The sequence below is a fragment of the Flavisolibacter ginsengiterrae DSM 18136 genome (assembly GCF_059568575.1).
The window spans coordinates 1-57671 of sequence record NZ_JCANTR010000014.1 but is presented as its reverse complement, the minus strand read 5'-3'; the positions used below and the strand labels follow the sequence as shown (position 1 = coordinate 57671).

49 protein-coding genes (1 of these 49 running past the window's edge) are annotated in these 57671 nt (G+C 40.4%); 24 read left to right on the top strand and 25 right to left on the bottom strand.

All coding sequences use genetic code 11. The annotated features are described in order from the left end of the window. From BP74_RS14945 to atpD, 4 genes are all read right to left on the bottom strand, one after another. Nucleotides 1–1641: the 5' portion of an amylo-alpha-1,6-glucosidase gene (locus BP74_RS14945; protein ID WP_496375159.1), read on the bottom strand. 525 nt of this gene lie to the left of the window's left edge; only the first 1641 of its 2166 coding nucleotides appear in the window; its start codon is at nucleotides 1639–1641; its stop codon lies off the left edge, out of view. A 10-nt stretch (nucleotides 1642–1651) separates the two neighbouring features. After that, on the bottom strand, nucleotides 1652–2731 hold the full coding sequence (locus BP74_RS14940; protein ID WP_496375158.1) for a glycosyltransferase family 4 protein: 1080 nt from the start codon (nucleotides 2729–2731) through the stop codon (nucleotides 1652–1654). A gap of 147 nt (nucleotides 2732–2878) precedes the next feature. Then, nucleotides 2879–3136, bottom strand: a complete 258-nt coding sequence (atpC, locus tag BP74_RS14935) for an ATP synthase F1 subunit epsilon (RefSeq protein WP_496375157.1) — start codon at nucleotides 3134–3136, stop codon at nucleotides 2879–2881. A gap of 145 nt (nucleotides 3137–3281) precedes the next feature. Next, entirely contained in the window at nucleotides 3282–4781 is a 1500-nt protein-coding gene (atpD, locus tag BP74_RS14930) for a F0F1 ATP synthase subunit beta (protein WP_496375156.1), read from the bottom strand. A 699-nt stretch (nucleotides 4782–5480) separates the two neighbouring features. On the opposite strand from atpD, the gene BP74_RS14925 reads away from it, so the two are divergent. Then, complete coding sequence (locus BP74_RS14925) at nucleotides 5481–6083, top strand: hypothetical protein (RefSeq protein ID WP_496375155.1); 603 nt, start codon at nucleotides 5481–5483, stop codon at nucleotides 6081–6083. A 177-nt stretch (nucleotides 6084–6260) separates the two neighbouring features. Here BP74_RS14925 and BP74_RS14920 read toward each other — a convergent pair whose 3' ends face one another. Beyond that, nucleotides 6261–6518 (bottom strand): hypothetical protein, encoded by a 258-nt coding sequence (locus BP74_RS14920; RefSeq protein ID WP_496375154.1) that lies wholly within the window; start codon nucleotides 6516–6518, stop codon nucleotides 6261–6263. A gap of 215 nt (nucleotides 6519–6733) precedes the next feature. On the opposite strand from BP74_RS14920, the gene BP74_RS14915 reads away from it, so the two are divergent. From BP74_RS14915 to BP74_RS14905, 3 genes are all read left to right on the top strand, one after another. Next, complete coding sequence (locus BP74_RS14915; protein WP_496375153.1) at nucleotides 6734–8386, top strand: L,D-transpeptidase family protein; 1653 nt, start codon at nucleotides 6734–6736, stop codon at nucleotides 8384–8386. A gap of 78 nt (nucleotides 8387–8464) precedes the next feature. Next, a complete protein-coding gene (locus BP74_RS14910; protein ID WP_496375152.1) occupies nucleotides 8465–10087 on the top strand; it encodes a L,D-transpeptidase family protein in 1623 nt (540 codons plus the stop codon). Between the two features lie 30 nt (nucleotides 10088–10117). After that, entirely contained in the window at nucleotides 10118–11293 is a 1176-nt protein-coding gene (locus tag BP74_RS14905; protein WP_496375151.1) for a hypothetical protein, read from the top strand. A gap of 11 nt (nucleotides 11294–11304) precedes the next feature. On the opposite strand, the gene BP74_RS14900 is transcribed toward BP74_RS14905, so the two are convergent. After that, entirely contained in the window at nucleotides 11305–12051 is a 747-nt protein-coding gene (locus tag BP74_RS14900) for a hypothetical protein (protein ID WP_496375150.1), read from the bottom strand. A gap of 78 nt (nucleotides 12052–12129) precedes the next feature. Continuing rightward, the gene (locus tag BP74_RS14895) at nucleotides 12130–13017 is read right to left on the bottom strand and encodes an alpha/beta hydrolase (RefSeq protein ID WP_496375149.1); all 888 of its coding nucleotides are present in this window, start codon (nucleotides 13015–13017) and stop codon (nucleotides 12130–12132) included. Between the two features lie 173 nt (nucleotides 13018–13190). Here BP74_RS14895 and BP74_RS14890 point away from each other — a divergent pair, with 173 nt between their 5' ends. From BP74_RS14890 to BP74_RS14870, 5 genes are all read left to right on the top strand, one after another. Beyond that, a complete protein-coding gene (locus BP74_RS14890) occupies nucleotides 13191–15020 on the top strand; it encodes a DNA polymerase III subunit gamma/tau (protein WP_496375148.1) in 1830 nt (609 codons plus the stop codon). Nucleotides 15021–15144: 124 nt separating this feature from the next. Further along, nucleotides 15145–18609 (top strand): trifunctional glycoside hydrolase family 18/polysaccharide deacetylase/glycosyltransferase family 2 protein, encoded by a 3465-nt coding sequence (locus BP74_RS14885; RefSeq protein ID WP_496375147.1) that lies wholly within the window; start codon nucleotides 15145–15147, stop codon nucleotides 18607–18609. A gap of 171 nt (nucleotides 18610–18780) precedes the next feature. Then, nucleotides 18781–19227, top strand: coding sequence for an SgcJ/EcaC family oxidoreductase (locus tag BP74_RS14880; RefSeq protein WP_496375146.1), 447 nt, complete (start codon nucleotides 18781–18783; stop codon nucleotides 19225–19227). 34 nt (nucleotides 19228–19261) lie between these two features. Further along, nucleotides 19262–19996, top strand: coding sequence for a helix-turn-helix domain-containing protein (locus BP74_RS14875; protein WP_496375145.1), 735 nt, complete (start codon nucleotides 19262–19264; stop codon nucleotides 19994–19996). Between the two features lie 132 nt (nucleotides 19997–20128). Next, nucleotides 20129–21790: a pyruvate dehydrogenase complex dihydrolipoamide acetyltransferase gene (locus BP74_RS14870; RefSeq protein WP_496375144.1), complete on the top strand. Its 1662-nt coding sequence runs from the start codon at nucleotides 20129–20131 to the stop codon at nucleotides 21788–21790. Nucleotides 21791–21855: 65 nt separating this feature from the next. On the opposite strand, the gene BP74_RS14865 is transcribed toward BP74_RS14870, so the two are convergent. From BP74_RS14865 to BP74_RS14855, 3 genes are read right to left on the bottom strand one after another with little or no spacing between them, the layout of a single operon-like run. Beyond that, complete coding sequence (locus tag BP74_RS14865) at nucleotides 21856–23415, bottom strand: M1 family metallopeptidase (protein WP_496375143.1); 1560 nt, start codon at nucleotides 23413–23415, stop codon at nucleotides 21856–21858. 55 nt (nucleotides 23416–23470) lie between these two features. Next, nucleotides 23471–24787, bottom strand: a complete 1317-nt coding sequence (locus BP74_RS14860) for a MutS-related protein (RefSeq protein WP_496375142.1) — start codon at nucleotides 24785–24787, stop codon at nucleotides 23471–23473. A 56-nt stretch (nucleotides 24788–24843) separates the two neighbouring features. Beyond that, on the bottom strand, nucleotides 24844–26187 hold the full coding sequence (locus BP74_RS14855; protein ID WP_496375141.1) for a dihydroorotase: 1344 nt from the start codon (nucleotides 26185–26187) through the stop codon (nucleotides 24844–24846). 26 nt (nucleotides 26188–26213) lie between these two features. On the opposite strand from BP74_RS14855, the gene BP74_RS14850 reads away from it, so the two are divergent. Continuing rightward, complete coding sequence (locus BP74_RS14850) at nucleotides 26214–27878, top strand: hypothetical protein (protein WP_496375140.1); 1665 nt, start codon at nucleotides 26214–26216, stop codon at nucleotides 27876–27878. Between the two features lie 73 nt (nucleotides 27879–27951). On the opposite strand, the gene BP74_RS14845 is transcribed toward BP74_RS14850, so the two are convergent. Genes BP74_RS14845 through BP74_RS14830 form a run of 4 tightly spaced genes read right to left on the bottom strand, consistent with a single transcriptional unit; the run spans nucleotide 27952 to nucleotide 31837 of the window. Beyond that, nucleotides 27952–29010 (bottom strand): response regulator, encoded by a 1059-nt coding sequence (locus tag BP74_RS14845; protein ID WP_496375139.1) that lies wholly within the window; start codon nucleotides 29008–29010, stop codon nucleotides 27952–27954. Nucleotides 29011–29012: 2 nt separating this feature from the next. Beyond that, on the bottom strand, nucleotides 29013–30572 hold the full coding sequence (locus BP74_RS14840; protein WP_496375138.1) for a sensor histidine kinase: 1560 nt from the start codon (nucleotides 30570–30572) through the stop codon (nucleotides 29013–29015). 34 nt (nucleotides 30573–30606) lie between these two features. After that, nucleotides 30607–31353, bottom strand: coding sequence for a DUF542 domain-containing protein (locus tag BP74_RS14835; RefSeq protein WP_496375137.1), 747 nt, complete (start codon nucleotides 31351–31353; stop codon nucleotides 30607–30609). A 28-nt stretch (nucleotides 31354–31381) separates the two neighbouring features. Then, a complete protein-coding gene (locus BP74_RS14830; protein ID WP_496375136.1) occupies nucleotides 31382–31837 on the bottom strand; it encodes an RrF2 family transcriptional regulator in 456 nt (151 codons plus the stop codon). 146 nt (nucleotides 31838–31983) lie between these two features. On the opposite strand from BP74_RS14830, the gene BP74_RS14825 reads away from it, so the two are divergent. Both BP74_RS14825 and BP74_RS14820 read left to right on the top strand, forming a co-directional pair. Continuing rightward, complete coding sequence (locus BP74_RS14825) at nucleotides 31984–33009, top strand: multicopper oxidase domain-containing protein (RefSeq protein ID WP_496375135.1); 1026 nt, start codon at nucleotides 31984–31986, stop codon at nucleotides 33007–33009. A 14-nt stretch (nucleotides 33010–33023) separates the two neighbouring features. After that, nucleotides 33024–34265, top strand: a complete 1242-nt coding sequence (locus tag BP74_RS14820) for a hypothetical protein (protein WP_496375134.1) — start codon at nucleotides 33024–33026, stop codon at nucleotides 34263–34265. Nucleotides 34266–34291: 26 nt separating this feature from the next. Here the strand turns inward: BP74_RS14820 and BP74_RS14815 are convergent, their stop codons facing one another. From BP74_RS14815 to ric, 9 genes are all read right to left on the bottom strand, one after another. Next, nucleotides 34292–34786, bottom strand: coding sequence for a c-type cytochrome (locus BP74_RS14815; RefSeq protein WP_496375133.1), 495 nt, complete (start codon nucleotides 34784–34786; stop codon nucleotides 34292–34294). Between the two features lie 121 nt (nucleotides 34787–34907). Beyond that, a complete protein-coding gene (locus tag BP74_RS14810; RefSeq protein ID WP_496375132.1) occupies nucleotides 34908–35294 on the bottom strand; it encodes a group III truncated hemoglobin in 387 nt (128 codons plus the stop codon). Between the two features lie 28 nt (nucleotides 35295–35322). After that, nucleotides 35323–37137, bottom strand: coding sequence for a hypothetical protein (locus BP74_RS14805; protein ID WP_496375131.1), 1815 nt, complete (start codon nucleotides 37135–37137; stop codon nucleotides 35323–35325). A 160-nt stretch (nucleotides 37138–37297) separates the two neighbouring features. Next, nucleotides 37298–37729: an RrF2 family transcriptional regulator gene (locus BP74_RS14800; RefSeq protein ID WP_496375130.1), complete on the bottom strand. Its 432-nt coding sequence runs from the start codon at nucleotides 37727–37729 to the stop codon at nucleotides 37298–37300. Further along, nucleotides 37730–38059 carry a metal-sulfur cluster assembly factor gene (locus BP74_RS14795; protein WP_496375129.1) on the bottom strand — a complete coding sequence of 110 codons (330 nt, stop codon included), beginning with the start codon at nucleotides 38057–38059 and terminating at the stop codon, nucleotides 37730–37732. Continuing rightward, entirely contained in the window at nucleotides 38056–39348 is a 1293-nt protein-coding gene (locus BP74_RS14790) for a cytochrome C oxidase subunit I (protein WP_496375128.1), read from the bottom strand. The genes BP74_RS14795 and BP74_RS14790 overlap by 4 nt, the downstream gene beginning before the upstream one ends. Before the next feature lies 1 nt (nucleotide 39349). Then, nucleotides 39350–40156 carry a DUF2249 domain-containing protein gene (locus tag BP74_RS14785; protein ID WP_496375127.1) on the bottom strand — a complete coding sequence of 269 codons (807 nt, stop codon included), beginning with the start codon at nucleotides 40154–40156 and terminating at the stop codon, nucleotides 39350–39352. A gap of 11 nt (nucleotides 40157–40167) precedes the next feature. After that, the gene (locus tag BP74_RS14780; protein WP_496375126.1) at nucleotides 40168–40620 is read right to left on the bottom strand and encodes a hypothetical protein; all 453 of its coding nucleotides are present in this window, start codon (nucleotides 40618–40620) and stop codon (nucleotides 40168–40170) included. A 100-nt stretch (nucleotides 40621–40720) separates the two neighbouring features. After that, nucleotides 40721–41935, bottom strand: a complete 1215-nt coding sequence (ric, locus tag BP74_RS14775) for an iron-sulfur cluster repair di-iron protein (protein ID WP_496375125.1) — start codon at nucleotides 41933–41935, stop codon at nucleotides 40721–40723. Nucleotides 41936–42139: 204 nt separating this feature from the next. Here ric and BP74_RS14770 point away from each other — a divergent pair, with 204 nt between their 5' ends. The 9 genes from BP74_RS14770 (at nucleotide 42140) to BP74_RS14730 (ending at nucleotide 50992) form a co-directional block, all read left to right on the top strand. Continuing rightward, nucleotides 42140–42613: a c-type cytochrome gene (locus BP74_RS14770; RefSeq protein ID WP_496375124.1), complete on the top strand. Its 474-nt coding sequence runs from the start codon at nucleotides 42140–42142 to the stop codon at nucleotides 42611–42613. Nucleotides 42614–42644: 31 nt separating this feature from the next. Next, nucleotides 42645–44651 carry a Sec-dependent nitrous-oxide reductase gene (gene nosZ / locus BP74_RS14765; RefSeq protein WP_496375123.1) on the top strand — a complete coding sequence of 669 codons (2007 nt, stop codon included), beginning with the start codon at nucleotides 42645–42647 and terminating at the stop codon, nucleotides 44649–44651. Between the two features lie 47 nt (nucleotides 44652–44698). Beyond that, nucleotides 44699–45259, top strand: a complete 561-nt coding sequence (locus BP74_RS14760; protein WP_496375122.1) for a fasciclin domain-containing protein — start codon at nucleotides 44699–44701, stop codon at nucleotides 45257–45259. Nucleotides 45260–45339: 80 nt separating this feature from the next. Next, a complete protein-coding gene (locus tag BP74_RS14755) occupies nucleotides 45340–46365 on the top strand; it encodes a nitrous oxide reductase accessory protein NosL (RefSeq protein WP_496375121.1) in 1026 nt (341 codons plus the stop codon). Nucleotides 46366–46384: 19 nt separating this feature from the next. Beyond that, entirely contained in the window at nucleotides 46385–47617 is a 1233-nt protein-coding gene (gene nosD, locus BP74_RS14750) for a nitrous oxide reductase family maturation protein NosD (RefSeq protein WP_496375120.1), read from the top strand. Then, nucleotides 47614–48357, top strand: a complete 744-nt coding sequence (locus BP74_RS14745; RefSeq protein WP_496375119.1) for an ABC transporter ATP-binding protein — start codon at nucleotides 47614–47616, stop codon at nucleotides 48355–48357. The genes nosD and BP74_RS14745 overlap by 4 nt, the downstream gene beginning before the upstream one ends. Before the next feature lie 57 nt (nucleotides 48358–48414). Continuing rightward, the gene (locus BP74_RS14740) at nucleotides 48415–49182 is read left to right on the top strand and encodes an ABC transporter permease subunit (RefSeq protein WP_496375118.1); all 768 of its coding nucleotides are present in this window, start codon (nucleotides 48415–48417) and stop codon (nucleotides 49180–49182) included. 33 nt (nucleotides 49183–49215) lie between these two features. Then, the gene (locus tag BP74_RS14735; RefSeq protein WP_496375117.1) at nucleotides 49216–49596 is read left to right on the top strand and encodes a c-type cytochrome; all 381 of its coding nucleotides are present in this window, start codon (nucleotides 49216–49218) and stop codon (nucleotides 49594–49596) included. Further along, nucleotides 49553–50992, top strand: coding sequence for a cbb3-type cytochrome c oxidase subunit I (locus tag BP74_RS14730; protein ID WP_496375116.1), 1440 nt, complete (start codon nucleotides 49553–49555; stop codon nucleotides 50990–50992). The genes BP74_RS14735 and BP74_RS14730 overlap by 44 nt, the downstream gene beginning before the upstream one ends. Here the strand turns inward: BP74_RS14730 and BP74_RS14725 are convergent. Then, on the bottom strand, nucleotides 50966–52207 hold the full coding sequence (locus BP74_RS14725) for a hypothetical protein (RefSeq protein ID WP_496375115.1): 1242 nt from the start codon (nucleotides 52205–52207) through the stop codon (nucleotides 50966–50968). The two genes, BP74_RS14730 and BP74_RS14725, sit on opposite strands and share 27 nt — an antisense overlap. Nucleotides 52208–52410: 203 nt before the next feature. Between BP74_RS14725 and BP74_RS14720 the strand changes: the two genes are divergently transcribed. The 3 genes from BP74_RS14720 to BP74_RS14710 are packed head-to-tail and all read left to right on the top strand — an operon-like array spanning nucleotide 52411 to nucleotide 56394. Beyond that, nucleotides 52411–52788: a hypothetical protein gene (locus BP74_RS14720; RefSeq protein WP_496375114.1), complete on the top strand. Its 378-nt coding sequence runs from the start codon at nucleotides 52411–52413 to the stop codon at nucleotides 52786–52788. Nucleotides 52789–52846: 58 nt separating this feature from the next. Next, nucleotides 52847–55180, top strand: a complete 2334-nt coding sequence (locus BP74_RS14715) for a TonB-dependent receptor (protein ID WP_496375113.1) — start codon at nucleotides 52847–52849, stop codon at nucleotides 55178–55180. After that, the gene (locus tag BP74_RS14710) at nucleotides 55177–56394 is read left to right on the top strand and encodes a sialidase family protein (RefSeq protein ID WP_496375112.1); all 1218 of its coding nucleotides are present in this window, start codon (nucleotides 55177–55179) and stop codon (nucleotides 56392–56394) included. The genes BP74_RS14715 and BP74_RS14710 overlap by 4 nt, the downstream gene beginning before the upstream one ends. Before the next feature lie 612 nt (nucleotides 56395–57006). On the opposite strand, the gene BP74_RS14705 is transcribed toward BP74_RS14710, so the two are convergent. After that, complete coding sequence (locus BP74_RS14705; RefSeq protein ID WP_496375111.1) at nucleotides 57007–57609, bottom strand: hypothetical protein; 603 nt, start codon at nucleotides 57607–57609, stop codon at nucleotides 57007–57009. Nucleotides 57610–57671 lie beyond the last annotated feature (62 nt).

Below are 57671 nucleotides of genomic sequence, written 5' to 3'. Positions count from 1 at the left end.
GTGCATCATTGTATCAGCCAGCATGCGGGCCTTATCTTCCTCTACAATACCTGTAAACAAGCATTGACCGGCATTGGAAGAAACAACCCTGCAAGGATTCTTGTTTCCATCAAGGGCTAGCACGTAACATCCCAATTCAGAATCCCAGAATTTTTCATTGAATTGTTTTTTGAGTTGCCTGGCTTCAGTGGAAAGCTTTTCAGACAATTCATTTTCATCAAAAATGCCAGCCAGTAAAGACCCATATTTCTTTGCAGCGTATACATACCCCTGCACTTCGCATAAGGCTATCGGAGGTTCACACAAGTCACCATTCTCGTACATTACAGAATCATGCGAATCTTTCCATCCCTGGTTGGTTAAGCCATTCTCGGATTTATGTATGTATTCCACAAATCCATCTTTGTCGATATCACCATATTCATCTATCCAGAATAAAGCCATTTTGATATTCGGCCAAATCTCCACTATTGTTTCCCTGTCATGTGTTCTTTCATAATACATACCTGCCAGCATCACGAACAATGGTGTTGCATCGATTGTTCCATAATACTTTCCAAAAGGCACTTCACCCGTATTCGCCATTTCTCCTGAACGCGTCTCATGCAATATCTTGCCCGGTTCTGCATCTTTTTCAGGGTTCACTTCCCTGGCTTGCATCTGCGCCAGGAACAATAATACATTCTTGCTGATCTCCGGTGCCAGCCACAGAGTTTCCATGGCAGTAATGATTCCATCCCTGCCAAAGGCCGTATTATACCAGGGCACGCCTGCATAGGGGTACATCCCAAAGCGTGTTTGAGAAAGTAGTGACAACAGGTCAGCTTTTGACCGCGTCACCCAATGATTGAATTGCTCATTGGAAGTAACTATGTCTGCAAAAATGCGGTGAGCGGTTTGTTGCTCTTCACGTATGGCCTTTTTTACCTCCGTATATTTTATCGTTTCCAGCTCACTGTCACCCGCATTAAAAAATATGGAATAATGAATTTGCTGTACTTCCTGGGGTTCAAGATCAAGTGTAAACAGGCAAAAATTCCTTTTAATTTGATAACCGTTACCTTCAAACTTCACTTCTGCACGCCTGGTGATGTCATCCAAACCTGTGTACTCGAATATTATTTTCTCATTACCTGGAAGAAGTTCACATTTTGGTTGTTGTAACCTCCTTTCGATTCCCCGGATTTCAAACAGGTCTTTAAAATCACTTCCAAATTGCAAGGTCAGGTTCAAACCACATTTGGTAGGACCGTAATTGGCCAGTAAGATTTCTTCATAAAAAACACCATTCCTGATAAACTGGCTGCGAGAAATATGCACAGTATTTTCAGGCATATGGCAATCAGAAAAAGCCGGGTTGGTAAGATCAACCGAAAGCACCTGGTTGTTTTCTTTTATAGCCGAACTCAATAACAATGGTTTTTGACCATTGATACGCAATTCAAGCCTGTTCAAAAAACGTGTACCCTCATGATAAATCCCATGCAGCTTTCTTGCATGCGGGTGAATGTCACCCCATTGATCAAATATGCCAAACGTATCGAAATGATTCAATACGCGGGTACGGTCATCTACATAAATAATATCTCCACCTATATGAAATTTATCTTCCTCTGTTGCAACTGTCGTTTTTGGTAACATAGCTTCTGGTTTAAATAGCAGAAAGTTTTCTTTCGCTTATAGGATAAATTGATTTCACTTTTGTTCTTGGCTTCTCAGCAAGCTTTTTATAGATCTTTAAATAGTCATTGGCCATTCGTATTGAAGAAAACTTTTCTTCAAAAAACAGGCGGACTTCCTTTCTATCTATTTTGTGCAATTGATCTACAGCCTTAATTGCCTGTTTTTTAGTAGAAACAATAAAACCATTTTTACCGTCTTCAATGATCTCAGGAACCGAACCTCTTCTGAACGCAATTACAGGAGTTCCACATGCCATAGCTTCGATCAATACCATTCCAAAAGGCTCTTCCCAATTGATGGGAAATAGTAAGGCCATTGCATTACCCAGGAATTTTTCTTTTTGCTTTTCATTGATCTCCCCAATATATTCCACCAATGGATGCTCAAATAGCTCACGGATATTTTCTTCATAATATTCTACATCTGCTTTGTCAATTTTGGCTGCCACTTTCAATGGCAAGCCTGCCGAAGTAGCTATGGCTATAGCATTTTCCAAACCTTTCTCTGGTGAAACCCTCCCTAAAAAAGCCAGGTAACCACCTTTTCCTTTTCCAGCCTTGAATAGATTGCAGGGCAACCCATGGTGTACATTACCCACCCAGTTAGCCTGGGGTAAGGGCTTGCGCTGGCTGTTGGAAATTGAGATAACGGGCTGATGCCTGAACTTGTCATATAATGGCTGCAATTCCGCAATACTTAGTTTTCCATGAAGTGTAGTGACATGCGGCACTCCAAGATTTTTGGTAAAAGGAAAATTCAGGTAATCGGTATGAAAATGTATCAGGTCAAACTCATTAGCCCTGTCTAGAACTTCTTCTATCTGCAGGATATGTGGCGCTAATGAATCTTCACATTTTTTCAGTCGTAAGGCTTCTGGCACAGTGGGCCTTAACCTGGCACTTGTTTTTGAATCCCCTGACGCAAACAAGGTTACATCATGATCCAGGTGAACCAGTTCTTCAGTCAGGTAATGCACCACTCTTTCTGTTCCACCATATAATTTAGGTGGCACTGCTTCATATAATGGTGCAATCTGTGCAATCTTCATAATTATATCATTTCAGCACTAATTAATTGGCAATGAATATGCCATAGTACCTAAATGAAGAGCCTGCCAGCCTGCATTGAATGATGTATAAAAGAAAAAGCTCCCGTTAGAGGAGCTCTTCATAAAAATATAAAAGAAAGAAATTTGTTATTCGAGAATTGTTGCGCCTTCCACCAAAACCGTAACCTTATTATTTAATACTTCTACAAACCCACCCTGGATATCATAACTGGCGGTGTGATTTTGTTTATCACGCAATACTTTCAATCGTCCTGCTTTCAATGCACTAACCAATGGGGCATGCCTGTCCAGCACTTCAAAAGAACCGCTTATTCCTGGCATCTGCACACCATAGACCTCGCCACTAAATAATTTCCTGTCGGGGGTTAATATTTCTAAAGTCATGATCTGATTCTGGTTTCTTGTTTTTAGAAAATAGCTGCTTTTACTCAACCATTTCTTATTGCTTCAGGAATGTATTTATTATAGTGAAAATGCCATTGCATTTTACGCACAACTACAAACCACAAACTTCAAACTATAAACTTACTTATCCCTGCGCCTGCGCCATCAGTTTCTTACCTTTTTCAATGGCATCATCAATAGAACCAACAAGGTTAAAGGCTGCTTCAGGGTATTCATCCACTTCACCATCCATGATCATGTTGAAACCACGAATAGTTTCTTCAATTGGAACCAACACACCTTTCAAACCTGTGAAGGCTTCAGCTACGTGGAAAGGCTGTGATAAGAAACGCTGAACCTTCCTTGCACGGGCAACAGTTTGTTTATCTTCATCACTCAACTCATCCAAACCAAGGATCGCGATGATATCCTGCAGTTCTTTATAACGTTGTAAGATCAGTTTTACACGGTTAGCGCAATTGTAGTGCGCCTCACCTACCACTGATGGCATCAGGATACGAGAAGTAGAATCCAAAGGATCCACCGCTGGATAGATACCCAGGTCAGCGATCTTACGGGATAATACGGTAGTAGCATCCAGGTGGGCAAATGTTGTTGCCGGAGCCGGATCGGTAAGGTCATCCGCAGGTACATATACTGCCTGAACAGATGTAATAGAACCATTTTTAGTCGAGGTAATACGCTCCTGCATCAAGCCCATTTCAGTAGCCAGCGTTGGCTGGTAACCCACGGCTGAAGGCATACGACCTAATAAGGCTGATACCTCAGAACCTGCTTGTGTGAAACGGAAGATATTATCAACGAAGAAGAGGATATCACGGCCTTTACCCGTTCCATCACCATCACGATAATATTCTGCAATTGTCAATCCCGAAAGGGCAACACGGGCACGGGCTCCCGGCGGCTCATTCATTTGTCCAAAAACGAAGGTGGCTTTTGATTCAGCCAGTTCATCCATATTCACCTTGCTCAGGTCCCATCCACCTTCTTCCATGCTGTGTTTGAAAGCCTCGCCATAGTTCATGATACCTGCTTCGATCATTTCACGCATCAGGTCATTTCCTTCACGGGTTCTTTCACCCACACCGGCAAATACAGAAACCCCTGCATAAGCTTTAGCGATGTTATTGATAAGTTCCTGGATTAATACCGTTTTACCAACACCTGCACCACCAAACAAGCCGATCTTACCACCTTTGGAGTAAGGTTCGATCAGGTCAATTACCTTAATACCGGTAAATAATATTTCAGTGGCTGTTGAAAGATTTTCAAAAGCTGGTGGTTTTGCGTGGATCGGGCGGCCATTAACCTTTGAAACTGCAGGCAAACCATCAATAGGATCGCCAGTTACATTGAAAAGACGGCCTTTGATCTGGTCACTGGCAGGCATTTTAATAGCCGAACCTGTATCTACCACATCAACTCCACGGGTCAGGCCTTCAGTACCGTCCATGGCAATAGTACGTACACTATCTTCACCCAGGTGGTTTTGCACCTCGAGAACCAGCGTATCGCCATTGTCCCTTTTTATTTCCAATGCATTATAAATTTCAGGAAGGCTGCCATGGAACTGAACATCCACAACGGCGCCAATGATTTGTTTTACCTTACCAACTTTTGCCATATATAGCTTTTAAAAGAAGATTTTAAATTGAAAACTGGGTTAAAAAGAGGTGGTTTTCAATTTCGGCTGCAAAGGTAAGGGCACACCGTTAATCTGCCAATACAATATACAAGATATTAACCCCTGCAGACATGATTTTCCCAAGTTATTTACAATTAGGACGAATTGAGGAATGCTTTAATTAATCTCCATGACCCTGGAAACCCAGAATTGGATATTGTGCTTTATTCAAATTTCGCTACCTCACCCAACCTCTTGAGTTCTGTTAATAACATATTTTATTAATTATAATACCTGGCATCTCTTCAAACCATCTCAGCCTACCCTTCTCGCTGTCAACGCCCGATTAAACACCTACCTCCAGTATAGATACTGCGTGATCATCACGCATTAAGTATAGCATAGGTAGAGAGTTGATAGGCTTTTGCTATATGATAAAGTACAAGAAGAACCGCAGAACAATAGAACAAGGAATGTCGAAAGTTGAAGTAGTTAGGTTGGATATCCTTTATTTATAACCTTGTTTATCAGGGTGGCTGTTCCTTTTCAACTTGTTAACCTGTCAACTTTTCAACCTTCCTTTCCAGCGGCCAAAAGCGGACAAAACCGGTCAAATCGGCCAAAAACGGCCAAAACGGCCATGGTGGTTTTGAACTGCCGTGGTTTTTCAAAAACTTGCAGCTATAAAACCAATATTATATGGCTAAGCAAGTAGGTTATATCAAGGCAATAGGAACAGTGGATGATAACGTGAACTTTTATTATGACCCCGAATGGGGCTACCTGGTACGACTGCTGCCAGGAGTGGACTCCAGGCGCTACTGGAGTGATCCTGCCTTTGAAGGAAGCCGCAGAAGCGCTGAGAGGTTTGGGATGGGCAATATCATCTCTTCCATCATCTACCGCTTTGTACCGGTTAAAAGAAGGTACAGGCATTTGTTTAAACAGGTAAGGACCATAGCCATTGTCTGTTTAAAGCAGGGAATGGCTAAAGGAGAAGTATTTACTGCCCTGTACCATTTCCTGGAAGAGCAGAAGCGTATCTCCCTTACCCAGGATCAGTTTACCCTTTTGCTTTCTTCCTTTGAAGTGGAACTGGATCAAAGGCTCAAAGAACCAAAGCCCGAAAAGGTAAAGAAGCTAAAGAACAAGCTGGATATAAAAGTGGAAGCACCCTTTAGTGATGAAGACAAGGAGTTCATGGAGCTATACATGAATGACTATAACTGGAAGGTTAGGTTTGAAGGAGATTTTCCGCCGGATTATATGATACCATTGTTTTTGCTTAAGCATGCAGCGTAAGAAAGTTTGTAGTTTGTGGTTTGTGGTTTGTAGTTCTTTAGGTCAAACGGGACTATTCTATGTAGTCATACTTTAGGTCAATTAATGGTTTTAGGTTAGAAAGAGGAATTGGTAACAGTTATTATTTTAGGTGCGCAGCAATATATAAATGGTTAATTTTTAACTCTTTATCGCTCTCTATCCAATCTGGCTTTTGAGCGCATTTTCAATTGCAGCGCAGGGGATCATTATGGGTTTTTCTTCTATTGATATATGTAATTGTTGGCCTGATACACTATAAGTGCCACTGATATTACCAAAAACATTAATAGAAAAGTTGCCGTTTTCAGCTGTCCCGGCAAAACTGCCGCCTTGCTTTTCTACTGCCGACTTTGCCCGGATAAATACTTCATCTGGTGTTCCTGAAAACTCTATCGAAAAGTTGCATTTTGACATATATTCAATTTTAAGAATTTGCGTAATAAAATAATTATTGAATTCCCATAATAAGGATGAAAGTATAAGCTCAAATAAATGTGCCGAGCCTGGTTATTGAGTAAGATCAAGCCCTAAAATTCCCCATTTATTCATGCAAATTGATGCATTGATGGGTTCCTTACCCTTTATTGTTGAGTACATTTCAAGGCATGTGGTTTGTACAACTCAACAATATGAAGAGATTAATTTTATATGCCGCTATTCTTGGAAACCTCTTTGCCTCCTGCCAGAGCAATGGGAGAACACATGCTGATAATGACAATGATGAAGCAAAATCTGCTGGCCAGAAAAATGTAAGTAAAAGGGACCATAGCATTAATCCATCAAATTCGTACTCCAGCCTTTTTTTGGATAGCCTGGAAATGGAAAAGTTCTTTAAAGAAAAGAAGCTTAGTGATTCCGTGGAGCGCCGGGTTCGCAGTTTTTATAATGCACGCAACTATCAATTTGCCTGGTTCAGTAAAGATGGATTAACAGAACAAGCGCTTGGTTTTTGGAACCTTCATGACTATGTAACCACATATGACAACGACACCATATTACGCGATAAAGCGCTGCAAAAAAGAATGGATGCGCTTGTGGCAGAAGAAAATCTTTCAGTAAGTGCTACCAATAAATCTTTCATTAATACAGAACTGACACTTACCCAGCATTTCATAATGTATATGCTGAACAATTTTGATAAGGGCTATGTGAAACGCAAGGAAATGGAGCGGTTCATTCCTTATAAAAAAGTGGATATCATGCAGGTTGCAGATTCCCTGCTTAACAAAAAGCATAAGGACAATAAATATTTCGAGGATGTTAACGAACCCTATAAGCTATTAAAAGTAAAACTGGGCCAGTATTATAACATTGCCAAAGCAGGTGGATGGCCACAGATCACGGGTATTAAAAAAACATTGAAGAAAGGAGCTACTGATCCCGCCGTGGCGCTGGTTAAAAAACGTTTACAAATTACTGGTGATATGGTCGGGCATGATACAAGCAGGGTATTTAATGATACACTCGAAAATGCTGTCCGCATTTTTCAGGCACGCATGGGATATACACCAACCGGAACTGTATCGGCGGAACTGGTAAAGGATATGAATGTCCCCGTATTAAAACGTGTAGAACAAATACTGATGAATATGGGCCGTATGCGCTGGATGCCAACGACACCATCAGGCCAACTGATTGTGGTAAACATCCCTGAATTTGTTTTGCATGTGTATGAAGGAAACAAGAAAGCATTCGATATGAATGTTGTGGTAGGCAAAGAAGGACATAATACTATGATGTTCAGCGGTGACCTTAACCAGATCGTTTTTAGCCCTTACTGGAATGTTCCTCCCAGCATTGTAGAAAAAGAAATATTGCCAAAACTTGCCTCCAATCCCGATTACCTGGCCAGCCAGAATATGGAGCAAATAGGTACAGAAGACGGTTTGCCCAAGATCAGGCAACTACCGGGAGAAAAGAATTCTTTGGGAAGGGTGAAATTTCTTTTTCCCAACAGCTTCAATATCTATTTTCACGATACCCCAGCTAAAAGTTTGTTCGACAAGGATAAAAGAGCCTATAGTCATGGATGCATCCGATTATCAGATCCTGAAAAAATGGCGAATTACCTGCTTAAAGATAATTCGGAGTGGACACCTGAAAAGATCAACGAAGCAATGTACAGCGGTACAGAGAAGTTTGTTAAGCTAAAAAAGCCAGTACCGGTTGTTATTACTTACTATACAGCATGGGTAGATGATAATGGCCAGGTAAATTTCAGGGATGATATTTACTCCCATGATCAAAAGCTGGCAGATAAAATGTTTACGACAGCTTTATAATCTGAACCTGCCAGGTAATTGTAAATTTACATACAGGAACAGGAATGGTTTTCCAATCCCCGGTTCCTGTATGTATTTATGAAAGCTCCATTCACCAGGAGAATTTTCTTTTTCACATCCTTCTTTTTAGTTGGTTTAATTACGTTTTCAGCTTTCCTGTTATATTGTTCCGGGAGAAATGCACCTGCAACTTCAAAAGAAATCAGAAGGGATACAACCATCAATCCTTCAAATTCCTATTCAGACCTATTCTTTGACAGTACTGTTTTTGAGCAATTCCTGCTGAAGGCTAAATGGCATGATTCGCTGGAGAATGCATTACGTAATTTTTATAAAGGCAGGAATTATGAATATGCATGGATCAATTCTGAGGGGTTTAATGAACAGGCATACAATTTCCAAAATCTTTTGTCTGACTACATTAGCTATTCCGGCGACAGCACTGTTTATAATTCTTTGATCAATGAACTGCAGGATAGTACAGATAAAAAATGGGCAAGCTATTTAAAAAACGACAGCAACCGCTTTGCTATGGAAATGGCATTCAGCGCTTCATTTCTGCGTTATGCAAGACGGGCTTACCAGGGCAATATAAAGTTGCACCAGGATGATCTGAACTGGTTTATTCCCCGAAGACGTATAAATCCTGTTGCTATTCTTGATTCATTTGCCAATAATAAAGATGCCCAGTTTAGAGAACCAGTGAACAGGCAATATGCCTTATTGAAAGAAAAATTATTAAAATATTATCATAGGAAGCAAGATTCCAGTTTACCGATCATTCCCATACCAAAAAAAGAATACAGACCCGGTGATCAAAATCGCGCAGTGGTGGCTATCAAAAAACGGTTACACTATTCAGGTGATTATTCCGGCGATACCGGCAAAATCTATTCAAAGGGCTTGCAAAAAGCTATTGCGCAATTTCAGAAAAGACATGGGCTAAAAAATGATGGTATAGCTACCATCAAAACAGTGCAATATTTAAACATGCCTATGGAAACATGGATTAAGCAGATCCTGATCAATATGGAACGCATGCGATGGGTCCCGGCTCAACCAACAGGGGATTTTATTATCATTAACATCCCCCAGTTTTATCTTACAGTTTTTGAAGATGGCAATCCATCATTTGGAATGAATATAGTAGTTGGCACTACGCAAAACCGGACAGTGATCTTTACCGGCACAATGAAATATGTGGTGTTTGCGCCTTATTGGAACGTACCGCCCGGCATATTAAAAAAAGAGGTGCTGCCGGCAATGAAACGCAACAAAAACTACCTGGCAAATAATCATATGGAATGGTTCAATGGTGGTGTGCGACAATCCCCTGGCCCCTGGAATGCACTTGGGAAGGTAAAATTCATATTCCCCAACAGTTTTAATATTTACCTGCATGATACGCCTGCCAAATCCTTGTTTGAACAAAACACCAGGGCTTTTAGTCATGGCTGCATAAGGTTACATGAACCTTTAAAAATGGCCCAATGGGTGTTGCGTAACCAACCTCCCTGGACCCCTGAAAAAATTGATGAAGCTATGAACCGCACAGAGGAATTGTATGTGACAATAAAGAAACCAGTACCGGTTTTTGTTGGATATTTCACGGCCTGGGTGGATGAAAAGGGAGAGATCAACTTCAGGGATGATATATATGGTCATGATGAAAAAATGGCCCGCTACCTATTTACTAATTAAAAAAACAAAGCTTGCCTTTACATTTGCGGCATGGCCCAAATGGAATTAGTTGAAGTAAGTACCCCAGCACATAAAAAGGCATTCCTGGAAGTCAATGTAAACCTGAACCAAAATAATCCCAATTATATCAGGCCGCTTGACAAGGATGTCAACGATATTTTTGATCCAGGCAAGAACAAAACCTTTCGTTTTGGCGAAGTAACCAGGTGGCTGCTAAAGCAGGATGATGTGTATATAGGCCGGATCGCCGCATTTACCAATAAGAAGTACAAAAACAAGGGAGATGATGTTCCTGTAGGTGGTATTGGTTTTTTTGACTGCATTCATAACCAGGAAGCTGCAGATATGTTATTTGATGTTGCCAGACATTGGCTCTTACAAAAAGGCATGCAGGCAATGGATGGGCCTATTAATTTCGGAGAAAGGGATCGTTGGTGGGGATTGGTGATTGAGGGTTTCCAGGAACCCTTGTATTGTATGAATTACAATCCACCCTACTACCAGGAGTTATTTGAAACTTATGGCTTCCGCCTTTTCTTTAACCAGGTATGCCTGGGCATGAATCCCAAGCAGCAAATGTCTGCCAAGGTGCTGGAACGTCATGCACCGTTTGATAATGATCCGGAATTTAGTGTGCGTTGCATAGAGAAGAAAAGACTTGAAAAGTATGCAATTGATTTTGCGACGGTGTATAATGCTGCCTGGGCAGGGCATGGAGGGTTGAAAGAATTGAAGAAAGAACAGGTGATGCTGATGTTTAAGAAGATGAAGCCTGTTATGGATGAAAGGATCGTATGGTTTGCCTATCATAAAGAAAACCCGATTGCGATTTTTATTAACCTGCCGGATCTGAACCAATGGTTTAAATACCTGGATGGCAAATTCGACCTGCTTCATAAACTAAAATTCCTGTGGGTTAAGAAAACGAAGCCCTGTAAAAAATTCACCGGTCTTGTTTTTGGTATAGTGCCCGAGTTCCAGGGAAAAGGCATAGATGCATTCATAATTGGTGAAGCCTATAAAGACGTATTAAAACCTGACTTTGAATATACAGAATACGAGATGCAGTGGATAGGTGATTTCAATCCAAAAATGCTGAATGTGGGACTTGGACTTGGTGATGTTTACACAAGCAGGAAACTGGCAACTTACCGGTATCTGTTTGACCGTACCAAAGAGTTTCACAGGCATCCTATCCTGTCATAAATAATTAAATTTTATTTTCCAATTCCTGCAATGCCGACCTGGATAGCAAAATATTCTACGGGTGCACGTCCTTGCAGGAAACCATTTGCAGGGTCAACACTTTTGCGGTCAACATATTTGATCCTTGTGCCACGGGTATAAGACAATCTTAATAAAAATCTTGACGTTGCCTTTTTATTGAAACGAATCATTACTCCCGTAGCAAGGCCCTTGGCAAAACTGGCACTGATGGTACTTTTAAAATCATAAGATTCTATGCCTGCTATTGTCTCTAATGCATCGAGGTCTTCTTTGGTATCAGAAACATAAAAGTCCCCACCCGCAAAAATGTCAAAAAAGGGAACCAACGGGGAAGCTATGTCGGGACGCAGGCGAATGACCGGTGCCAGGTGGGCAATGCCATAGCTTGTTTTTAATCCCCCGTATTTGAACCTGCCATAATAAGTATATCCCCCTTCCCCGCCAAGTCGGAAAATGCTTTCATTTTTAAAAGGATTGTATACAGCCAATATAGAAACCCCAAACCCTTTATTGAACATATTGTTGCGGATAGCTGGCTGCATGATCCTTGTTTGCATGCCAATATTCAATGCAACCCCCGCATCCTCCCTGGGATTTCCACCATTAGTTGAATTGTTAGCTATGTTGCCTTTCATAGCACTTAGTGAGTCTGTAGTTTCAGGAACCTGTGCTTTCAATTGAAAACTTAATAGTTGAAAGAGCCCCAGGAGCAGTAGTATGTATAAACCCTTTCTCATAACAGTTGTCAACTGTATGGTTAAGTTACAACTTTATATAAAGCAAGATGTAAGAGCAGGCTGTAATTAGATTGGTAATTACTGGTGAAAGCTCTGACCAATAAATTGCAAAGCATCAGTAATTCCCGTTCTCCAGTAGGTCCAGGTATGCGCCCCATCCCTTACCCTGAATTCGTGCGGAATATGTTTTTCAACCATTGCAATATGTAGAAGACAATTGCCCTTAGTTAAAAAGTCGTCGTCGCCACAATCGATCCAGTAACGGACCTTTTTCAGATCATCGGGATTACGTGTTGCCACCATTTTGAGAATGGAATTATTATACCATGATTGATTTAAGCGGGAAGCCCCTTTCAATCCACGTCCATATAGCTGGGCAAAAGTCCTGTCATAATTCTCCTGGTCTGCATTAACCAGGGCACTATCATCGAAAACTGCTGCACTTAAAGGAGCAGCAGCGGCAAAAAGTTGAGGATATTTCATAGCGTAATTAAGTGTCCCATATCCGCCCATGGAAAGGCCTGCAATACCCCTGTATCTTTTCTCTGCCTTGATACGGTAAGTTTTTTCAATAGCAGGCATGAACTCTTTTATGAAAAAATCCTCGTAATTCTCCTTTCCATCATATGAGTTAATGTACCAGCTGGAATCTGCATTAGGCATAACAATGATCATGGGTGGAATAACGCCTTCCTGGATAGACTTGTCGGCATACCTGTTGATCTCACCAAACTGGAGCCATCCTGTATTATCGTCGGTATAGCCATGCAATAAATAAACTACCGGGTAAGACCTTTGAGAAGATTCGTAATCTGAAGGAAGATATACGGTATACCTTACCGGCCGGTTAAGAACAGTACTTTTTACAGTTAATTGCTCTATGACCTTTCCGAACGGCTGGGAAAAGCCCGACAAGGAAAGCATCAAACAAAAAACGGGCATGCAGGCTATAATAATTCTTTTCATACAGGGGATCATTATCAGATAAATTTAATGCCATAACAATTAATATATCTTATTTAATTCCCGGATCTGCTCATTGAAAATATTTCTCCACAGGCTTCTGCTTCAATTCTTAAATCTTTTCACACCTGTGCCATCTGTGAAGCCATTCCTTTACCTTAGCAACCGAGGTTTGTATGGAAAAATTCATTGTATCAGCCAGGAAATACCGCCCCCAGACTTTTGATACGGTAGTTGGGCAGGATCATATCACTACTACTTTAAAAAACGCCATTAAATCAGGGCATCTTGCCCATGCTTTTTTATTTTGCGGACCAAGAGGTGTTGGTAAAACCACCTGTGCACGCATATTGGCTAAAACCATAAATTGCGAAAATCCAAGCAAAGATGGTGAGGCTTGCAATGAATGTCATTCCTGCCGCTCGTTCAATGAAGGCACTTCGATGAACATCCACGAACTGGATGCCGCCAGCAATAACTCTGTTGAGGATATAAGGAGTTTAGTGGAACAGGTTCGTTTTGCACCGCAGGCTGGGAAATACAAGGTATATATAATAGATGAGGTGCACATGTTGTCATCTGCCGCCTTTAATGCCTTTTTAAAAACCCTGGAAGAGCCACCCCCTTATGCTATATTTATTTTAGCTACTACTGAAAAACATAAGATACTACCCACTATATTAAGCCGGTGCCAGATCTTTGATTTTAAGCGCATCACCTTGCAGGATACCGTCGACCACCTGGAAGGAATAGCTAACAAAGAACATATAAGGGCTGAGGAAACAGCGCTCCAACTCATTTCTCAAAAAAGTGAAGGATGCATGAGGGATGCATTAAGCATCCTTGACAAAATAGTAAGCTTTACCAACGGTGAAGTGACCTACGAAAATACCATCGAACACCTGAACATACTGGATGCCGACTATTATTTTAAGCTGGTAGATTGCATGCTGAACCAGGACCTTGCAGGCGCTATGTTATTATATGATGACATAGACAAAAAAGGGTTCGAAGGAGACATGGTGCTCAATGGTTTTGCAGAATTTATCCGCAACCTGCTTATATGTAAAGATGAGCGCGTTGCCGGTTTATTGGAAGTTGTGGAAAGTTTCAGACAACGGTATGCAGAAACAGCCAAAAGAACAGAACCCGGATACCTTGTCAGTGCATTGAATATTTTAAATGAAGCAGAGATCAATTTCCGGTCGGCCAGGAATAAAAGATTGCACGTGGAGCTTGCGCTGATCAAGCTATGTTATCTGCGGCAAGCTATCGAACTTACCAGCAACGGTGCCGGACTTGATAAAAAAAAACTAGTTGATGGTCCTAAATCCGTTGCTTTCAGGAACATTACTCCTCTGGCACAGAGTCCAATAACGGGTGGTACAACTCCATCAACTAATAAAACTAAACGGAATGAGGCCAGACTTATAATTGAAACTCCTGCCCCATTGCCAGCGCCTATAGTCGAAGAGAAAAAAGAAATTTATAATGCGCCTCCTGAACCAATAAGCCCAGTTGAAACAAAGACTGTTACTCCCCCGGCTGCTAACGGAAAAAAACTTTCCTCGCTTAATGCACTTCGTCAAAAGATCGGGAATGGTAACGGAATGGAGGTGATCGCTGACAAGCCCCTGGATGAAGTTTCCCTGAGGGAAGCCTGGGAAAAGTTCATAATCAATCTAAAGACATCAAAGAACCCTGCCTGGCAGAGCTTTGAAATAGCCAGGCTGAATATTAAAGACAATAACTGCTTTGAGGCCATTGTAACTAATAATATCAACCAGAAGTTCCTTGAACTGGAAAGAAATAAGGCATGCGAGTTTTTACAAACTGCACTGCAAAACAAACAGCTTCAATTCATTATTGTTTTGGAAGAAGGTGTTATTGAACATATTGAAACCGACAGGCCATTGAGTTCAAAGGAACAATACCAAAAGATCATAGAACAATTTCCACTGGTTAAAGAATTAAGAGACCGGTTAAGACTGGAACTGGATTATTAATTGAATTCAAATAAACAGATTCCGTCTCACAATCAATTATAGCTTATTTAACAAGGTATTCACCGAATTTGCCATTCTTATAACGAACTCTATTGTCAACTTTGCTGGCAGATAGGTGTTATTTATGCAGAATCGCCAGATTTTTCAAACCAGCACGTCCACACGCTGGACACGTTTCAAATGGAGCAGCAGGGTATTTTTTCTTTTTATTGCTGTGGCTTTTCTCGCTATTATCATTTGGTTTATCACCGAAAAACTGCCCAATCTTCCTCAATTAAGCTCCTATAAACAAGCATTATCCGCACAACAGAATTTTCTTTCCAGGAATAGTCAACTGGCTAAAAAGTATAAGGGATACCGTCAGTATATCAATCAAAAAGATCTGACCAATAAGGCTCCCTATAAAATGAAGACCACTCCGGGTTACCGGAATATCATTAATAACAACATGCCTTGCGGCATTCGCTCGGCTTTCTATGTAACCTGGAACAAGCAATCGCTTATTTCATTACAACGTAATATCCATAAGTTGAACCTGGTGATCCCTGAATGGTTATTTATCAACCCACAGGCAGACACTGTTTATTCAACAATTGATCCGGCCGGACTGGCCGTAATGAAGAACGCTGGGGTGAACATCATACCCATGCTATCTAATTTTTATAATAAGGATAAGAATTTCCATGGGGAATCCGTGCACCGGATCATCAACAACAGGGCAAAAAGGGAAAAACTGATCAGTGACCTTATCAATATCCTGGAAAAGAACAAATTTGCGGGTGTCAATATTGACCTGGAGGAATTGAAAGAAACATCTGACGAATCTTTTGTTGCCTTTCAGAAAGAATTATATGAAAAGCTTCATGCGAGAAAATTACTGGTCACGCAGGATGTTATTCCTTTTAATGAGGACTACAATTATGAAGCCCTATCCCGCTTTAACGATTTTTTGTTTGTAATGGCCTATGACGAGTATTCGTCAGGTACCAAACCAGGACCTATTGCAGAACAAAAATGGATAGAAGCCGCCATGGATCAGGCCTTGAAAAAAATACCATCCCAAAAAGTCGTTTTAGGGTTGGCGGCATATGGATATGACTGGCCTGTGGAAGAAGCAGCAACAGATCCTGCTGATGTTGCTGTCATGACCTACCAGGATGCATTAAGCGCGGCGAAGGAAGCACAGGCTAAGATCGACTTTGACAATGACACCTATAACCTCAGTTTCTCTTACTATGACGATGAGAATATCCTTCACCAGGCGTATTTTACTGATGCTGCCACTACTTTCAACGCCATGCGTTTTGCCACCGAAAGTGAATTGGCGGGAGTTGCGCTTTGGAGATTGGGATCGGAAGATGATCGCATCTGGAACTTTTATAATAAAAACCTTTCCCAGGATTCTATACAGCATTTTGATTTTGATGTATTCTCCCAGATCCAGTCAACTGATAATGTAACCTATTCTGGTTTTGGTGAAGTACTGGATGTGCTGGCCATGCCTAAAAAAGGAAGCATACAAACCGAGGTCGATTCAACAGACCTCCTCATTTCAGAGGAAAATTATGATAACCTTCCCAGTTCTTTCATGGCTAAGAAATTCGGGTGGAATGGAAGCGATACTACACGCAACAGGAAAAAACTGGTATTGACATTCGATGATGGCCCAGACCCTACATGGACGCCTAAGATACTTGATGTACTATCGGAAAAACATGTGCCCGCCTCTTTCTTTATTGTAGGCATGAATGGGGAAAATAATATTCCCCTTCTCAAAAGGATCTACAGGGAGGGTCATGAAATAGGCGATCATACTTTCACCCATCCCAATATAGCTGAAGTAAGCCACAGGCGCGCCGTTATTGAGATGGAATCCACGCGCCTGCTGATAGAATGTGTTACCGGACACTCAACTGTATTATTCAGGGCTCCATACAATGCCGACTTTACTCCGGAGAAACTGGATGAATTGATTCCTGTTGCTATCGCCAGGACTAAAAATTACCTGGATGTGGGAGAATCTATTGATCCGTTAGACTGGGAACCAGGCATAAATGCCGATTCTATATTTCAACGGACCATCAAAAGAAAGAAAGAGCTGGAAATGGAGGATAAAACCACAGGTGGAAATATCATCCTATTACATGATGCGGGGGGAGAAAGCAGGAGAGCTACACTGGAAGCCCTTCCAAAGATCATTGACTATTTTAAGGGAAGGGGCTACACTTTTACCACCATTGCTGATCTTTTGGGTAAGAAAAAAGATGAACTCATGCCCCCTGTACCCAAAGGCAGCGGGTATTACCTGCTGGAAGCCAATTATGTTTTCCTTGAAGCCACTTATTTAATAGGTACTGTATTATTTACGCTGTTTATCATATTTATTTTATTATCGATTGCACGCACACTGTTAATGGCTTTTCTGGCACTCAAAGAAAGAAGGCTGGAAAAGAACACCCTGGCTGCTGCTCTTCCCATCATTAAAAATCCACCGCTGGTCTCTGTTATTGTACCTGCTTACAACGAAGAAGTAAACATTGTAAGTTCTCTTCAAAACCTTTTGAAAACAGATTATACGAATTATGAGATCATATTTGTGGATGATGGCAGTAATGATGATACGTATGCCAGGGTATTAGATGTTTTCAAAGATCATCCAAGGGTTAAGGCATATACAAAGTCCAATGGAGGCAAAGCTTCAGCGCTCAACCATGGCATTGCCTTATCCAATGCAGAATACGTGGTTTGCATTGATGCTGATACAAAGCTTAAACCAGATGCCATCTCACAGCTGATGAAACATTTCCTGGTTCCGGAAGGCAATATTCCTTCTGGGGAAATAGGTGCTGTTGCAGGTAATGTAAAGGTGGGCAATGAAGTGAACCTGTTAACAAAATGGCAGGCGATTGAATATATCAGCAGCCAGAACTTTGACAGAAGGGCTTTTGCTCATGTAAATGCTATCACTGTTGTACCAGGTGCCATAGGTGCTTTTAGAAAAAAAGCGATCGAAGAAGCCGGAGGCTTTACTACAGATACATTGGCCGAAGATTGTGATCTCACCATACGCATTCTTCGTGCGGGTTATGTTATAAAGAATGAGAATAATGCTATAGCCTTGACAGAAGCACCAGAAAAAACAAGGCAATTCCTCAAGCAACGTTTCAGGTGGAGCTTTGGTGTATTGCAAACTTTCTGGAAACATAAAGATGTACTTTTCAATAGCAGGTTCAAATGGCTGGGATGCCTTGCCATGCCGAACATTCTCTTGTTTCAATATATCATACCTGCCTTCATCCCTTTTGCCGACCTGTTCATGGTGGTAGGATTAATTTCGGGGAATGCAGGAAAGATCATTCCTTACTACTTTGCATTTATGCTTTTTGACGCCGGAATTGCTGTCATTGCTTTCAGAATGGAAAAAGAAAGGTTATCGCGGCTGATCTGGTTGTTTCCCCAAAGACTGATCTACAGGTGGTTAATGTGGTGGGTATTGTTTAAGTCACTAAGGCGGGCAGTAAAAGGTGAATTACAAAGCTGGGGCGTATTAAAAAGAACCGGTAATGTAAAAGAGGTTGAAATAATATAATCTACCTCCTATTCCAATCTTATTTACTATCATTTTTGAAGTTAAGGCTTTCAAGCCAGTTTAAAGTGTAATAATATTATGGCCAAATGAATAGTGCTTACTTATCTTCTTCATTTTTCTATATGCTTTTTTCTATGGCAATAATTCATTATTTTAATATAAACAAGAGACATGTACCTCAACTCAGTAAACGGTCTTGTTACAGGCAGTTCCGAAGCAGGCATTGAGAATGTGTTGAATGGTTTTGTAGAAAGTTGGAATGAGCATGATGCTAAAAAATTTTCGAAAGTCTTTACTGAAGATGCAGATTGCACCAATGTAATGGGTGATTGTTTCAAAGGCCGTTTTGCTATAGAAGAAAAACATGACCCTCACTTTAAAACCATTTGGGCACACTCTATCCTAAAAATTACCAAAAGCAAGATCCGTCATATAAAGCCAGATGTGGCAGCAGTTGATGCCTGGTGGATACTTGAAGGATTAAGAACTCCTGATGGAAATGATCGTCCACCGAGGAATGGGCTTTTAAACTTAATCATGACGGAGCATCATGGCAACTGGTTGATCACAGTTATGCACAATATGGATTTGCCAGGATCCAAAAGCCAGAACTGTTAAGCATTAATACAAATAAATAATACCGGCTTAAATTATGATCTCAAGAGATTTTCTGCCTTCAGAAGCATTGAGGGAATTTATTTATCAATTCCGGTTACGCCATTTCGTTTTTCAAAACGGAATAATTCCACCTGCGAAGCCCTTCCCACCGAGGCCAGAACAATGTTTGACCTTTTATGTGAGGGGATTTGAAACAGCCAGGTATTTAAAGGATAACCTGGAATTAAAAAAATGGCGATCAGTTATCTCCGGTCAGTTTACATCAAGGGTTGACCGCTATGTCAGTTATCCGGAAGTATTGATCATTTTTGTTGACTTTAAGCCCGGGGCTTTACACCGTCTTACAGGCATACCATTCACAGAATTCACCGATAAAGACCTGGATGCAGAAACTGTTTTCCCGCCTGAAATAAAAAGGGTAAATGACCGGTTAAGCAGTACAGATTCCTATTCTGAAATGATACAGATTGTAGAAGAATTTGTTAGTCAACTGGTTCTACATTCAAAAAAAGAATTACTAGCTGTGGACCGTATGCTTATGCTAACGGTAAAGGAGCACGACCACACAATAGATTGGTTGGCCCAAAAAGCGTACCTCTCCCCAAGGCAACTGGAACGGAAACTTAATGAAAGAATTGGGGTAAGCCCAAAAACATTTCTTCGGATTTCACGATTCAACCGATCGTACTGGCTGCATTTAAAAAATCCAAAACTTAACTGGTTTCAAATAGCCATGGCCTGTGGCTATACCGATTATCAACACCAATAGCACTTTTTCTCCCGTTTCATAATTATCACCATTTGAACAGGTTTTACACTTCCCAACCTGCCATTTCTTCATTTCCTTCTATTTCCCTGTTTTGCTTTAATTTCGGCTCTCAAAATAAACAGAACAAGAATCATGGCCGAAGTGATATTGATGCCACGCCTGAGCGATACGATGACGGAAGGAGTTATTGCAGCATGGCATAAAAAAATTGGTGACCCTGTAAAAAAGGGTGACCTGCTAGCAGAAATAGAAACGGATAAAGCCACCATGGAGCTGGAAAGCTATAAGGACGGAACATTACTTCATATTGGTGGTGATAAAGGAGCTAAAATACAGGTGGATGACCTACTGGCCATTGTAGGTAGTCCCGGAGAAGACATTTCCGGAATGGTTTCGGGGAAAGGTCAACAAAAAGAAGCAGCCCCCGTCAGCACTCAACCCCAAACCCAACCTCAGGCAGCTTCTTCACAACAAGCGGCTCCTGCGCCGCAAGCGGAAGCTAAAGGCAGTGGTATAGATATTAGCAAGATGGAAGAAGTAGTGTTGATGCCCCGCCTGAGCGATACCATGACCGAAGGAGTAATTTCTGCCTGGCATAAAAAAGTGGGTGACACGGTTAAAAAAGGTGATGTTCTGGCTGATATAGAAACTGATAAAGCCACAATGGAGCTGGAAAGCTACAAAAATGGCAAGCTTCTATACCAGGGTGCACAACCAGGAGAAAAGATAGCAGTGAACGATTTGCTATGTATCATTGGCGAAGAAGGAAAAGTAGATGTCAATGCTATTTTAGAAGCAGCAAAAGGCGGAGCACAACCCCAGGAAACTGCCCCACAACAGCCAGCGGCGGCCCCTGCTACTCCTCAACCAGCACAGCCACAAGCCCAACCCTCACAGCCTGCAAGCCAATCAACAACCCCCGAAGGAAGAATAAAGGCCTCACCATTAGCCAGGCAACTGGCCCGTGAGAAAGGAATAGATCTTTCACAGGTACAGGGAACCGGTGACAATGGAAGAATTACTAAAAACGATATAGATAATTACAAACCTTCTCAGCAAGCTGCCGCCCCACCAGCAGCAGCACAAGCCACAACTCCTGTAGTTGCAGGACAGGAAGGACATACAGACCTTACTGTTTCGCAAATGCGCAAAGTGATCGCCAAGCGCCTTGGCGAGAGCAAGTTCAGCGCCCCGCATTTTTACCTGACCATGGAGATCAACATGGATAACGCCATGGTAGCAAGAGCGCAGATGAACGAGGTTAGCGATGTTAAGATCTCTTTCAATGATATGGTAGTGAAGGCAGCTGCAATGGCGCTACGTAAGCACCCGGCAGTAAACAGCTCCTGGATGGGCGATTTTATCCGGCAATACCAACATATTCATATTGGTGTGGCCGTAGCTATTGAAGATGGATTGATCGTTCCGGTAGTTCGTTTTGCAGACCAGAAAACACTCAGCCAGATCGCCACAGAAAGCAAAGAGCTGGCAGGCAAGGCAAGAAATAAAAAGCTGCAACCCAATGAGTTTACCGGCAACACGTTTACCATCTCTAATTTGGGTATGATGGATATAGAAGAATTTACCGCCATCATTAACCCGCCAGACAGTGCTATCATGGCTGTAGGCCGTATCAAAGAAATAGTAGTCCGCAAGGGTGAAGGTTTTGGTGTTAGTAATGTAATGAAGATCACCTTAAGCTGTGATCACAGAAGCGTAGATGGTTCAGTTGGAGCTTCTTTCCTTCAAACCTTTAAGAAATACCTGGAGAACCCGGTAACAATGTTGGTTTAAACAGTTTATAAAAACATAACCTTACTAAAAAAAGCTTCCCGACGGGAAGCTTTTTTTAGTAACGATTAATTCATTTCTGTATATAATAATTTTTTATCCGGATCCACTACTATCCGGAAGGGTCCTGAAGCTTTTAATTTGAACCCTTTTACCTGGCTATCTATATATAAACGTTCATGTATAGTACCAGATTTGGAGCCAATGATAGAAATCTCCAGAGGAAACCTGAATATTTTTTTCCCCTGCGTAATCTCCAGTTTAAAGTCCTCTCCTTCTGTCTTCATTTCGATCTTCAACTCCGGAATGCCTGGCTGGTAGAGCCACTGGTCAAAAAACCATTTCAGATCTTTGCCTGATACATCCTCAGCAACTTTTTCCAGGTCCCTGGTATCAGCATTCTTGAACTTATAGGTAGAATAATAAGTGCGGATTATCTTTTTGAAAGTACTGTCTCCCACTTCATTTCTTAACATATGAAGAACCCAGGCCCCCTTCTGGTAACTGTTAGCGTTCAATAAGTCCATAAGGCTGGTTACTGTATCCACTACGGGCTGGTCAAAATTCTTTACAAAATCAATTACCGTTTCACGTTCATTCTGCATACGCTTCTGAAAACTATCAATCCCATATTTCTGTTCGATATACATATCTGTGAGGTAGGTAGCAAAACCCTCACTTAACCACAAATGGGAAAAATTCTTTTCAGTAGCTGTATTTCCAAACCATTGGTGTGCAATTTCATGCGCCATCAACGCTTCAGAACTCCGGTTACCTGTAACACTGCTCTCAGCATAAAATATGGCACTGGCATTTTCCATTCCTCCGAATATGGTTTTGGATTCCACATTAGCCAGCTTATTAAAGGGGTAAGGCGCAATATAGTTTTCGAAAAAATGCAGTATATCATCACCCAGGGAATAATCGTAAGCTCCTTTTGCGCTATCGGCTTTATAGGTCCAGGCTGTTACCGGTATATGATAGGAATTATCTACCCGGGTCACTGCAAAATCGGCTGCGCCGATTACCATGACTTTTGTGGGAATAAGAACATCTTCTGACCAGTAGGTTCTTTTTTGATTACTACCAATTTCTTTTTCTTCTTTTAATACACCATTCGAAATAATGCGGTAATGGGATGGAGCGGTGACAACAAATTCAACGGTAGCTTTATCAGATGGAATATCATTACAAGGTATCCAGTTATGTGCCCTGTTGGGCCAGTTGTCCGCAAAGAAGGTACGTTCCCCGAATTTATTTTTAGAAATGATCAGGCCATCCTGCGGAGTACCCATATAGTTGATCTCGAATGTGCGTACCTCATCTTTTACAGAAGGCTTTGCGAGCGTTATGATCAATTTATCGTTGGCCTGCCTGGATTTTAGTAAACTACTTCCTTCCTTTACCTGGAAAACATACATTCCTTTTTCATCCTGGCCAAAGACCAGGTCAAGTTCAAGTACAGGCAATGCCTGCAGGAATTTTACTGTGACAATGGCCCTCCCCTTAATGGCATTTGTTGCATCGGACAATTCGATTTCGTATTTATAATGCTGCACATCGATGCCCTGGGCATCTACAGACAGTGCTTTTGCAAAAAGAATAAGAATCAGGAAAATGCGCATCATAAGGCGTTTGAATAATGAAATAATTTGCCGGCAGGGATCATAGCTGGGATTGAATCTATAGTTTTTCCAGCATTTCCACCACTTTCTCCCTTTTCAGGATGACATAACCTATACGATCGTTGCTTATACCCTCCCTGAGCTGGTAAGTAAAATCTAATTGATCATCCATAACATTCGTCTCAAAATATTTGAATGATATATTGGGAAATGGCTTCAATTCTTCAGCTATTTCATAGAGGTGGGTGGAAAGAATAAACAAGGAGTTCTTTATTTTGATCAATCCTTTTATTACAGCCAGTGAACATTTCATGGCGTCCTGTACATTGGTACCTTTAAATAGTTCATCTATAAGCACCAGCCATTTTTTGCCATCATTGATCTTGTAAATGGTATTCTTGATCCTTTGCACTTCATTGAAAAAATAGCTTTCCCCTTTTGCAATATTATCAGCCACATTAATATTTGTAAGCAGGCCATCAAAAAGTGAAAGTTTCATATGCCTGGCAGGTACCCCCATGCCAATATGTGCCAGGAATACCGAAGATCCTACCGCCTTAATGAGAGTGCTTTTCCCTGCCATGTTAGCTCCTGTCAGAAATAAAAAGTTTTGATCTGGCTGCAATACAAGGTCATAGGCTGTTGGTGTTTGCAGCATAACATGATAAAGGCCTTCTGCCTGGAAATAGGGATCTTCGGAAATTATGAACTCAGGGAATTTTAAATTATAGGTGTGAACTGCCATGGCCATAGAATACCAGGCTTCCAACCGACTGAAAACATCTATCAGTTCCAATATATCCGTCTTATAATCCCTGCGCAGGAAATAAGCATAATACAGAACCTGCGTGTTTGAGAAAGTTTCCGAACCATCTGTGTCTGACAATTCCTTTAGCGGCTTTTCATGCAGGATCTTTCTGATTCTTTCAATATAAAAACTAAGATTGGCTGGTAACTCCGTTTCAGATAAAAGCAGCAATATCTTTTTCAAACCGCGGAAGAAATCTGAGAAATGTTTGACGGAAAACCTCGCCATGGAAAAATCCTGCGGATGTAGAACCTTATATAAGAAGCTGTTTAGTGTGGTAGGATGCTCAGGTACAGGATCAAGGTTGTAATCAAGGAATTTATCCATCATGATCACAGTGCCATTGGTTATTTCTTTGGGCCATTCCTCAATGCGACCTAAAAACGTTTTGATGATATTTTGAACCCCGGTAATGCGCTTGAGGTCATGGTGAGGTTCAAGGAAAAAGCGTCGCAGCCACTCCTTCCCGCCTACGGTCTGGGTAAAATTGAGACGGTGAAAAATAGAGAATTCCTCTTCCGTATGAAAAATGGCAATATCATTGAAAGTGACCTTGTCTATCTGCATTGGCAATGAATATAGAAAAAAATGCTGTTGATTTAACCTTCGCCACTGAACTGGCATCAGTCACGGGCAAACTCTAACCGTTGACCCTTTATAGATTCATTCCAGGCACCATTTCCATAAACTAAATTTCCATTGACGAACGTATGGGTGATCTTAGAAGGAAATGTTTTGCCTTCAAAAGGGCTCCAGCCACATTTGGAAAGAATATTGTTTATGCTAACAGTGGTAGTGTCACCCAAATCAACAATTACAAGGTCGGCAAAATAACCTTCTCTTATATAACCCCGTTCTTTTACCTGGAAACAATCAGCCACTGCATGGCTCATTTTCTCAACTATCTTTTCAAGCGTAATTTGCCCTTGCTTATAGTAATCAAGCATCAGGAGCAGGGAATGCTGAACCAGGGGAATTCCGGCATGCGCCTTTTCATAAGGCTCATTTTTTTCCTCCCAGGTATGTGGTGCATGATCGGTAGCTATCACATCCAACCTATCATCCAATAAAGCTTCCCAGAGCGCTTTTCGGTTTTTAGGAGCTTTGATAGCAGGATTACATTTTATAAGGTTTCCATATTTTGTATAATCATCGCTGGTAAAATGCAGATGATGGACACAAACCTCCGCTGTGATTCTTTTGCTCTTTAAAGGAAGCATATTGGTAAACAGTACTAACTCTTTTTCTGTACTGATATGAAGTATATGCAACCTTGTGCCATATTTTTTAGCTAATTGGACTGCTTTAAAGGAAGATTCAAAGCATTCTTCATCATTGCGGATCACCGGGTGGTCAGCAGGCTCTAATATTTCCTTTTCCGCCTTTAGTCTTTGGAGATTTTCCCTGATCATGGTTTCTTCCTCGCAGTGAGTAGCGATCAGCACTTCGCTCTCCCTGAATATCCTGTCTATGGTAAGATAGTTATCTACCAGCAAATTGCCTGTGGAAGAACCCATGAAGATCTTGATCCCACAAACGGAATTCTTTTTTTCATTGGTTTTTAAAACTTCTTCAGCATTATCATTGGAAGTACCCATGAAAAAAGAATAGTTCGCCAGTGAGGTTTGAGCGCCGATTCCATATTTATTTTCTAATAATTCCTGCGTCAATACAGCCGGCACTGTGTTGGGCATTTCCATAAATGAGGTAGTTCCACCTGCTACAGCAGCCTTGCTTTCCGTATATATGTTCGCCTTGTGTGTCAATCCTGGTTCCCTGAAATGAACCTGGTCGTCAATTACACCGGGCAACAGGTATTTTCCACTACCATCTATTTCAATGACTGCGCCTTCAGTTGAAATCCGGGAACCGATCTTTTCTATTCTATTATTTGAAATCAATACATCTCCAATGCGGATGCTTCCTTCATTCACTACATGAATATCTTTAATCAGGTATTTTTGCATAATTTGAAAAACGATAAACTCCCTGCATGCAATTTAAACAAACCCTTGTAAGACTGTTTTTTTTATTGATATCCATTCCTGTTTTTTCGCAAACCACTTATTTACCCCAGGGAGCCAAAGAAAACATCCTGATAGAAAGACTGGAAATAAAGGCACAGACAGATTCCATATTGAACTTCTCGAAAACCAGGCCATTTAGCCGCAGGCAAGTGATCCCGGAAATTAACCGGCTGGATTCTATTGCCGCATTATCAAAAGTTGATCAATACAATTTATACACTGCCAACCTAAGCAACCTGGAGTGGGCAATTGGTGACAGAACACAGTTTGCCAGCAAAAAAACTTTTTGGAAGAATTTTTACAAAACCCCCGCCACCTTTTACGAGGTAAATACAAAAGATTTCTTTTTAGCTGTAAATCCTGTTTTTCAATATTATGTAGGCAAAGAGAAAAACAATAGCGAACATATATTCTTAAATACCAGGGGCGTGAGCCTGCGTGGACGAATTGCAGACAAAATTGGGTTTGCAGCTTATGTCACGGACAACCAGGAAAGAGATCCACATTATGTTCAACGATGGGTGAACGAGCGAAAAGCAGTGCCTGGGGAAGGGTTTTATAAAGATTTTAAAGGCACTGGGTATGATTATTTTGACGCCAGGGGTTATATCACCCTAAATGTTGCCAGGTTCATTGATATCGCATTTGGCTATGATAAAAATTCTATTGGCAATGGTTATCGTTCTCTTTTCTTGAGCGATTTTTCCAATAGCGCATTATTCTTTAAAATAAATACAAGGATCTGGAAATTTAATTACCAGAACCTTTTTATGGAATTACAAAATGCCGAACGCCTGGGAGCTGACATACTGATTCCCAAGAAATATGCGGCCATGCACCACCTGGATATGGGCATCACCAAATGGTTGAATGTGGGCATTTTTGAAGGTGTTGTTTTTGGCCGCAAGGATCATTTTGAATTCGGCTACCTGAACCCAGTGATATTTTACAGGTCAATTGAACAACAAAACGGAAGTTTTGATAATTCAGTGGCCGGCCTGGATTTCAAAGCCAATGCGGCGCATCGTTTCCAGTTTTACGGGCAGCTTTTACTGGATGAATTCAAACTTTCAGAGATTAAAGCCCATAGAGGCTGGTGGGCCAATAAATTTGCTTACCAGTTGGGTGCTAAATATATAGACGCCTTCAATATTAAAAACCTTGACCTGCAAATAGAAAGTAACCGCATACGTCCGTTTACTTATTCTCACAGGGATTCAGTTGCCAACTATACGCACTATAATCAACCATTGGCGCATCCCCAGGGGGCAAACCTTCAGGAAATTATAGGAATAGCCCGCTATCAACCTGCAGCGAAGTGGATGGTGAAAGCCAAAGCCATTTATTATACGCAGGGTAAGGATTCGGGCAATGTGAGCTATGGTGGTAATATATTCTTGCCGAATGTTGATCCTTACCGTAAACAGGACTATGGATTTAACGTAGGGTCCGGAGTAAAAACCAAAACCGCTTATGCTTCATTGTTACTTTCTTATGAATTAAAGCCGAACTTATTCATCGAAAGCAACGCGGTATACCGAAAGGAAAGTGCCTTAGGTACTTCAGCCAACACTTTTGTGATCTATGCTGGGATCAGGTGGAACATGCACAGAAGGGAATTTGATTATTAATCTATAAACTGGTTATAAAAAAGATAAGGGAAGAGGTAACCTCTTCCCTTATCTTTTTAAGCAACCCATTGTACTAATATAACAGGTTCTTGAGCTTCTCTACATTATTTACAATGATTTTACCGCTTTTAATGTCTATGAGCTTTTCGGCCTTAAAATCACTTAAAGTCCGGATCAATGACTCTGTTGCGGTACCAACATATTGAGCTATATCTTCCCTTGAGATCTCAATTGGATTCATTTGCTCTTTAAGGTTGAACTTACCTACAATATCAACCAGGGCTTTAGCTACACGCTTGCGTAATGAGCTATAGGCAAGGTTCAGCAGGCGTTCTTCCTTTTCCTTTACATTTTGCGTAATGATATGGATGAATTTAGAAGCTATACTGATATCACTGTAAACCATTTGCAAAAAGTCTTCTTTAGGTATCTGCATGATCTCAGCATCTTCCAGAATAGAAGTGCTGTCATCGTAATTGGAATCTTCAATGAGTGCAGTATAACCAATGAAGTCGCCCTCGCTGTATAAATTGGTGATATATTCCTTACCATCTTCATGGGATTTGAATCCCTTGACCTTGCCCTTCATAAGGTAATATAAAAAGCGGGGACGCTTTGCTTCCTGGTACAACATCTGTTTCTTCTCATAGTTCTCAATGTCGTATTGTTCGGAAAGCTTTTGTATTAAACCGGTACTCTTAACATCTTTAAGAAACTGGGTGAGACCCTGGGGTGTGGCATTATAGGTCTGGTTAAGAATCTCAGACTTCTTCAACCGCATTTCAACAGCGTTCAATAACTCTATGTCCTCGAATGGCTTGGTAATGTAATCATCTGCGCCCATTTCCATGCCCTTCCTGAAATCACTTCTTTCTGTTTTAGCTGTCAGGAAAATAAAGGGAATATTCTGGGTTTCCGGATTCTTCCTTAATAAATGCAGCACACCATACCCATCAAGTTCAGGCATCATAATATCACAGACAATAACTGAAGGATTTTCTTTGATGGCTACCTCTACACCCTTTTTACCGTTTTCGGCAGTAAAGGTTTTATATCCTGCCAATTCAAGAATTTCGGCAGTATTTTCTCTGATATCAGTGTTATCATCTATAACTAGAACTCTTTTTTCCATGCTTATGAATATTTTACAGGAATTGTAAATGTAATAATTGTCCCCTTGCCTAATTCACTTTGTAAATCTACATCACCACCTAACAGGTCAAGATAACGCTTAACTATATGTAATCCAAGCCCTGTTCCCTGGATGTTCATGGCGTTTTTACCCCTGAAAAAAGAAGAAAACAGGTGTTCCTGGTCCTCATCAGAGATACCAATCCCCTCGTCTTTTACGGAAATTATGGCCTGGCTGTCGCTCACCTGGCTGGCAACATATACATTTTTGTTGTTATCAGAAAACTTAATGGCATTGCTGATCAAGTTGATCAAAATGTTTTTTATAAGCTTTTTATCACTTTCAATGATCTCCTTTCCCTGGTGATCGTATTGAACATTCTGCCCGGGCTTTATCAAACCTTTTAATTCCTCAATCGTATCATGAACAACATCTTTCAGGTTGAGCTCACCGAATATGGCGCCGATCTTCCCTTCATCCAGTTTTCCCAGGGATAAAAAATCCTCGAGCAGATCATTCAGGTGCTTTACAGAACCTTTGATCTTTTCTATATGGCGGTTGCGTTTGTCCTGCTCCTCCGTGGTAGTATATTTAGACAATAAGGACGCAGAAGAAAGCACGGTGCTTAATGGGGTCCTGAATTCATGTGAAGCCATAGATACAAAGCGGCTTTTGATTTCATTGAGCTGCCGTTCCTTATCAAGAGCTTCACTTAGCTCTTCCTGGGATTGCTCCAGCCGTTGAAGTGCCTCTTTCAGAATAACTGTGCGCTCCTCCACTTTAGCCTCCAGATCCGCATTCAACTTCCTCATTTCATCAGTCACTTTCTCCAGCTGCTTTTGCTGCTGAACCATGCTCCTTTCTATTTCTTTTCGATGAGTGATATCAACTATGAAAGCGATTACAAACCGTTGATCATTTTGAGTATAAGTGCTTAGGCTCACTTCTACAGGGAATGTTTGTCCATCGCTTCTTTGCCCGTGCAGGTCACGGCCATGGCCCATTACCCTGTTTTGTGGTTGATCGTAAAAACTTTCTCTCAATTTAATATGAGCCTTACGGTAATGGCTGGGTATCAGTAATTCTATCTTTTGACCCATTAGCCCTTCGGGTTCATATCCAAACATGCGACAAGCCGAAGGATTGACCAGCACAATATCTCCATCGCTATTAGTTACCACCAGTCCTTCAGTGGCATTTTCAAATAAGGAGGTCATATGCGATTTGTCGAACTGCATCTTCAAAATTAATTTTTTGACATATAAAACAACAAACGTTGTTACAATAATCAGGAAAACAATTATTGCATACTTATTCCATTCTTCATGATCTATTGAAGTAAAACGCCTGAATAGAATGTGCAAGACTACTGAAATAAGGCTAATAATAGCGGCTATAATTGTGGACCATGTGGTATGTACAAAAATGGAGAGGAAGATGACAACCAGCAAGCCATTTAAAATAATGAGATAATGAGGTAAAAAGTAACTGCATACGAGTGTCGCGGCAAAGGCCAGGAGGGCAAAAGCAGAGGCCTTCCCACGGGAAAGCTGTGGCATCATTCCTATCACTAATTCTCTTTTTTTAAAACTTTAGTTATGATTGAATTTGCAAAAGCTCCTTTTCCATCTTCATGGCTTTAGGAAAAAGAACACCATCTTCAAGATACTTATGCTGTATCATATCATCATCAAACTCTTCGAGTTTATGAAAAATCACCTGGTGATTGGTACAGGCATCGGCAGGAAAATTATAGTTATTAGTGAGATTCCTTAATTTCAAAAACAACTCGTCAATTTTCAGATGTTCATCCTCGTGGTTGATCAAAGGCTTGCGGAGGGTGCGAACCAAAAGGTTGCCATAAGACTCCTTTCTTTTATAGGCATTATCAACTTGTTTCATATAGGGGAAGATGATCTCTTCTTCATGGCGAATATGAATTGTCAACTGGGTGATCAATTGATCGAAGGTCTTGAATACATCCTGTAAGTATGGATATTGTTTTTTGTGATTATTTACAAATGTTGTTACCTGGTCGAGCAGCACTGGCATAGTACTATCCAGGTAGGCATGATGTACATTAATGATATAATCTATGAGAAAATCCACCTTCCAGCTATTATAATCCAACTGGTGGAAAACAATAACTCTCCTCCGGGATTTTTCAAGTTCTGCCTGCACCTCCTGTAGATTCAGGTTTCTCGATTGACATGCATCTATTAGGGTGACCTTTCCCCCACAACAATAATTGATACCAAACTTTTTAAATGTATCCGCAGTGCGATAATCCTCCCGAACAATATCCGCAATGCTTTTGCCTGGATCAATACTAAAATTCTTCATGATTGGAAACTTTACTGGTTAACTCTGGTTAATCTAGTACTGAAATACTGGTGGATATACTGTCCACAAAGTCGACCTTACTTTCTTTCAAAAGATCTCTGATAGTAGTTTCTGATAAAACAGATCTAAGGTTACTTTTCACAGTTTCAAAGCGGGTGTGAAATGGGCACGGGTTGCTGGCATTACATTCTTTTAACCTTAATGCGCAGTTATGAAAACTTAACAGGCCTTCTGTTATTTCCATTATTTCCAACAGGGAGATATCAAGAGAGTGATTATTAGTGGTAAAGCCGCCTGTGGGTCCTTTAACTGAATTAAGCACTCCATTCTTTGCCAGGTTTTTTAAGATCTTTCCCATAAAATGCTTGGGAGCTGCCAGGTTGGCCGCTATCTCTCCTGCCTGTACATAGCTTTTCTCCTCCTGTTTCCAGGCTATATACAACAAACCTCTTACCGCATAACCAAAAGACTTGGAAAAAATCATAATGCTACTTTACACAAAATCAAAAATATTTTTAATCGGACTGGATAAAGATGATAAAAGTCAACCCGTGAGTTGATGATGGTCAATCAGTATGTATAATGCGGGTTAAAATAATGTAGTGGCATGCTTTTTTTGCAAAATCAGCTATGAAACAATTTCTTGTTTTCTCCCTTGTGATCAGCTCGATCCTATCCTGCAGAAATAACAAAGACAATAACAATCAGACGGATAAGGTCTTCGGCTCTCCCAAAGCTGTCGTTACAAAAGAACCCAACCACGAAAATTTAAAAGGACCGTTGGCATACGCGCCCCTGGTGCCCAAACTTATTGATAGTGACACCGTAGAAGTTAAAATTGATGTCACTCATAAATTATTCCAGGTGGCAAGAGGTATTTCTTTTACAGGCTGGCTATTCGGAGATTCTTTGCCAGGACCGGTTTTAAGGGTACGTGTAGGTCAAACCATTAAATTTTCAATGACAGACCGGTCCCTGGATACCATGCAGAATATGTCCATGAATATGAATATGAAGCCTATGCCCCACTCCATCGACTTTCATGCGGCCATGGTGAATCCAGAGGATAAGTACCGGACTATCTTCCCCGGGGAAACCATACATTTTACATGGACCGCCAATTATCCTGGGGTGTTTATGTACCATTGCGGAACTCCAATGGTGTTATTGCACATGATCTCAGGAATGGTGGGTATGGTCATAGTAGAACCTAAAGATGGATTCCCCGGAAAAGTGGACAAGGAGTTTGCAATTGTTCAAAATGAGTATTATTTAAAGAATGCCGGCAATTATTATATTCCGGATACTACTATTGCTATGCGGAAGCAGCCGACACAGGTAGCTTTTAATGGTAAAGTCGGACAATATGTGATACATCCCATACATGTGAAGGCAGGAGAAAGGATAAGAGTTTATTTTATGAATGTTGGTCCTAATAATATATCAAGCTTCCATGTAATAGGAACTATATTAGATAAAGTATGGCAGGACGGAAACCCAGCCAATCAGTTAGTGGGAATGCAAGCAGCCCTGGTTGGGCCGGCGCAAGGTGCAATTATGGAATTTGTTCTCCCTGAAAAAGGAAGATATACATTTGTAGACCATTCTTTTGCAAATGCAGAGATGGGAGCCGCAGGTGCATTTGTGGCGGATTAAATATCTTCAACTGCATGATGAGTAAAAAATCTTTCTGGATCGGGCTATGCCTGGTTAATCTTTGTATTGTTGCCCTGCTGGGAGTTACACTTAGAAGCAAGATCGTTTTCTCAATTCCTTTAATTGATTATCGCCAGGTATTAAGTGCTCATTCTCATTTTGCTTTTGGTGGATGGGTTGGTTTAAGTCTGATGACACTGCTTATTTTTAATGTACTTCCGGTATTTCATAAAAAATACATTTGGATTTTAGCCGGTATTGAAATCAGTTCCTTAGGAATGGGTTTGTTATTCCCTTTTTTTGGATATGCACTCTTTACCGTTTTCTTTTCTTCACTTTATATCCTGGTATCCTTTGCCTTCGCCTGGTATTTTCTGAATGATTTGCTTAGATCTTCTACATATCGCACTGTGAAAATTTTAGGCGTATCAGCCATAGTCTCAATGTTACTTTCTTCCCTGGGACCATTAGGGTTGTCTTATATATTATTATCTAAATCCGGCAACTCCTTACTCTACAGGGATTCCATTTATACCTTTCTGCATTTTCAATACAATGGTTTTTTTACACTTTCCGTATTTACACTTGTTTTAAACCATGTAGTTAAAAAGGATTTTCCAATTAATGCGAATGCAAAGAAGTTTGCCGTATTCCTTTGCCTTTCAATTCTACCCTCTTTGTTTCTTTCGATGCTTTGGCATAATAGTTCAATTTTATATATTATTGCTGGCATCGGGTGTGTTTTGATCCTAATCAGCCTTTTTTATTTTGTAAAATATATCGTTGATTTCCCATGGGATGATTTTTATGAGCACCGTCTGGCATTAAATATGTGGAAGCTTGCTGCTTTTTCTTTTGGTTTAAAAATGGCGCTGAATGTTGGAACCATATTTCCCAAACTTGGAAATGCCATCTATGGAAATCGACCCGTAATCATTGGGTTCCTGCACCTTGTTTTTCTAGGTTTTGTAAGCTTTTATATTCTCAGCAGCCTTATAGAAAATAATTTTTTTAGCAGGAAAAACAGGCAGATGAAGTTACCTTTTATACTTTTTGGAGTTGGCATTGTTGCCAATGAAAGTTTATTAATGCTGCAGGGACTGGAAATATTATTTAAAACAAACAGTTCATTGTATAGCTGGCTATTATGGGGCGTTAGCATCATTTTATTTACTGGGGCAGCTACCATTCTTATTTCATTCCTGGTAGCGGATAAATATATTCCCAGGCAAAAAAAAGAGGCTGCCTTAGTATAGACAGCCTCAACAAATATTAGTGGTAATTATTTTTTGCCATCATTATTACGCATAAATTCTAAAACTGACCTTGCATCTGCTTCAGTAAGTCCCTGGTTTGGCATTTTTACCAGACAGACTTCGAGCATATTTTGAGCTGCAGAATCTTTTTCTATCATTTCTTCCGTATTGGTAACGAAATTCATAATCCACTCAGGTGTTCTTCTATCGGTCACACCTTTCCAACCCGGACCAACTAATTTCTCATCAGTAGTTTTATGACAGGATGAACATTTTACATCATAGATTCCTTTACCTGAAGCAACCATTTTCTCATCAAGAGGATGTGTCAGCTCAACACTTTTATGAGGTCCAATACCTTTTGGATCTGATCCTTCAGAGGCTATGCTACCACCCCCGGTTTTTGCTGCAGTTTCATTGGAAGTAGAGCTTTCTTCTTTTTTCTCACCACCGGAATTACATGAAGCAAATACAGCCATACTAACGCAAAGGAGCAATCCTAAAAAATTCTTCTGAGTCATATTATTTGATTTTGGTTTTATATAAAGTTATCATTCTTACATTACTATGACATAAAAAATGTGCCAGTAAGTCTAACGGGAACATTTATCCTTTTTTCAATTCATCTAATTGCCTTCATAATCATTCAACAGTAACCTGTTTTTTATAATTCGCTGTTCTGGCAAGGAAGATCTGCGCCATCTTCTGTCCTCTCCATTTAGCTTCCTGGGCTATATTACCTATAAACAAGTGGTCAACTGTTTCATTAAATAATTCAACCCATCGTTCATAATGCGTATAATTGATATCTAATGTGCCATGTGGCGGAAATGGTGCGCCAAAATAAGTATGTTCATCAAGCAGTACAGTTTGCCAAAAACTATACATTTTTTCCAGATGCTCAGGCCATCGATCGCGGATGCGATCGTTGAAAATAAACGAAAGCATGTCATCCTCCCGAACCTTTGCATAAAAAGAATCAACCATGAGTTTAATATCCTCAATTGCAACAATATCTCCCTTTTCCATTCTTAATTTCTAATTGTTATTGGCTTATTTATACACAAAAATTTTCACAGGATGCCATCTCCATTTTTTCCCTCATGGACTGAATCCTCATTGTTTCCTCCTGAAGTGAATGATGGAATGAATGACTCAATAACTGAGATTCGTTGATGGTATTATAATAGGATATACCTGCCATTAAATTATCAATAAAGGAAGTATAGAATTTAATTTTCTTATCATCCAATAATCCTTGCGCTGATAATTCTTCCTCCAGGTAATTGACATAGAGGTTCAATTCATTGATGAACATATGAGGACGTTCCACACCTTCCAGCAGATCAGTTCTGCCATAAATATGGTCAGCCATGGTCTGTAAAGAAACCTTTTTAGAAAAATATATGATATTCGGACCCGGGCAAATAGTTACTGCATCAAGATGTTTAATCAAAGTCTTGTCATAATTAATAGCAGCCGCATTACTCAACCCTATACACAAACATTCCTTATCAAGTACAGACTTAAGTTGTTTTTGATATTCAATTTCAGGTAATCCCATTTTGTTTAATTGGGATATTTTTAATTTCTGGTATTTGAACGAGGCTGTACAAATAGGCTTTTCAGTAAATTCTGTATTAAACTCCAGGTGCTTTTCAGTACAAGGGCTTCCTGGTTTGCCATTTTTTATTCGCTCCAGTTTTTCTGAATGGGAAGTAGTTCCCTTCAGGTAATGAAATCTTACTCCCAATGGCGAATTATTACTAAGCAAAACATCCTCTTGCTTTGCATTACATAACAGTTCTAAAGTTGCCTCATCCACTGTTGTTGCCTCGGGAACTAACAGGAATGGTGTGCCCCATCCTGTACTATCAACATTATAATACTCGTGTAAAAACGCATCTTCTGCAGCCGTACCTATCCCACCTTGGACTGAAATAGAAATAGCGGGTGCACAACCTGGCACATCCAATCCTTTCTTCTCAAGAGCGTTCTTATAAATATCAAATACGGAATTCACCAATTCCTCTTTCCTGGACTTGAATTCTTCCAAAATCGGTCCCATCAGAAATCCATCAGTCGCAAAAGCATGACCACCGCAATTAAGCCCAGACTCAATACGGAACTCACTTACCCAAATACCCTTCTTAGCCAGGTATTTGCTTTGGATCAGGGCAGACCTGTAATCACTCACTTTCACAATGATCCGTTTTTGAAAAACACCGTTTTTGTCAGGTTGGAATTCATTGCATTTTTCAAGGTAATTATAGAGCCGCGGATTCATACCAGCTGAAAATATTACAGAGGAATTGGAAAGATCGCTGTTTGCATATCCTTTGAGGGCAGTTATTGCATCAGAACCATCTTCTAAAAGGTCTCCATTTTTAGAATAATTGTTCTTATCAATCTTGGTCATGATATTCACATCTATGCTCCCGGGAATAACATTAGACCTTAAAAAAGATTCCAGCTCCAATTTTTCAGCCGGGTCAGTAATGCTTCTTACCTTATTATACATTTGTTTCAAAGGACTTGCCTCTGGCAATAATTCAAAATATTTGACTATTTCTGATCCTGCCTCAAATGCGGAGTTGCGAATTCTTTCTAATTGCAGAAGTACAATCTTGTTTACCAGGTTTAGGTAGTCAGTGATTCTTTTTGTTCGATAATCCGGTTGACTTGTCGGAATAGGAATATAGGCCTCATTAATAAAAGGGTAATAATGACTCCTCATCAATTCGATCAACCTGTCTTCAACAATCGATATGGCAGAACCGATGCCAAATCTTGCCACCTTGATGGGAGAATCAATAGTGTAAGCCAGGCCCATTACAGGAATATGGAAGCTATGCGGTGAGGAATTTTTCATTTAGATAATTGGTATAAAGAAGTAAAAGCCAAATAGAATTACTATTCAACGGAAAATATTTTTAGAGATTACAATCAATTGAAAAAATAGGTGCAAATATACACACAGAATATTTAAGGATAATTCTATCTTCTATTATTACTGTTAATTTTAAAGTTCATCAACCAAATAAATAAGCCAATCCATTACTAACAGGCGTGCATAGATCCACTACTTTATTTTTGCGGAATATTCTCTCAAGGATGTCTCTGGCTTCTTTATAATTGTTATGTATAGGACATGGATGGGTTGCCGAACAACGACTCAAACCTAATCCACATGTAGTAAAGGCCTCATTACCATCAATCGCTTCTACAATGTTGATAATAGGCTGTTTGAGTTGCTGGTTGGTAATATAAAATCCACCGGATGGGCCCTTAAGGCTATTGACCACCTGTTGCTTTACCAATATTTGCAACAATTTACCTACGGTATGTTCGCTGGCATCAATATATTCTGCAATTTCTTTGATTCCCGGCTTATAGCCCTTATCATATTTTGTAGCCAGGAATATAACAGCTTTTATTGCCGTCTTACATGTATAGCTCAACATCTATTCACCATTTAAATATTTTAGCCCTTGTTCTGAAACTTTTTCAGTGCTCCAGGGTGGATCAAAAACCAGTTCAAGATTTATTGCATGACCAGGGAATGCTTGTTGCAATGCTTTTACAGCACCATCCCTTATACTCTCTCCCATAGGACAGAATTGGGTAGTTAGGGTCATAGAGACAAAACAAGCTGTTGTATCATCATCAAAATCTACCTGGTATATCAAACCCAGGTCCACAATATTCAAACCTATTTCAGGGTCAATGACATTATGCAATGATGCCAGGGCAATAGCGCATTTCTCCTCGTTATTTGTAATTACTGCATTCATCTGATCAAAGGTTTGTGCAACAGCATTTTCATTACATTCCAATTATAAAGAGCAGATGCAATAACCAATAATACTGCAGCCACTTGCAATAACATAGAATTGACAATTAAGATACCAGCCATAAACAAAATAAATCCTCCCAGAAAAGTTAATGCCATAGTGTTAAAAACAGGCGAACTAAAAAGATCCTTTGGATTGGGTGTCTTCCCAATACCGCCCTTATCATGATATATTTTGTTCCAGACTATGAACGGCAGCGTTTTAAAAGTCATTCCGAAAATAATAGCAGTTATCCATCCAAAAAATATGGAAAATCCATAGGCTAATATTTCTTTTGAACCCTGGTTGCCTGATCTTAAAACAAAGCCTATCAGAACAGCCAGGAATATCATTGGCAGAGCCATCATAGTAATGGAGAGCAAGGATATTTTCATTTGCTCATCCACATTTTTCCGGATACGCTGTTTAAATGCGAGGTAACAAAATCGGCCAAACAGTATTAAGGCTATAAGTAAGGAACTAACCGGAACCATGTACCACATACTTACAGATTGTAAGATGAATAGTATTATAAATGCAAGCAGGGCGCCATTTGTTAGTCCATATATACTCCATAGATACCTGTCGTTATGAAATTTGGATATCAGGAACATGGGAATAAGCCTCGAGCCAACTCCCATCACCAGTAATAAAAACCAACCGATAATTCCGATATGCGCATGTAGGGAAAGGTAATGTATGGAAGCGGCGGGCAAAACAGGGTGAGAAAAATTACAGACAAGGAGTAGCCCAATAAGCGTAGTGATCATCAACCAAAAAGTTGCTGTCAATACAAAAAGTGCATACACATTCTTATTTGGCGACTTCCAGATGGATAATACCATATTTATCAAAAAAAACAATACAGCTCCGTTGATCAACAAAGCCCCTGTGACAGCAAACCATCCAAAATGAAACGTAAAAAAAGAAATGACAAGTATGGGGATACCTACTGCTGCCATTGCAAAGGATAAATAAGCCAGCAATGTACTATGCAGTCTTGCTTCAATCAATACGGGGACCAATTGATGACTCGCGCCCAGAATGATCATAGTTCCCCAGCCTAAAGCCATGGTATGTGTAATGGCCAGTGTCCTGGGTTGAAAATAATGCTGAGTAAAAGAATGGTAGGAACAAAACAACAAAATAGTAGCAACAAAAAAGGAAAGGGCGGCATAAACATAAAAAGGAATGACGACCTTGTAGGTGGTGTTTTTAATCAGCTCCGTTTTTACAGTTTGGACTTTCATTTCAATTCCTGAAAATTAAAAGCTGCACATCATTATCACTAATTTCCTTGATCCTGTATTCAAACCCTCTTTGATCTAATTCAGGCAAAAGGAATACCGGGATACGCTTATGATAAACCAGGAGGGCCGAATTACCTGTTATATTATCTAAAGCTGTTAAAATATGCATCATAGGCTGTGGCATTTCCAGTTGGCGTACATCAATACTTTGAATGTTTGAACCATATTTTTTAATCACTTCATCCCAACCATAATTTTTAGCTTGAGGCTCTGGAGAAAGAGATACAGTAGCTATTCCCTTTTTAGAAAAATAGGTTTCAATATGATCTGTATCTATGTTTTGAACATAAGTTTCAAAACCCTTCTTTTCCAATAAAAGTATCAGCGGAGTAGGCTCAAAACTATTGATCACTTTTAATACACCCCCAGGCTCTATTGACTTTATCTTACTTAGGATAATACCAAGAGGATCCTCTCCTGAAGCTATAATAGGCCTAACGTCTAACTCTACCAAATGCCTGGAAACTATAGAGCTCATAAATTCAGGCGCAAGCTTCTTCTCTTCTCCATTTGGTACAAATGACCGGTCAATTTTAAAACCAAAAGGCTCAAGTTTTTTGTAGAAATCCTCTGGTTCACAACCTCCAAACTTACAAGCTGTGGCCAAACTTGTTCTTCCAGCCATAAGCTTGCGTAGTATAGGATTTCGAAGCTTCTCAAACTTTGCACTGATTTCTATAATAGCATCCAGCGCACCAGGCTCCTCTTTTAAAATAGCGCCGATCTTAGTATTGGAATTAATGGTCATGGCAATTCAAATTAATTTGTATAGCTGTTGACATGGCTATAAATTGTTTCGATTAATTGTGAGGCTTCAGTTGTATCTTTTGATTTCGCCAGCGAGGGTATATTCATAAATAAAGGAGTTAGCCATGTATGTAGTGCTTCATGGTCAGCTCCCTTCATTCTGCAATCACTGATCAATTTATCCAATTGCTTCTGCATTTGTGCTCCCGCCTCATTGTACGCCTGTAAACCTGGATTTTTAATTTGTTTAAGCTGTCCAACTATTTGTTGTAAAGAAGAAATATTTTCATTTGTAACCGCATCACTCTTCCATTTTTTACCCTGGTCCAGATGAACGGAATCAGCTAAAACCCCGTGCTGATGTTGCTCTGAATCTGGTTCTTTCGCCCCTTCCTTTATGGTTGTATTGTTATTACATGAGAGAATTAGAGCAAAAAACAATACATATAATAACCGCGGCTTCAATTCAGAAAATTTTATTCATTACTTATTGCGCAAACATCAGGAAGAAATTGATCCTGGCAGTCAGGGTACTTGATCCCCGCTGCCAGGAAATTGTTAAACACTATTGCTTTTCCATCTTTAAAGCTTTTGGAAATAATATGTTGTTTTCCAAATGAATATGAATAAAAAGGTCAGATTCAAATTCTTCGAGCATTTTAAATAATAATTGATAGCTCGCACAGGCATCTTCCGGTACCGCATAATTGTTTGTCAGCACCCTGATCTTTTCAAGATTTTTGCCAACCTCTTCATGCTCATGCTCCATCATATTTATTGGATTCTGAACAGTACCAAAACCAGTAGGCTCCAGGTTTTTGCCATTGATTTTAGCCGTTTCCAATTGTTTAATAAAAGGAAAAAGAATGCTTTCTTCTTTAACCATATGACTGGTCAGCTCCTCATTAATATCTTCTACCAGTTGACTTACAGGCACCAATTCTGGATGATGCGCACCATGAACTTTGGCCACTTTAGTGGCATAGGTCCTTAACTCAGGCAAAGTCTTTGTAACATAACTATGGTGTGTATTTACAATATAATCCGCCAGGAAGCTTAAGCTCCAGTCATTATATGGCAATGGTCTTGTAAATGCCGCCACTTCTGCATTTTGTAATTCTTCCTCGACTTTTGTAGCGTCAATTCCTTTATCTGCGCAAGCCTGTCTAACCGTTTTCTTGCCTCCACAGCAAAAGTCAAGGCCATATTTTTTAAATATCTCGGCTTTACGAAGGTCTTTCGTAGCTATTTCACCTAATGTTTCAACCTCTCCATCATTTTTCCGTATCTGAATTCTCCACCATGGGCCCTTTTCCAAATATTCCCAGCTGAAAACATTACCTCTCTCACCAAGCATTTGATAATATAAAGGTTTCGGATCATGATCATTTAATATCTGGAAAGCCTGGCCTGGTTTCAAGGCATCAAAATGTTTAAAGATCGTTGGATGTTTTAACCTGGGCTCAATAAGTGTAACATTCAATACAAAATTATCCTGCACACTTTCTATGTTATTCTCTTTCACGACTGTTGTTGGTACTGCACTTACCCCGGTTTTAGAGATCTCCACTTTCCACACCTCAGGCCCGTTTTCAACTTTCTTCCAGGTAAACACATCTCCTTTTTCAGCTTTCATTTCATAATAAAGCGGAATAGGGTCATGATCATTGATCAACAGGAAAGATTCTCCGATTTGCAGATCATCAAATTTCTTTAATACTGTAGGATGCTTTTGAGCCGGGGCCAGCTCTGGTACAAAAAGGCTATCAATTGTTTGCATATCTAAAATGATTAAATTTAGAGAATAAAAGTATTCCAATACTTCTATTGCAAAACATGACTTTCATCATATCGTGCCAAAATCGGAAAACGTGATTAATATCATCTTCATCAATGATTGCCATCACTACCCAAGGAAAAGGGGGAAAATAATTTTGCCATATTAGACATAGATGTCTCTTTTGAGAAAAACAAAAATTGCAACATGAAGAAAAAAACAATTTGGGCCACTTCACTAATTGTAGTTTCAACAATGTTCTTTATTGCCTGCGTTGACAAAACACCCAGCCATAAAGACCCTTTGGACACACAAGAACTTACCAGCAACCAAACCGAAGTTCATGGTAAGGAAATCAAACCCGGAGATATTCAAATTACCAATCCTCTTAATGCTCAATGGGTAGCTGATGGAAAGGCTATTTACGATGTAAAATGCCAAAGTTGCCACAAGCTAACAGATGAAAAATTGGTGGGCCCGGGTTGGAAAGGAGTTACTAAGCAAAGAAAACCTGAATGGATCATGAATATGATCACTAATGTGGACATGATGCTGGAAAAAGATCCCGCAGCTCAAAAATTACTGGAAGAATGTTTGGTACGCATGCCAAACCAGAACCTCACTACGGATGAAGCCAGGAAAGTATTGGAATTTCAACGGAGCAACGACGGAGAGAAATAAACACAATCATTAAAAATTTAATCTTTCAAAAATGAATACCACTTCAAGCAGATTTTTATCAACTATGGCCATAACGGCCATAGCAGCTGTTTCACTAAACAGCTGTAAACCTAAAGGCGCCGAAGCTGCTATCAGCGGTGATGCGGCCTCCAAAGTTTACGTTGCTCCAGGTAAGTACGACGAATTCTACGATTTCGTATCTGGTGGCTTCAATGGCCAAATGAGTGTTTACGGCATTCCTTCAGGTCGTTTATTACGCATTATCCCTGTATTTTCGGCTTTTGCAGAAAATGGTTGGGGGTTTAGTGAAGAAACAAAACCGATGCTAAACACCTCCCATGGATTTGTGCCCTGGGACGACCTGCACCACATTGCATTATCCACAACGAATGGCGAGCATGATGGTCGTTGGGCATTTGCCAATGGAAACAATACTCCCCGTATTGCCCGTGTGGATCTGAAAACATTCCGCACTGCAGAGATCATGGAGATACCTAACAGTGCCGGTAACCACTCCTCTCCTTTTATTACGGAGAACACTGAATATACTATTGCAGGAACACGCTTTAGCGTTCCGATCCAGGGTAACCAGGATGTTCCAATCAATACCTATAAACAAAACTTCAAAGGAACCATCAGCTTTGTGAAGGTGGATTCTTCCACCGGACGTATGAACATTGCCTTCCAGATCTTAACACCTGGTGTCAACTTTGACCTTTCCCGTGCAGGAAAAGGAAAATCACATGACTGGTTCTTCTTTAGCTGCTATAACTCTGAAAAAGCAAACACGCTTTTGGAAGTTAATGCATCAGCAAAAGATAAGGACTTCATTATGGCTGTGAACTGGAAAAAAGCCGAAGCATATGCTAAAGCAGGTAAAGGCAAAATGGTTCCGGCAGAATATGCACACAATGTGTATGATGAAGTGAAACACCAGGCTACCTCCACTATTGAAAAGCAGGTATTGATGTTAGATCCGAAGGATTGCCCTGATATGATCTATTTCATCCCTTGCCCTAAATCACCCCATGGAACAGACGTTGATCCCACAGGTGAGTATATAGTAGGCTCTGGTAAACTGGCCGCATTGATCCCGGTATTTTCCTTTACCAAGATCCAGCAGGCTATCGCCAATAAAACTTTTGATGGCACATTTGATGGTTTCCCCATTCTTAAATATGAAGCAGTATTACATGGTGAAGTTCAAAAACCAGGTCTGGGCCCTTTGCATACAGAATTTGACAATAATGGTAATGCCTATACCTCCATGTTCGTTTCTTCAGAGATCGTTAAATGGAATATTAAAGATGTAAAGGTGCTTGACAGGGTACCTACCTATTATTCTATTGGTCACTTAAGCGTTATGGGCGGACCTACAAGAAAACCTTATGGTAAGTATATGGTCGCCTACAATAAGATAACCAAGGACCGTTACCTGCCAACAGGACCAGAGCTGGCTCAAAGCGCACAATTATATGATATCAGTGGCGACAAAATGAAGATGATCCTTGACTTCCCAACCGTAGGTGAGCCGCACTATGCAGAAGGAATTCCTGCAGATAAGATCAGGAATAATAGTGTTAAGATCTACAAGATAGAAGAAAACCAAAATCCATATGTTGCTAAAGGTGAAGCACAAACAAAAGTGGTACGCAATGGCACTGATGTCCATGTATATATGACGGCTATCAGGAGTCACCTTACCCCTGATAACATTGAAGGTATCAAACAGGGAGATGTTGTTTATTTCCACGTTACCAACCTTGAGCAGGATTGGGATGTTCCACATGGCTTTGCTATTAAAAATGCAAACAATGCTGAAATACTGATCATGCCTGGTGAAACACAAACTTTAAAATTCATTGCTGACAAGGTAGGAATCTTTCCTTTCTATTGCACCGACTTCTGTTCAGCATTACACCAGGAAATGCAGGGATATTTGAGAGTGTCTCCAAAAGGAAGCAATGTTGCTTTACTGTTCAGCACTGGTAAGAATTATCCACCTGCTGACTCAACAACCAAAACAGTTAAACCATAATTATCCAGGGGCCTGGCCAAAGCAGGCCCCTTACCAAAACTATTTATATGAAAAAGATGTTCAACTTTTCCCTATTGGCAGCAGTTCTTATTTTGAGCTCCTGCAATAACACAGCAACTCCAACAACACAAACAGAAACTACTGAAGCTACCCCTGCTGCCGGCCAGTCAGCCGTTCAGGATAATGAATCAGCAAAGGATGTGGTTAAGGTTGCTGCTTCATCAAAAGACCATACTACACTCGTAGCCGCAATCAAACAGGCTCAGTTGGTAGACGCATTATCAAATGCGGGACCGTTCACTGTTTTTGCTCCTACCAATGCAGCTTTTGATAAATTACCTAAAGGGACTGTTGAAGATCTGATGAAACCAGAGAACAAAGAAAAATTGCAGGACATCCTGCAATACCATGTATATGTTGGCAGTTTAAATACGGACCTGATGCAGGATGGCCAAACGTTGAACGAAGTAAATGGTGGCAATATTACCATCAGCAAAAAAGATGGCAAAGTGATGATCAACAATTCAGCTACTATAATAGCATCCATCCCGGCTTCCAATGGCATTATTCATGTTATTGATGCAGTTCTGCTACCGCCTGCCAAATAGAACTTTGATTGTATCAACATCTTTCCGGAAAACCCCGCTTTAGGGCGGGGAGTTTCCCGGAAGTTTTAAATAAGCGTAGTATGTCTAAGATGAGCCTCCCTTCCAGAATCATTATTGCTATAGGATCCCTTGCTTTAATAGCTACATTCTTTCTCCCTGTTTGGTTTATATTCCTGATTGCGCCACAGTACCCTGAAGGTTTGACCATGAATATATGGCTGAACAAGATAACAGGCCAGGTGGATATCATTAATGGTTTGAATCACTACATAGGCATGAAACATATAAAGGCAGAGATGTTTCCTGAGTTTGGATTCCTGGTTTATATAGTTGGTTTCTTTATAGCCTTAGGTCTTCTGGTTGCCATTGCCGGACGCCGCAAACTCCTATTCTACTACCTTATACTTACAGTATTAGGCGGCATTGCTGCCATGGTCGACTTTTATAAATGGGGATATGATTATGGACACAACCTTGATCCCAAAGCTGCTATACAGGTTCCCGGTCTTTACTATCAGCCTCCTCTGATCGGGCACAAAACCCTTTTGAATTTTGATGCGTATTCTTACCCGGATGTAGGCGGATGGGTTGTGATTGGTGTAGGCATACTTTTTTTCCTTGTGTATTTCTTTGAGTTATACCGCACAAAGAAAATGAGACCTGTTTCCATCATGAAAAAAACCATTCCTGCAGTTGGTATGCTGCTTGTATTACTTTCTTCCTGTAATGCACAACCTACAGCTTTTAATATTGGTAAAGACAATTGTGATGATTGCAAAATGACAATCATGGATGCCAGATTTGGCGGGGAGGTCATTACAAAGAAAGGAAGAGTTTACAAATTTGATGATGCGCATTGCCTGGCCAATTTTATGAAATCAAATACAGTGAAGAAGGAAGATGTAGCACAGACTGCCTTTGTAAATTATGAAAGCCCCCATACATTCTTAAAAGCTGAATCTACTTTTTTCGTGGTTAGCCCACAATTGAAAAGCCCAATGAACAGTAATGCAGCCGCCTTTGCCAATGAGCAGGCAGCTCAAAAAACAGCAAAAGAAATCAACGGGATTGTTGAGAACTGGACAAAATTGTCCGCATCGCTTTAGAAGAAGATACACCAACGAAATGAAACGAATTCTAACCATACTCTTACTATTCTCATTTTATGCCTCCACGGCAAAAACGATCATAGTAGGTAAAAATCAAATTATAACTTCCCTGCGCAAGGCCATTGCAATGGCCGCCAATAAAGATTCCATCCTTTTGCAACAAGGTGTTTACAAAGAAGGAAACATCATTATTAACAAACCCATTTTTTTAATAGGCGTTAATGCACCTATCCTCGATGGAGAGAACAGGTACGAGATACTTACAGTAAGCACAGACGGCGCTGTAATAAAAGGAATTGAATTCCGCAATGCCGGATACTCCAGCACCAATGATTTCGCTGCCATTGGTGTGATAGATGCAAAAAATATTATTATAGAAAATAACTCCTTCACCCATACCTATTTTGCCATTCATTTTGCCAATGCCTCGGAAGGACTGATCATTGGAAATACAATTGTGGGTACTCCCAAAACTGAACAAACATCAGGCAATGGCATCCACCTTTGGAAATGTAACAATATGGTGGTGGAAAGCAATGATATCCAGGGGCACAGGGATGGCATTTATTTCGAATTTGTTACCAACTCCATTATACAACAGAATAACAGCCATAATAATATCCGTTATGGCCTGCACTTTATGTTTTCCAACAATGACGCGTACCTGGAAAACACTTTTAATAATAATGGTGCAGGTGTGGCAGTGATGTATTCGCACCATGTGCTGATGCAAAGAAATGTCTTTGAAAATAACTGGGGCGGCAGTGCCTATGGCTTATTGTTAAAAGAGATCTCTGATGGAACTATAATCCAGAACCAGTTTGTTCAAAATACAGCGGGCATTGTAATGGAAAGTACTAACCGCATTGATGTGCAATTGAATTCCTATAGGGGCAATGGCTGGGCGCTACGCATCCAGGCCAGTTGCAATGACAATACGGTTCATCACAATAATTTCCAGGGAAACACTTTTGATGTAGCCACAAACGGCACGCTGATGTTGAATGAGTTTTATAATAACTATTGGGATAAATATGAAGGCTATGATATGAATAAAGATGTGGTTGGTGACGTGCCCTATCATCCTGTCAGCATGTACTCCATGGTTATAGAACAAAATCCAAATGCTGTCATTTTATTACGCAGCTTTATGGTATCACTTTTGGACAAAGCAGAAAAGGCAATACCAAGCCTTACCCCCGAAAACATGACAGACAGTAAACCTTTAATGAAACCTTTATCACTATGATCTCTATTCAGAATATCAACAAAAGATTCAAAAAGCTCCAGGCATTAGATAACATCAATGCTGAGTTCAATAAGGGACAGGTCATTTCCCTGATAGGACCAAATGGTTCAGGTAAAACCACCCTCATCAAATCTATTCTTGGACTGGTAAGACCAGACAATGGACTGATCACATTCAACAGTGTTCCGGTAACAGAAGATGTTGCCTACAGAAGCAACATTGGGTATATGCCCCAGATTGGCAGGTACCCTGATAATATGAAGATAGGCCAGTTATTCAGCATGCTGAAGAACCTGCGTAGTTCAAATAAAGTTTTAGATGAAGAGTTATATTTCAAGTTTAAGCTTGATACCATTCTTGATAAATCCATGCGTGCCTTATCAGGAGGCACAAGACAAAAAGTGAGTGCTGCCATTGCCTTTCTTTTTGATCCTGAGGTCCTGATTTTAGATGAGCCAACTGCAGGCCTTGACCCATTGTCATCAGAAATATTGAAAGAGAAGATCCTGGTTGAAAAAGAAAAGAATAAACTGATACTTATCACATCACATGTGCTGACTGACCTGGAAGAAATAACGACAGATGTAATGTACCTGCAGGATGGAAAAGAAATATTCTTCAAATCAATGAGTGAACTGCAAAAACAGACAGGTGAAGAAAAATTAACCAAGATCATAGCCCATATGATGAAAAACGGGCTCCAGAAAAAGGAAGTTAGTTATTTAAAGATTGCAACATAGATCCATTAACACCAATGTCTACCCTAAACAGAAGTTGAGGTTAAAATAAAAATTTATATGCTCAAGATATCAAAATATGTTCTGTACGATATTCTAAGAAACCGGGTAATGCTCGGGTATACAGCATTCCTGTTTATCGTATCTATATCTCTCTTCCAGATGGAAGAGAACAGCTCGAAAGCTATGTTAAGCCTGCTCAACATAGTATTGATCGTTGTCCCACTTATTAGTATGATCTTCTCCACTATTCACTGGTACAATTCCTATGAGTTTATTGAATTGATGCTGACACAACCAATTAGCCGCAAGAAAGTGCTTTTGAGTGAATATGCCGGCATCAGTTCATCACTTGTTACAGCTTTCCTGATTGGTGTAGGGGTTCCGGTATGCATTTACAATTTCAATGATACGGGAGTCTCCCTTTTATTGATAGGCAGCCTGCTGACACTGATCTTTACCTCGCTCGCTTTTCTTGCCTCCGTAAAGTCAAAAGATAAGGCCCGGGGCATTGGTGTAGCACTTTTATTGTGGTTCTACTTTGCACTGATCTACGATGGGCTGGTACTGCTTATTTTATTTGCCTTTAGTGATTACCCCCTTGAAAAGATCACACTGGTCTTGTCCTCGCTAAACCCGGTGGACCTCGGGCGCATCTTTATCATGTTGAATATGGATATAAGTGCTCTTATGGGTTATACAGGTGCCATGTATAAAGACTTCCTTGGTAGCAGCACGGGCATGATCTATACACTCGGTATACTGGTAATATGGATGCTGGTACCATTGACCATTGCCATTCGTTCCTTTAATAAAAAAGACCTGTAAATAAATGGCAGGAATTGTTCATAAAACTTTGCAATGACAAAGATTATTATTGCCTGTATCCTTTTTGCAACCTTCATCATTTACACCGGGTTCATTTACACACGTGGTACGGCAAGTGATATCATTGTTCCTGCCGCCACACAACAAATGGTGAGCGAGGGCAAACAGATCTACCAGCAATATAATTGCCAGTCATGTCACCAGATATATGGCCTGGGTGGCTACCTAGGTCCTGATCTAACCACGGCATGGTCCGATCCGCACAGGGGGAAAATGCTTATCAAAGCCATGCTTGTATCGGGAGGTAACCGCATGCCGGCATTTCAATTCAAAGAAGAACAAATTGAGGCTCTCATGGCCTATTTAAAATATGTTGACACAACAGCCACCCCAATTAAGCCCGGAATTAGGTAACAGCTATATCAAGCAAAGCTTTAAGACCGATAAGGTTGCACTTGCTTTTTTGGCTATGGCAGTGTCCTACCTGTTGCTTGGTTTAACTTTTGGTGTTTTGGGTAGCCTGCAATACCTCCTGCCTAAATTCTTGTATAACTACCTGGCCTTTCAAAAAACAAGACCCCTGCATGTTTACCTCGCCATTTCATGGATCTTTACTGCGGCTCAAGGTGGTTTATATTATTACCTGCCCCGTTTGTCCCACAGCAAATTATACTGGCCTTCTGGCGCATGGCTTCACTTTTGGCTACAGGTATTTACCTCTCTTTCTATAGTTATAGCTTTTTTCCTGGGTTACTTTGGCGGAAGAGAATACCTGGAGTTTCCACCTTTTATGGGTCTGTTTATTGCTGCCAGTTGGTTGCCATTTGTCGTTAATTTTTTTGGAACACTCCGTCCTGTTTTTAAAACAGCGCCCGTTTATTACTTCAGCTGGACCATAGGAATTGTCTTTTTTTATATCACCTTGTCAGAAAGCTATTTGTGGGTATTTGACCATTTCAATAACAATATCACCAGGGATATTACGGTTCAATGGAAAGCATTAGGGTCTATGGTTGGGAGCTGGAATATGCTTGTTTATGGCACCAGCCTCTATCTCATGGAACAGTTAAAAGCTGACAGGAAAATTGCGCACTCCCGCCTGGCCTATTTCTTTTTCTTCCTGGGATTTGTGAATTTGATGTTTAACTGGGGACATCATACCTATATAGTACCTGCTGCCCCCTGGGTAAAGACCGTTGCCTATGTGATCAGCATGACTGAATTGTTGATCTTTGGACACCTGCTGTTCCAATTCAGAAAAACCATCTCCAATACACTACGATTTTATCATTCCATACCATTCAGGTTTCTATCATTTGCCGACTTATGGATCTTCCTGAACCTGGGAGCTGCGATAGTCATTTCCATACCTGCATTAAATTTCTATACGCATGGCACACATATAACCGTTGCTCATGCCATGGGAACCACTATTGGCATCAATACCATGCTACTCTTTGCCTCTGTGTTTTATATTCTTCAGCAACAAAAGCCCGGCGCATTGCAACATAAAAGTTCAATAATCGGGAAAGGCATTATGGTCACCAATATCTCTTTGATAGTGTTCTGGACCTCACTTATCGGAAGCGGGCTTGTTAAGATCTCTGCAAGGTTAGATAATAAGGCATTTGCTCAAATGATGAAGAATTGCGAACCATTCTTCAAAATATTTGCCATTAGCGGCATAGGCATTTTGATAGGACTTGCCATACTTATTATCACGGTACTGTCTCTTATTCTTAAAAAGGACCACAACCTCGCACTGGTCAAAGATTCCAATAGCTTAGTTGAAATGGAAACGGAATTGTAAGCTCTTTCCCAGGCTATAGTTCATGTATAAGATACCTACCGGAAAAAAGAATGTGAATAATAACAGCAATCCTGTTATGTTAGGTATATCAACAAACGGGCTGAATACCAATAGTAATTCAGTAGCTATAAAACCAAACAGGAAGAAGCTATAACCTAGTCTTGATTGTTTATTGAGCTGAACGCCATCAAAGACCCTGGAAAAAATAAACAGGCTTACAAATCCCAAAAGAATAAGATGTAAATAAGCGATCACCAGGTTCCTTTGATGATAACCTAATAAGGCAAAATAGGGGAAAGCACTTGCCAGTTGCAACAATAGCTTAGCTGCAAACGCCACTATTGATAGTTTTAATATAATACCCTCTCTTTTAACCAGGCCTGCTGCGGCTATATCCCTGGCGAAATAAAATAATGCCATTAATTGTAGCACAGCACCCATACCCCCGATCATATTAAATAGAATAGATGGCTGGTCCCAAACAACAGACAATGCATACGTAGGTATACACGCCATATTTAAATAAGCAAATACTTTAGGTCCATACATTCCCTTACCCAAATCCTCCAGCCTTTTGTATAACAATGCCAGGATAAAAAATGTAAAAAGGCCATTGTATTGAAAATGCAAATAAAAATAGATGGAGTCGAAGTAAATTGGGGTTGATTGCTTGCCCATTACAATCAATGGACCTGTGGCAAATGGACCAATGGCTGAAATGGCCATATAGAATAATCCCCATTGAAGAAAACGATGTGAAACTGATGTTGTAGACTTTCTTAAAGCTTTCCACAACACTATAGCCAGGTAATAGCCAGATAAAATGGACAAAGTAGAAAATGTAATGCTTACCGCTTTATATCCCTGTACAGGGAAGCTCAATAACATGCCATAAGCTGATGCCATCATTAGCATGGCAATATTGTGCCAGTGTTTATAAGAGATCTTGTTTACCAACCCGGGAAAATACTTTATCACTAAAGCAACAAGCGCAGGCATTACCCAGCCGCCAAAGGCAAAATGCGAATGACCATGCAGGAGATTTTTATACTCCAGGGGAAAATGGTCAATAAATGGCAGCGTTCGAACCAGCAGCCCAATTCCTGATATAATCAATAAATTAATAAATGACAATCTTATTAACCGGCACTGTAACCTCTCTAAGCGATTGTCTATATGATCCATCTCCTGGATTTTCAGCTGTTCCTGAACCATACGCAAATTTGAGAAAAAGGACATCTAAGTCTGCTATTGAAAAAAGAAATGCTTACTGATTTCCATCATTTAATTGCCATTTTATTATTCCATTAACTGGAAGGAATATTTTAAGCATTCATATAAGTATGATTAAAATCATGTTTCAGGATGAGTAAGACTAAATTTTTCCAGATGATTAATAAAGGATATTTGCGTCTGAAATGAAAACCCTGGCTGTCATACTTCTTTCGCTGGTCACCTTACTGCAATCCTTCAGTAAGTGGATCATAATGGCAGACTATGAGATCAATAAGGAATACATCTCAAAAAACCTCTGTATCAACAAATCAAGACCAAAGCTTCATTGCAATGGCAAATGCCAGTTAATGAAAAAACTGGCGGAAGAAGAAAAACAAAATTCATCCAATAATAACAACCAGGGAAAGGCCAAGTTCCAGGACATCGTTTTTTTTCATTCCATGCGGTTATTTGAATTCAATAACCCTGGAGGCAACAGGTCAAACCCTCCTACCCACATTTATCCAGGCAAATACGAGTCGCCTGTGAGTAGCATATTCCATCCTCCTTCACTTTCCTGAAAGTTCAGCTACTCTTCGTATTTATTTTCTGTTTAAAGACTCAAAACAAACTATAGTTATGTCTGTTACCTCCAGGCTTACCCTTTTATTCATATCCATATTTACCTGCTTTCAAAGCATTGCTCAAACAACAGCCACTGGAAAGATCATTGATGCCATCACCAAAGAACCCATACAGGGAGCAACTATTCATTGCATTGACAATGCCTGCATGTGTGGATGTACTACCAATGCTGCAGGTGAATTTCAAATGAAATGCAAGGATTGCCAAAAACTAAATGTTACATCTATAGGGTATAAACCCATGGAAATATTGACCTCAGCCCGGATGGTCTACCTGGTTCCTTCTAACGGTACAATGAATGAGGTTGTCATCTCAGCCACCCGCGGTGATGCTGTTAAAAGATCGCAGGCTCCCATTGCCATTTCAAAAATTGATACCCGGTTGATCCAGGAAACCCGGGCCACTACTGTGGACCAGGTGTTGAATAAAGTAAGTGGTGTGAACATGGTAAACCTTGGCAACGAACAACACCAAATGAGCATCAGGCAGCCTATGACTACCAAAAGCCTGTTCCTTTACCTGGAAGATGGCATTCCTGTAAGAACCACAGGCTTGTTCAACCATAATGCCGTCTTGGAAATGAACATGGCAGCAGTTAAAAGCATTGAGGTGATCAAAGGTCCTTCTTCCTCTTTATATGGAAGTGAAGCTATTGGCGGAGTGGTTAATTTCATCACCATTGCACCAACAGCTATCCCTGTTGTAAAGCTTTCCCTTCAGGGAAATAATATTGGGTATAAGCGAGCTGAATTTCAGGGCAGCGTAGCCCAGGGAAAATGGGGCTTTGCCTTAAGTGGCTATTATGCTGATAAGAAGAACAGCTTTATGGAATATTCAGATTTTCATAAGGCGACCTTTACTGCAAGAGCTGATTATAACTTTAGTAACAAAACCAATTTATCCAACAGCCTCACCTATCTTAATTATTACAGCGATATGCCCAGTGGTGTGGATAGTACTATGTTCACTACCATGAAATTTATCAACCCACAAACCTTCACTTACCGGAAAGTAAATGCCACCAGGTATCGCTCTTCCCTAACGCAGAACTGGAACGATCATAGCAAAACCACCGCTACCATTATTTACAGGGAAAACGCTATTGGCCAAAATCCCAATTATCGCATAAAGGATGATTACAAAAAAGTTAACGGTACATATAAAGGCGATAAAAGCCTGGCCCATGGTGAGATCAATGTCAGCAGCTTTCATTCTTATGCTTTTACAATACAGCACAAACAAAACCTTGACTGGAAGAAAGCAGTTCTATTGGGAGGGTTTAGCATGGACCTGAGTCCTTCCAATTATAATGCAGCTTATATCCGTATCCAAAAAGATACCAATACCAAAAAATATACAGGTTACCGGGCTACCGACAGCATATTGACCAATTATGCTACGAGGATCAATAACTACGCTGCATTTACCAATTTCGAATGTAGCCCGATAGAAAAGTTACGCATAGTGGCATCCATGCGCTTTGATCTTTTTCATTACGGATTTAATAATGCCCTCAACCCATCAGCATTCAGTGGTTCCCCGGATACAACAAACTACTTTAAAAGATTTAGTCCCAAGATCGGGTTTACCTATAGTCTTTCTTCCAAAACAGGGATCTATGCCAATTACAGCCAGGGCTTTGTTCCGCCCCAGGTAACAGAGATGTACACCGGTGTAAAAGTGCCAACCCTGAGTCCTTCCCTATTTTATAATTATGAACTGGGCGGATGGGCTGAGATCATTAAAAATAAATTGAGTGCTGACCTCAGTGCCTACCTGCTGGAAGGCACCAATGAAGTGATTTCTGTAAAACTGGATGATGGATCTACAGAGAACCAGAACGCAGGCAAAACACAGCACCGAGGAATCGAATTTGGTTTGAATGGCACACCTGTTAAAGACCTAACAATCAGGGTTAGTGGTGCCTATAGCCAGCATACCTTTGTAGACTTCATAGAAAAAGGAAGCAGTTACAATGGAAATGAAATGAACAATGCACCCAAATGGATGCATAATGCGGAGATATGGTACAAGCCTTCTTTTGTCAACGGATTAAGACTGGGTGCTGAATGGCAAAGAATAGGAAGTTATTTTATGGACCCTAAGAACACGGTTAAGTATTCGGGTTATAATGTTTTGAATATCCGTGCCGGCTATAAACTGAAAGATCTGGATGTATGGTTGAATATCATGAATGCCACAAATAATTATTATTCGTACATCTCTACTAAGAGCGCCTCGGGTTATAGTTATACCCTGGCAGAACCAAGAAATTTTAATGTGGGTGTATCCTATGATTTGGCGAACCTGTTCAATTCAAAAAAATGAAAAGATTACTATACTTATTGGGGATAACCATTACTTGCCTGGCATCCTGCCAATCAGTCGATAATAAACTAGCCGGCAATATTGAAAACTCCCTCCAGGTAGATTCAATACCCGGGCAATGTCCTTACCTGGCAAAAGATGACAAGGGTAATGTGGTCATAAGTTGGGTAAGATCAAGGAATGATTCATCCAATGTATTTTGTTACGCGGTTTCACCGGATCATGGCAAAACTTTTGGACCTGCCACAGAGATACCGACTAGCACTAACATTGAGCCACATTCAGAGAATCTTCCAAAGATTATTTTTAAACCTTCCGGGGAGATCATGGCACTATGGGGTGCGGCTAATCCCAATCCAAATAATAAATATTCCGGGCTGGTCTATTATAGCCAGTCATTTGACGGGGGAAAAACCTGGTCTTCTTCAAATCCATTAGTGAATGATCAGAAAAGTTATGATCAACGCTATTATGATGTTGCCTTATTAAAAAATGGAGAAATAGGTATCATATGGCTTGACAACCGTAAAACAACTGATAAGGAAGGTTCTGCTCTGTACTTTGCTTCCACCAATGGAAGGTCAGGCTTCGTTCCTGGCAGGTTGATCAGCCAGCCTTGCTGCCAGTGTTGCCGTACTGACCTGTTTGTTGATACGCATGGCCAGGTGCATGTGCTGTACCGTGGAATTATCCAGGACAGCATCAGGGACATGGTTCATATTGTATCAACAGATGGTGGCAGGAACTTTTCACAACCACAAAGGATCAGCCAGGACAACTGGGTTTTACATGCCTGCCCACATACCGGGCCCGCCATGACTGAAAACAAAACAGGCATTCACTTTGCCTGGTTTACCGGGGGGAATAACAAGGGTTGCTTTTATAACCGGTCAACGGACAATGGCCTTAGCTTTTCCAAGCCTGAATCTATTAGTGCAATGGGCTCTCATCCACAAATGACTTCCAGTGCTGAAGGCAATCTCATGATCACATGGGATGAAACCATAAAAACAGATACCAGCGTCAATAAAAGGATTGGTATAGAGAAAAGAAACCAGGACGGAAAGTACCTCATGAAAAAATACATCACGTCCGATTCCGGCTCATCCAGTTACCCGGTAATTACTACGCTTGAAGCAAATAAATACCTGGTAGCCTATTCACAAAAAAAGGGAAAGAACACTTATGTATCCTACCAGGTGATAGAGCTATAAGGAAAAAGTAAAACTTAGATCTATGTCGTTTATGCATTGCAGTTACCTGCAATTTTAGAATTGCAACTTTATCTTGAAAAGTCATAAACTTTTAATCGCAATCACGTTGTATTAATGCAGTCCAAAGATCCTTCCTTCGTCAGGATGACAGAAAATCAGTGTTTACAGTTTGCGGTCCAATCTTTATTCCATAAAATTATAAATCAACCCACAAGGCGTACCTACGGCACGCTGTTACATTTTCATTGTTATTTTCTACCCACAAAATGTTCCTATGGAACATGAATAGGCAACGCCATTGTACGCTTTGTGCGCCTGTCAATAGAGTAAGTCGGCATATTTTAATCCTCTTATAATTGGTATTCAAATGAAATGGTATGTCCTAAACTATGTCCCATCGGGACATCTTGTCGGTAGCCAAAAAGCATAAGATTCCATAGCGTGCCGTAGGCACGCCTTGTTGGTTAATGGTACCATCAGTTGTGTATTCAGATAGCCTGTATTTCAACCTCTCCAACCTAAAGCAATTGTTTGACCTAAAGAATAACCGCAAATAATAGTTCCGTTTGACCTAAAGAACTACAAACTACACACTACAAACTACAAACTTCCTTAAACAGCATGTTTAAGGAGAAAGAAAGGTATTTGGTAATCCGCTGGAAACTCTCCCTGAAACCTGATGGTCCAGTCATAATCATCCATGTATAATTGTAAGTACTCAGTGTCTTCTGCACTCAGGGGTGCTTTCACTGTGATCTCCAGCTTGTTCTTCATCTTCTTTTCCTTTTGGGGCTTTGGCTCTTTCAGCCTTCCTGCCAGCTCCTGTTCAAAGGAAGAGAGAAGGAGTGTAAACTGCTCCTGGGTTAAGGAAGTACGCTTTTGCTCAGTAAGGAAGGTATGCAGGGCTGTGAATACCCCTGGCTTATCCATTCCCTGCTTTAAACAAACAATGGCTATGGTTCTTACCTGTTTAAACAACTGCCTGTACCTTCTTTTAACCGGTACAAAGCGGTAGATGATCGAAGAGATGATATTGCCTGTACCAAACCTTTCTGCGCTTCTGCGGCTTCCTTCAAAGGCAGGATCATTCCAGAAGCGCTTACTGCTTACGCCTGGAAGCATTCTTACCAAAAATCCCCATTCCACATCCTTATAAAAGTTGATGTCACCATCCACGGTTCCTGTTGCTGTAACGTATCCTACTTGCTTTGCCATGTGATATTGGTTTTAATAGCTGCAAGTTTTTGAAAATCCCTCTCAGTTCAAAACCCCTATGT

What these genes read in the sequence shown, in the direction of transcription:
- BP74_RS14835 (WP_496375137.1), bottom strand. Translation starts at nt 31,353, where the DNA reads ATGAAGAATTTTAGTATTGATCCAGGCAAAAGCATTGCGGATATTGTT.
- BP74_RS14940 (WP_496375158.1), bottom strand. Translation starts at nt 2,731, where the DNA reads ATGAAGATTGCACAGATTGCACCATTATATGAAGCAGTGCCACCTAAA.
- BP74_RS14820 (WP_496375134.1), top strand. Translation starts at nt 33,024, where the DNA reads ATGATGAGTAAAAAATCTTTCTGGATCGGGCTATGCCTGGTTAATCTT.
- BP74_RS14720 (WP_496375114.1), top strand. Translation starts at nt 52,411, where the DNA reads ATGAAAACCCTGGCTGTCATACTTCTTTCGCTGGTCACCTTACTGCAA.
- BP74_RS14910 (WP_496375152.1), top strand. Translation starts at nt 8,465, where the DNA reads ATGAAAGCTCCATTCACCAGGAGAATTTTCTTTTTCACATCCTTCTTT.
- BP74_RS14885 (WP_496375147.1), top strand. Translation starts at nt 15,145, where the DNA reads ATGCAGAATCGCCAGATTTTTCAAACCAGCACGTCCACACGCTGGACA.
- BP74_RS14745 (WP_496375119.1), top strand. Translation starts at nt 47,614, where the DNA reads ATGATCTCTATTCAGAATATCAACAAAAGATTCAAAAAGCTCCAGGCA.
- BP74_RS14730 (WP_496375116.1), top strand. Translation starts at nt 49,553, where the DNA reads ATGTTGACACAACAGCCACCCCAATTAAGCCCGGAATTAGGTAACAGC.
- BP74_RS14865 (WP_496375143.1), bottom strand. Translation starts at nt 23,415, where the DNA reads ATGATGCGCATTTTCCTGATTCTTATTCTTTTTGCAAAAGCACTGTCT.
- BP74_RS14825 (WP_496375135.1), top strand. Translation starts at nt 31,984, where the DNA reads ATGAAACAATTTCTTGTTTTCTCCCTTGTGATCAGCTCGATCCTATCC.
- BP74_RS14740 (WP_496375118.1), top strand. Translation starts at nt 48,415, where the DNA reads ATGCTCAAGATATCAAAATATGTTCTGTACGATATTCTAAGAAACCGG.
- BP74_RS14810 (WP_496375132.1), bottom strand. Translation starts at nt 35,294, where the DNA reads ATGGAAAAGGGAGATATTGTTGCAATTGAGGATATTAAACTCATGGTT.
- nosD (WP_496375120.1), top strand. Translation starts at nt 46,385, where the DNA reads ATGAAACGAATTCTAACCATACTCTTACTATTCTCATTTTATGCCTCC.
- BP74_RS14905 (WP_496375151.1), top strand. Translation starts at nt 10,118, where the DNA reads ATGGCCCAAATGGAATTAGTTGAAGTAAGTACCCCAGCACATAAAAAG.
- BP74_RS14710 (WP_496375112.1), top strand. Translation starts at nt 55,177, where the DNA reads ATGAAAAGATTACTATACTTATTGGGGATAACCATTACTTGCCTGGCA.
- BP74_RS14755 (WP_496375121.1), top strand. Translation starts at nt 45,340, where the DNA reads ATGTCTAAGATGAGCCTCCCTTCCAGAATCATTATTGCTATAGGATCC.
- BP74_RS14880 (WP_496375146.1), top strand. Translation starts at nt 18,781, where the DNA reads ATGTACCTCAACTCAGTAAACGGTCTTGTTACAGGCAGTTCCGAAGCA.
- BP74_RS14795 (WP_496375129.1), bottom strand. Translation starts at nt 38,059, where the DNA reads ATGAATGCAGTAATTACAAATAACGAGGAGAAATGCGCTATTGCCCTG.
- BP74_RS14830 (WP_496375136.1), bottom strand. Translation starts at nt 31,837, where the DNA reads ATGATTTTTTCCAAGTCTTTTGGTTATGCGGTAAGAGGTTTGTTGTAT.
- BP74_RS14815 (WP_496375133.1), bottom strand. Translation starts at nt 34,786, where the DNA reads ATGACTCAGAAGAATTTTTTAGGATTGCTCCTTTGCGTTAGTATGGCT.
- BP74_RS14785 (WP_496375127.1), bottom strand. Translation starts at nt 40,156, where the DNA reads ATGACCATTAATTCCAATACTAAGATCGGCGCTATTTTAAAAGAGGAG.
- BP74_RS14725 (WP_496375115.1), bottom strand. Translation starts at nt 52,207, where the DNA reads ATGGTTCAGGAACAGCTGAAAATCCAGGAGATGGATCATATAGACAAT.
- BP74_RS14925 (WP_496375155.1), top strand. Translation starts at nt 5,481, where the DNA reads ATGGCTAAGCAAGTAGGTTATATCAAGGCAATAGGAACAGTGGATGAT.
- nosZ (WP_496375123.1), top strand. Translation starts at nt 42,645, where the DNA reads ATGAATACCACTTCAAGCAGATTTTTATCAACTATGGCCATAACGGCC.
- BP74_RS14845 (WP_496375139.1), bottom strand. Translation starts at nt 29,010, where the DNA reads ATGGAAAAAAGAGTTCTAGTTATAGATGATAACACTGATATCAGAGAA.
- BP74_RS14715 (WP_496375113.1), top strand. Translation starts at nt 52,847, where the DNA reads ATGTCTGTTACCTCCAGGCTTACCCTTTTATTCATATCCATATTTACC.
- BP74_RS14855 (WP_496375141.1), bottom strand. Translation starts at nt 26,187, where the DNA reads ATGCAAAAATACCTGATTAAAGATATTCATGTAGTGAATGAAGGAAGC.
- BP74_RS14800 (WP_496375130.1), bottom strand. Translation starts at nt 37,729, where the DNA reads ATGTTGAGCTATACATGTAAGACGGCAATAAAAGCTGTTATATTCCTG.
- atpC (WP_496375157.1), bottom strand. Translation starts at nt 3,136, where the DNA reads ATGACTTTAGAAATATTAACCCCCGACAGGAAATTATTTAGTGGCGAG.
- BP74_RS14895 (WP_496375149.1), bottom strand. Translation starts at nt 13,017, where the DNA reads ATGAAAAGAATTATTATAGCCTGCATGCCCGTTTTTTGTTTGATGCTT.
- ric (WP_496375125.1), bottom strand. Translation starts at nt 41,935, where the DNA reads ATGCAAACAATTGATAGCCTTTTTGTACCAGAGCTGGCCCCGGCTCAA.
- BP74_RS14760 (WP_496375122.1), top strand. Translation starts at nt 44,699, where the DNA reads ATGAAAAAGATGTTCAACTTTTCCCTATTGGCAGCAGTTCTTATTTTG.
- atpD (WP_496375156.1), bottom strand. Translation starts at nt 4,781, where the DNA reads ATGGCAAAAGTTGGTAAGGTAAAACAAATCATTGGCGCCGTTGTGGAT.
- BP74_RS14915 (WP_496375153.1), top strand. Translation starts at nt 6,734, where the DNA reads ATGAAGAGATTAATTTTATATGCCGCTATTCTTGGAAACCTCTTTGCC.
- BP74_RS14870 (WP_496375144.1), top strand. Translation starts at nt 20,129, where the DNA reads ATGGCCGAAGTGATATTGATGCCACGCCTGAGCGATACGATGACGGAA.
- BP74_RS14875 (WP_496375145.1), top strand. Translation starts at nt 19,262, where the DNA reads ATGATCTCAAGAGATTTTCTGCCTTCAGAAGCATTGAGGGAATTTATT.
- BP74_RS14850 (WP_496375140.1), top strand. Translation starts at nt 26,214, where the DNA reads ATGCAATTTAAACAAACCCTTGTAAGACTGTTTTTTTTATTGATATCC.
- BP74_RS14770 (WP_496375124.1), top strand. Translation starts at nt 42,140, where the DNA reads ATGAAGAAAAAAACAATTTGGGCCACTTCACTAATTGTAGTTTCAACA.
- BP74_RS14920 (WP_496375154.1), bottom strand. Translation starts at nt 6,518, where the DNA reads ATGTCAAAATGCAACTTTTCGATAGAGTTTTCAGGAACACCAGATGAA.
- BP74_RS14860 (WP_496375142.1), bottom strand. Translation starts at nt 24,787, where the DNA reads ATGCAGATAGACAAGGTCACTTTCAATGATATTGCCATTTTTCATACG.
- BP74_RS14805 (WP_496375131.1), bottom strand. Translation starts at nt 37,137, where the DNA reads ATGAAAAATTCCTCACCGCATAGCTTCCATATTCCTGTAATGGGCCTG.
- BP74_RS14890 (WP_496375148.1), top strand. Translation starts at nt 13,191, where the DNA reads ATGGAAAAATTCATTGTATCAGCCAGGAAATACCGCCCCCAGACTTTT.
- BP74_RS14735 (WP_496375117.1), top strand. Translation starts at nt 49,216, where the DNA reads ATGACAAAGATTATTATTGCCTGTATCCTTTTTGCAACCTTCATCATT.
- BP74_RS14900 (WP_496375150.1), bottom strand. Translation starts at nt 12,051, where the DNA reads ATGAGAAAGGGTTTATACATACTACTGCTCCTGGGGCTCTTTCAACTA.
- BP74_RS14705 (WP_496375111.1), bottom strand. Translation starts at nt 57,609, where the DNA reads ATGGCAAAGCAAGTAGGATACGTTACAGCAACAGGAACCGTGGATGGT.
- BP74_RS14790 (WP_496375128.1), bottom strand. Translation starts at nt 39,348, where the DNA reads ATGAAAGTCCAAACTGTAAAAACGGAGCTGATTAAAAACACCACCTAC.
- BP74_RS14840 (WP_496375138.1), bottom strand. Translation starts at nt 30,572, where the DNA reads ATGATGCCACAGCTTTCCCGTGGGAAGGCCTCTGCTTTTGCCCTCCTG.